This window comes from Gordonia alkanivorans NBRC 16433, assembly GCF_000225505.1.
Taxonomy (GTDB): domain Bacteria; phylum Actinomycetota; class Actinomycetes; order Mycobacteriales; family Mycobacteriaceae; genus Gordonia; species Gordonia alkanivorans.
The window spans coordinates 230,687-288,357 of the sequence record NZ_BACI01000097.1 but is presented as its reverse complement, the minus strand read 5'-3'; the positions used below and the strand labels follow the sequence as shown (position 1 = coordinate 288,357).

The 57,671-nt window shown below is 67.6% G+C and carries 38 protein-coding genes and 1 pseudogene (2 of these 39 running past the window's edge); 30 read left to right on the top strand and 9 right to left on the bottom strand.

Going from position 1 to position 57,671, the window contains the following annotated elements; genetic code table 11:
* A protein-coding gene (gene mftD / locus GOALK_RS18025; RefSeq protein ID WP_006360266.1) for a pre-mycofactocin synthase MftD crosses the window boundary here: on the top strand, positions 1-565 show its final stretch. 635 nt of this gene lie to the left of the window's left edge; 565 of the gene's 1,200 nt are visible here — the last part of the coding sequence; its start codon lies beyond the left edge, outside the window; it ends in the stop codon at positions 563-565.
* A 92-nt stretch (positions 566-657) separates the two neighbouring features.
* Positions 658-1,470, top strand: coding sequence for a mycofactocin-coupled SDR family oxidoreductase (locus GOALK_RS18020; RefSeq protein WP_005199919.1), 813 nt, complete (start codon positions 658-660; stop codon positions 1,468-1,470).
* Between the two features lie 193 nt (positions 1,471-1,663).
* Here the strand turns inward: GOALK_RS18020 and GOALK_RS18015 are convergent, their stop codons facing one another.
* Positions 1,664-2,881, bottom strand: a complete 1,218-nt coding sequence (locus tag GOALK_RS18015; protein ID WP_006360265.1) for an IS110 family RNA-guided transposase — start codon at positions 2,879-2,881, stop codon at positions 1,664-1,666.
* Between the two features lie 410 nt (positions 2,882-3,291).
* On the bottom strand, positions 3,292-4,401 hold the full coding sequence (locus GOALK_RS18010) for a CaiB/BaiF CoA transferase family protein (protein WP_006360264.1): 1,110 nt from the start codon (positions 4,399-4,401) through the stop codon (positions 3,292-3,294).
* Between the two features lie 178 nt (positions 4,402-4,579).
* Between GOALK_RS18010 and mftE the strand changes: the two genes are divergently transcribed.
* The 6 genes and pseudogenes from mftE (at position 4,580) to GOALK_RS17980 (ending at position 10,602) form a co-directional block, all read left to right on the top strand.
* Positions 4,580-5,290: a mycofactocin biosynthesis peptidyl-dipeptidase MftE gene (gene mftE, locus GOALK_RS18005; protein ID WP_040004325.1), complete on the top strand. Its 711-nt coding sequence runs from the start codon at positions 4,580-4,582 to the stop codon at positions 5,288-5,290.
* The gene (mftF, locus tag GOALK_RS18000; RefSeq protein ID WP_006360262.1) at positions 5,287-6,906 is read left to right on the top strand and encodes a mycofactocin biosynthesis glycosyltransferase MftF; all 1,620 of its coding nucleotides are present in this window, start codon (positions 5,287-5,289) and stop codon (positions 6,904-6,906) included. Before mftE ends, mftF begins: the two co-directional genes overlap by 4 nt.
* 49 nt (positions 6,907-6,955) lie before the next feature.
* Positions 6,956-8,286 (top strand): annotated as a pseudogene (gene mftG / locus GOALK_RS17995) (mycofactocin system GMC family oxidoreductase MftG).
* A gap of 178 nt (positions 8,287-8,464) precedes the next feature.
* Positions 8,465-8,896 (top strand): PPOX class F420-dependent oxidoreductase, encoded by a 432-nt coding sequence (locus GOALK_RS17990; protein WP_006360259.1) that lies wholly within the window; start codon positions 8,465-8,467, stop codon positions 8,894-8,896.
* Positions 8,897-8,984: 88 nt separating this feature from the next.
* A complete protein-coding gene (locus tag GOALK_RS17985; RefSeq protein WP_006360258.1) occupies positions 8,985-9,569 on the top strand; it encodes a hypothetical protein in 585 nt (194 codons plus the stop codon).
* Positions 9,570-9,738: 169 nt separating this feature from the next.
* Positions 9,739-10,602: an LLM class flavin-dependent oxidoreductase gene (locus GOALK_RS17980; protein ID WP_006360257.1), complete on the top strand. Its 864-nt coding sequence runs from the start codon at positions 9,739-9,741 to the stop codon at positions 10,600-10,602.
* A 93-nt stretch (positions 10,603-10,695) separates the two neighbouring features.
* Here GOALK_RS17980 and GOALK_RS17975 read toward each other — a convergent pair whose 3' ends face one another.
* From GOALK_RS17975 to GOALK_RS17960, 4 genes are all read right to left on the bottom strand, one after another.
* Positions 10,696-12,324: an NCS1 family nucleobase:cation symporter-1 gene (locus GOALK_RS17975; protein ID WP_006360256.1), complete on the bottom strand. Its 1,629-nt coding sequence runs from the start codon at positions 12,322-12,324 to the stop codon at positions 10,696-10,698.
* A gap of 158 nt (positions 12,325-12,482) precedes the next feature.
* Positions 12,483-13,175, bottom strand: coding sequence for a GntR family transcriptional regulator (locus tag GOALK_RS17970; RefSeq protein ID WP_006360255.1), 693 nt, complete (start codon positions 13,173-13,175; stop codon positions 12,483-12,485).
* 8 nt (positions 13,176-13,183) lie between these two features.
* The gene (locus tag GOALK_RS17965; RefSeq protein ID WP_006360254.1) at positions 13,184-15,097 is read right to left on the bottom strand and encodes a S9 family peptidase; all 1,914 of its coding nucleotides are present in this window, start codon (positions 15,095-15,097) and stop codon (positions 13,184-13,186) included.
* Complete coding sequence (locus GOALK_RS17960; protein WP_006360253.1) at positions 15,094-16,893, bottom strand: N-acetylglutaminylglutamine amidotransferase; 1,800 nt, start codon at positions 16,891-16,893, stop codon at positions 15,094-15,096. The genes GOALK_RS17965 and GOALK_RS17960 overlap by 4 nt, the downstream gene beginning before the upstream one ends.
* Positions 16,894-17,142: 249 nt before the next feature.
* Here GOALK_RS17960 and GOALK_RS17955 point away from each other — a divergent pair, with 249 nt between their 5' ends.
* Positions 17,143-18,411, top strand: a complete 1,269-nt coding sequence (locus tag GOALK_RS17955) for a hypothetical protein (RefSeq protein ID WP_006360252.1) — start codon at positions 17,143-17,145, stop codon at positions 18,409-18,411.
* On the opposite strand, the gene GOALK_RS17950 is transcribed toward GOALK_RS17955, so the two are convergent.
* On the bottom strand, positions 18,412-18,888 hold the full coding sequence (locus GOALK_RS17950; protein WP_006360251.1) for a hotdog fold domain-containing protein: 477 nt from the start codon (positions 18,886-18,888) through the stop codon (positions 18,412-18,414).
* A gap of 416 nt (positions 18,889-19,304) precedes the next feature.
* On the opposite strand from GOALK_RS17950, the gene rpsJ reads away from it, so the two are divergent.
* The 15 genes from rpsJ to GOALK_RS17875 all read left to right on the top strand — a co-directional run bounded on the left by rpsJ (position 19,305) and on the right by GOALK_RS17875 (position 29,429).
* Entirely contained in the window at positions 19,305-19,610 is a 306-nt protein-coding gene (gene rpsJ / locus GOALK_RS17945) for a 30S ribosomal protein S10 (RefSeq protein ID WP_003938093.1), read from the top strand.
* 19 nt (positions 19,611-19,629) lie between these two features.
* Positions 19,630-20,286 carry a 50S ribosomal protein L3 gene (gene rplC, locus GOALK_RS17940; RefSeq protein ID WP_005194633.1) on the top strand — a complete coding sequence of 219 codons (657 nt, stop codon included), beginning with the start codon at positions 19,630-19,632 and terminating at the stop codon, positions 20,284-20,286.
* Positions 20,286-20,975, top strand: a complete 690-nt coding sequence (gene rplD / locus GOALK_RS17935; protein ID WP_006360250.1) for a 50S ribosomal protein L4 — start codon at positions 20,286-20,288, stop codon at positions 20,973-20,975. The genes rplC and rplD overlap by 1 nt, the downstream gene beginning before the upstream one ends.
* A gap of 1 nt (position 20,976) precedes the next feature.
* A complete protein-coding gene (rplW, locus tag GOALK_RS17930; RefSeq protein WP_005194638.1) occupies positions 20,977-21,282 on the top strand; it encodes a 50S ribosomal protein L23 in 306 nt (101 codons plus the stop codon).
* 28 nt (positions 21,283-21,310) lie between these two features.
* Complete coding sequence (gene rplB, locus GOALK_RS17925; RefSeq protein ID WP_005194639.1) at positions 21,311-22,147, top strand: 50S ribosomal protein L2; 837 nt, start codon at positions 21,311-21,313, stop codon at positions 22,145-22,147.
* A 17-nt stretch (positions 22,148-22,164) separates the two neighbouring features.
* Complete coding sequence (rpsS, locus tag GOALK_RS17920) at positions 22,165-22,446, top strand: 30S ribosomal protein S19 (protein WP_004020551.1); 282 nt, start codon at positions 22,165-22,167, stop codon at positions 22,444-22,446.
* Positions 22,446-22,856: a 50S ribosomal protein L22 gene (rplV, locus tag GOALK_RS17915; protein WP_005194644.1), complete on the top strand. Its 411-nt coding sequence runs from the start codon at positions 22,446-22,448 to the stop codon at positions 22,854-22,856. The genes rpsS and rplV overlap by 1 nt, the downstream gene beginning before the upstream one ends.
* 2 nt (positions 22,857-22,858) lie before the next feature.
* A complete protein-coding gene (gene rpsC / locus GOALK_RS17910) occupies positions 22,859-23,665 on the top strand; it encodes a 30S ribosomal protein S3 (protein WP_004020549.1) in 807 nt (268 codons plus the stop codon).
* Between the two features lie 3 nt (positions 23,666-23,668).
* The gene (gene rplP, locus GOALK_RS17905) at positions 23,669-24,085 is read left to right on the top strand and encodes a 50S ribosomal protein L16 (RefSeq protein WP_004020548.1); all 417 of its coding nucleotides are present in this window, start codon (positions 23,669-23,671) and stop codon (positions 24,083-24,085) included.
* On the top strand, positions 24,085-24,318 hold the full coding sequence (gene rpmC, locus GOALK_RS17900; protein WP_005194647.1) for a 50S ribosomal protein L29: 234 nt from the start codon (positions 24,085-24,087) through the stop codon (positions 24,316-24,318). The genes rplP and rpmC overlap by 1 nt, the downstream gene beginning before the upstream one ends.
* Positions 24,315-24,605, top strand: a complete 291-nt coding sequence (rpsQ, locus tag GOALK_RS17895) for a 30S ribosomal protein S17 (RefSeq protein ID WP_006360249.1) — start codon at positions 24,315-24,317, stop codon at positions 24,603-24,605. Before rpmC ends, rpsQ begins: the two co-directional genes overlap by 4 nt.
* A 123-nt stretch (positions 24,606-24,728) precedes the next feature.
* Positions 24,729-26,018, top strand: a complete 1,290-nt coding sequence (locus tag GOALK_RS17890) for a sensor histidine kinase (RefSeq protein WP_006360248.1) — start codon at positions 24,729-24,731, stop codon at positions 26,016-26,018.
* Positions 26,019-26,138: 120 nt separating this feature from the next.
* Positions 26,139-27,119 (top strand): DUF8320 family protein, encoded by a 981-nt coding sequence (locus GOALK_RS17885; protein ID WP_232283189.1) that lies wholly within the window; start codon positions 26,139-26,141, stop codon positions 27,117-27,119.
* Complete coding sequence (locus GOALK_RS17880) at positions 27,103-28,332, top strand: sensor histidine kinase (RefSeq protein WP_006360245.1); 1,230 nt, start codon at positions 27,103-27,105, stop codon at positions 28,330-28,332. Before GOALK_RS17885 ends, GOALK_RS17880 begins: the two co-directional genes overlap by 17 nt.
* Entirely contained in the window at positions 28,329-29,429 is a 1,101-nt protein-coding gene (locus GOALK_RS17875; RefSeq protein ID WP_157139170.1) for a DUF8320 family protein, read from the top strand. The genes GOALK_RS17880 and GOALK_RS17875 overlap by 4 nt, the downstream gene beginning before the upstream one ends.
* Before the next feature lie 24 nt (positions 29,430-29,453).
* Here the strand turns inward: GOALK_RS17875 and GOALK_RS17870 are convergent, their stop codons facing one another.
* Positions 29,454-29,825 (bottom strand): GNAT family N-acetyltransferase, encoded by a 372-nt coding sequence (locus GOALK_RS17870; RefSeq protein WP_006360243.1) that lies wholly within the window; start codon positions 29,823-29,825, stop codon positions 29,454-29,456.
* Complete coding sequence (locus tag GOALK_RS17865; RefSeq protein WP_006360242.1) at positions 29,822-30,319, bottom strand: phosphoribosyltransferase; 498 nt, start codon at positions 30,317-30,319, stop codon at positions 29,822-29,824. The genes GOALK_RS17870 and GOALK_RS17865 overlap by 4 nt, the downstream gene beginning before the upstream one ends.
* A gap of 453 nt (positions 30,320-30,772) precedes the next feature.
* On the opposite strand from GOALK_RS17865, the gene GOALK_RS23625 reads away from it, so the two are divergent.
* The 6 genes from GOALK_RS23625 to GOALK_RS23160 form a co-directional block, all read left to right on the top strand.
* A complete protein-coding gene (locus GOALK_RS23625; RefSeq protein WP_232283188.1) occupies positions 30,773-31,618 on the top strand; it encodes a glycosyltransferase family 2 protein in 846 nt (281 codons plus the stop codon).
* 411 nt (positions 31,619-32,029) lie between these two features.
* Positions 32,030-33,514, top strand: a complete 1,485-nt coding sequence (locus GOALK_RS24075) for an ATP-binding cassette domain-containing protein (RefSeq protein WP_006360240.1) — start codon at positions 32,030-32,032, stop codon at positions 33,512-33,514.
* Positions 33,515-33,581: 67 nt separating this feature from the next.
* The gene (locus GOALK_RS17855) at positions 33,582-34,340 is read left to right on the top strand and encodes an ABC transporter permease (RefSeq protein WP_198136089.1); all 759 of its coding nucleotides are present in this window, start codon (positions 33,582-33,584) and stop codon (positions 34,338-34,340) included.
* 53 nt (positions 34,341-34,393) lie between these two features.
* Positions 34,394-35,203, top strand: coding sequence for an ABC transporter permease (locus GOALK_RS17850; protein ID WP_232283192.1), 810 nt, complete (start codon positions 34,394-34,396; stop codon positions 35,201-35,203).
* 372 nt (positions 35,204-35,575) lie between these two features.
* Positions 35,576-43,711 carry a non-ribosomal peptide synthetase gene (locus tag GOALK_RS17845; RefSeq protein ID WP_006360237.1) on the top strand — a complete coding sequence of 2,712 codons (8,136 nt, stop codon included), beginning with the start codon at positions 35,576-35,578 and terminating at the stop codon, positions 43,709-43,711.
* Between the two features lie 58 nt (positions 43,712-43,769).
* Positions 43,770-57,671: the start of a non-ribosomal peptide synthase/polyketide synthase gene (locus GOALK_RS23160; protein ID WP_157139169.1), read on the top strand. Its footprint extends 28,161 nt past the window's final position; only the first 13,902 of its 42,063 coding nucleotides appear in the window; its start codon is at positions 43,770-43,772; the stop codon falls past the right edge of the window.

Below are 57,671 nucleotides of genomic sequence, written 5' to 3'. Positions count from 1 at the left end.
CCCCGACCTCACCGCGCCGAACCTCACCCCGCAGGGTGTCCCCGGCCCGACCTTCTTCGGCGCCTACGGCGAGTGGATGGGCACCCCGCCGCCCACCTGGGAGGACCTGCAGTGGCTGCGTGAGCAGTGGGGCGGGCCGTTCATGGTCAAGGGCATCACCCGTCTCGACGACGCCAAGCGCGCCGTCGACATCGGCGCGACGGCGATCTCGGTGTCCAACCACGGCGGAAACAACCTCGACGGCACCCCGGCGACGATCCGTCTGCTGCCCGACATCGCCGATGCGGTCGGCAACGACATCGAGGTCCTCCTCGACGGTGGCATCCGACGCGGCAGCGACGTCGCCAAGGCCCTGGCACTCGGCGCCAGGGCCGTGATGATCGGCCGCGCCTACCTGTGGGGCCTCGCCGCCAACGGTCAGGCCGGCGTCGAGAATGTCCTCGACCTCATGCGTATGGGCCTCGACGGCGCGCTGATGGGCCTGGGACACAAGAGCGTGAACGATCTGTCCGCCGACGACCTGATCATCCCGGACGACTTCAAGCGGTCCTTCGGGCACGTCTGATCCGAGTGGACACACACCTCCCGAAGCCGTTGCCGGGCAGAACCCGCGGGGAACAGCACCGCGGCAGAACTAGAACGTGTTACAGTTCTGCCATGGGACAGTTCGACGGCAAGGTCGTCTACATCACCGGCATCGCCCGTGGTCAGGGCCGTAATCATGCGGTCCGGTTCGCCCGTGAGGGCGCCGCGATCGTGGGTCTCGACATCGCGGGTCCGATCATCGACCACGCCACCTATCCGCCCGCCACGGCCGAGGATCTCGACGAGACGATCCGCCTCGTCGAGGGCGCGGGCGGCAAGATCCTTGCGCGGCAGGGTGATACGCGCGACCTCGCGTTCCAGCAGCAGCTGGTCGCAGACGCGGTCGAGCAGTTCGGCCGGCTCGATCACGTCATCGCCAACGCCGGCGTGCTCACCTGGGGGTCGGTCTGGGAACTGACCGAGGAACAGTTCACCGACGTCGTCGACATCAACCTCGTCGGCGCCTGGAAGACCCTCAAGGCCACGGTCCCGGCGATGCTCGAGGCCGGCAACGGCGGCTCGATCACCATCATCAGCTCGGTCGCCGGACTGAAGGCGATGCCGATGCAGGCGTCGTACACGGCGTCCAAGCATGGCCTCGTCGGCCTGGCGCAGACCGCGGCCAAAGAACTCGGTCATCACCGGATCCGCGTCAACAGCGTGCACCCCTACGCGGTCGACACCCCGATGGGAGTCGCCGACACCGAAGCCCATCGACTGTTCGAAAAGCCGTGGGTCACCCCGCATTTCGTGTCGATGCTGGACTACCATCCGGTCGCGTCGTGCGACGAGATCTCCGACGCCGTCCTGTACCTGTCCTCCGACAGCGCCAAGGGCATCACCGGTGCCGAGTTCCAGATCGACATGGGGCACTCGAAGGTCTGACCCCTGCTTCCTGAGGTAGCGAGCGCTGTGGTTGTTCTTGCTCCCTGAGGCGCGAGCGCGGCGGTTCTTCTTGCTCCCTGAGGTGCGAGCGCAGTGGTTCTTGTTGCTCCCTGAGGTGCGAGCGCAGTGGTTCTTGTTGCTCCCTGAGGTGCGAGCGCAGCGAGCCACGAAGACATCCCAGGGGTGCAAGGTGTCAAGCGGCGAGGTTTGCGCGGTGGCCCCAGGCGGTGTGTTCGTCGTAAAGAGTGTGGTGGGCCAGGCAGCCGTGGAGGATGCCGATGAGCCGGTTGGCCAATGCTCGTTGGGCTTGTGTGTGGGTCTTGTTCTGGGCTTTGAGGTTGTCGTAGTAGGCGCGGGCGCCGACACTGCCGGTCAACGCGCTTTGTGCCATTGCCATGGCGGCGTCGTTGAGTCGGGTGTTGCGGATGTGCCGGGCCAACACGACGTGACCTTTACCCGAGGCGATGGTTCTTGGTGAGGTACCGGCGTAGTTTCTGCGAGACTTGGCGGTGGCATAGCGTTCGGGGTCATCCCCGAACTCGCCGAGCATCCGGGCGCCGATGGTTTCACCGATTCCGGGCATGGACAGGTAGATCGCGGCGTCCGGATGCGTGTCAAAAGACTGGTTGAGAGTGGTTTCGAGCTGGACGATCTGAGTGTTCAATGCCGTGAGCATCTCCACTGTTGCGGTCACCGTCGCCGCATATGCGGCGACCAGCTGCGGTGGCGCGGTCAGATGGCCGGAGGCACCTAGCGCCTGGTGGATCTCGCGGGCTCGGGCGTCGATATTGCGTTGCCGGCCACCCTTTTTCAACGCCGACCGCAGTGTTGCCACCGACAGTCGCGCCCCCTGGTCGGGGGTGGGGGCCCGCCGAAGCACGCTGAGGGTGTCGCGGTGGGCCAGATCCCCGCCGAAGGCTTCGAGTGCGGCCGGGTAGTAGGCGTGCAGTTGGGCGTGCAGCACGTTTTGTTGTGCCGAGCGGGCCCACACCAGATTCTGATGGGTACGGGCCATCACCCGGATCGCGTCGGCTTCGGCACTGTCGTCGGCGACGAGTCGGTGGTTGTGGCGGTCGGTACGCACCAGATCGGCGAGGGTTTTCGCGTCGGCCTTATCGGATTTGGTGCCACCGACATGATGGCGATCGCGATAGCGGGAGACAGATCGTGGGTTGATCGCATACACCTGGTAGCCGGCGGCGACCAACGCGTCGACCCACATGCCGTGTTCGGTTTCGGTACCCGCCACCACCTGCTGCGGTTGATCGGCGAAGCGGGCGAGTAGGTCGTGCAGGGCGGTGATGCCGGCTGCTGATTCAGCACATCGGCGGGTGGCCAGGACGCTGCCGGTCTCATCCATCACGCACACGTCGTGGTGATCGGATGCCCAGTCGTTGCCCACGAAGATCATGTCGAACGCTCACCTCTTCTCCTCATAGCGAGTAGTTGCGATGTGAGCCCGAGGATCCCCTCTCACGCGGCCTAATGGATCAGTGCTCATCCATACCGTCACAGGGGCACGACATCCCAGAAGCGTTCTACGAGGCGATCCCGCCCGGCCGGGCCACGGTCTTCGTGTAGAAATCCACCAACCGTTTTCAGGGCCAGCCAGTGGTCACCGACCGGGCAGGCTCACACGACCAGCATCCCCTCCACCACGGAGAAAGATCACCGATCCACCCCCATTAGGGCTGGTGAGGAATTCTCGCCAGGCCTTCGTGGCTCGTCGCTTTCGCTCCTCGCACCTCAGGCAGCGGAGGGGGAGTGGCTCGTCGCTTTCGCTCCTCGCACCTCAGGCAGCAGAGGGGAATACTTGTCGGATCAGGCCCAGAGGGTCTTCGGGTCGACGGCCTCGGTCGAGGGTCCGGCCGGGGTCTCCGGCTGGGTGCGCGAGAATCGCGGAGCGACCTGCGCCTGGGTGACACCGTCGATGTCGACCAGGTTGGCCCGCGCGGCCATGTGCGGATCGGTGGGTGCCTCAGCGAAGGTCAGCACCGGCGAGGTGCAGGCGTCGGTGCCATCGAAGACCTTGGCCCACTCGTCGCGGGTGCGCGACTTGAAGGTCTCGGTGAAGATCTCCTTCAGCTTGCCCCAGTTCGCGATGTCGTTCTGTGCCGGCAGGTCGGCGTCCTCCAAGCCCAGGCCCTTGAGCAGCTCGGCGTAGAACTGCGGCTCGATGGCGCCGACGGCCATGTACTTGCCGTCCGAGGTCTCGTAGACCTCGTAGTAGGGGGCGCCGGTGTCGAGCATGTTGGTGCCGCGGGTGTCGCTCCACAGGCCGGTACCGCGGAACGCCCACATCATCTGTCCCAGAACGGAAGCGCCGTCAACCATGGCGGCGTCGACGACCTGTCCCTTGCCGGAGATGCCGCGCTCGAGCAGAGCGGCGAGCACGCCCACGACGAGGAACATCGATCCGCCGCCGAAGTCGCCGGCGAGGTTGAGCGGCGGCACCGGACGATCGTCCTTGCGGCCGATTGCGTGGAGCAGGCCGGTCAGCGAGATGTAGTTGATGTCGTGGCCGGCGAGGTTGGCACGGGGGCCTTCCTGTCCCCAGCCGGTCATACGGCCGTACACGAGGCCGGGATTGACCTCGGTGAGGTCATCGGGGCCGAAACCGAGACGTTCCATGACGCCGGGGCGGAAACCCTCGATGATGACGTCAGCCTTGGCGACGAGATCGAGGATCGTCGCGCGATCGGTCTCGTCCTTCAGATTGGCCTCGACGACGCGACGGCCGCGCAGCAGCGCGTCAGCGTTCACGCCGGGCTTGGGGAGCGTGCCGGGGCGCTGGACACGGACCACATCGGCACCGAGGTCGGCGAGCAGCATGGCCGCGTGGGGTCCCGGGCCGATACCTGCGAACTCGATGACCCGGATGGAGCTGAGTGGGCCGGGTTTTCCGCTGTTGTGGGGTGTCGTACTGCTCATGTGTCGTCCTCCGGTCGTTGTACCGCCACTGTGTCAGGCGTCACGTGTCACGCAATAGCATTCCATAACCGATCGAACGCTCGTCAATGTGGTCGGCACGACGTTTTCGGCCCGTTTTTCTCGCTGTTTTTGGGCCGAGGGGCAGAAGCTTGGGAGCGTGATGGCTAGCATTGGTCAGATGACAGGACCGTCGACGCTGGGGCAGTGCAGCTGGCCGGACCTCGATGGAAAGGTGATCACTCTCGTGGTACCTCTCGGTTCTGTCGAGCAGCACGGTCCGCACCTGCCTCTGGACACCGACACGCGTATCGCCACGGCAGTGGCCGACGCCGTCTGTGAGTGCCTCGGCGATTCTGACATCCTCCGTGCGCCCGACCTCAATTACGGCGCGAGCGGCGAACATGAGGGCTTTGCCGGGACGATCTCCATCGGTCACGACGCACTGCGCGGGATGCTTGTCGAGTACGGGCGCAGTGCCTGCCGGTGGGCGCGGCGCATCGTGTTCGTGAACGGACACGGCGGCAACACCCGGACCCTGATCGACGCGGTGACCCGCCTCCGGTACGAGGGGCGGGATGCCGCCTGGTTCCCGTGCGCCTTCCCGGGCGCGGACGCACATGCCGGTTTCACGGAAACCTCGGTGCTGCTCCATGTCTCGCCGTCATCGGTCGACACGTCGCGGGCGGTCGCCGGTAATCGTGAGCCGGTCGGCGCGCTTCTCGGTGCCATGCGTGAGGGCGGTGTCGGGGCGGTCAGCCCCAACGGCGTGCTGGGCGATCCCACCGAGGCCTCCGCCGACGAGGGCCGGCGCCTGGTGGCCGAGGTGACCGATCGCCTCGGTGCGGCGCTCGTCTCCTGGCAGGTCGACGACCAGGGGCGACTCGGATGACCGCGCTCGACGATTCGGCCCCTCGCGGCAGTGGTTCGGCCCAGGGCATCAGTGGCGACGACGCGACCGAGGGCAGGGACGTGACCGACAGGAACCCGGCCGATGAGGACACGCTCGGCAGCGAAGCCATCTCTGACGGCGAAACCGTTGGTGTACAGACGGTTTCGGAAGACGAGCCGGGTGACGATGCCGACACCGCGGACGCGGCGTCCTCGGAGAACCGCACCGACCTCCCGGATGGTTTCCAGGTCCAGATCGACCTGCGTTCCGCGCGCGGCGGCGACCTGCGATACCTCGTCGGTGGCTCGCCGACGCGGCTGATGCGGATGTCCGACACCGCGCTGGGGATGACCTCCGACGACGGCCGAATCGAGGTGTGCGACAACGTGACCCGTCGTCTCGCGCGCGCTCTCCTGGATGCCGGGGTCGCCAACCCGCGTCCGATGTTCGGTCCGAAGCCCGCCGACGTCACCGTGGTGATCCCGGTGAAGGACAATCAGGCCGGCGTCGACCGCCTCATCGATGCACTCGATGGTCTGACCGTCGTGGTCGTCGACGACGGATCGGACGTCCCGATCCGCGCCGGCCGACCGGGCGTGAGCGTCATCCGATTCGACGAGAACCGTGGCCCTGCTGCGGCCCGGAATGCCGGAGCAGCCGCTGCCACCACGGATTTCGTGGCCTTCCTCGATTCCGACGTCGTGCCCGACCCGGACTGGCTGACGGTTCTGCTCACCCACTTCTCCGACCCCACCGTGGGGATCGTGGCCCCGCGGATCGTCGGACTCCGGTCCGCCGACCGGTCGTCCTCATTGGCCGAGCGCTACGAGAACGGCTGGTCCTCGCTGGACATGGGTCCCGAGGAGTCCGCGGTCCTGCCGTCCACCCGGGTCCCCTACGTCCCCAGTGCGGCAATTGTCGTGCGGCGCAGTGCATTCTGCGGATTCGACGAGTCGCTCCGGGTCGCCGAGGATGTGGATGCATGCTGGCGTATGCATTCTGCAGGGTGGCGTATTCGATACGACCCGGTCGCGCGGGTGGCGCACGACCATCGCACCGACATGCGGTCGGTGCTGTCCCGGCGATGCTTCTACGGGACCGGAGCGGCCCACCTCGCCGCACGCCACGGAAACCGTGCCGCCCCGCTGGTGATGTCGGTGCCGATGGCCGCGGCCGTCGCCGCCCTGCTGACCCGCACCCGCTTCGGCGCCGCGCTGGCGATGCTCATCCTGACCCATCTCGCGACCCGGCTTCGTAAGCGGCTGGGCGACCTGCCGTCGGCGCCGCTCGTCTCGGCACAACTCACCGGCCGGGCCGCGGGATTCGGACTGCTGCAGGCGGCTGATGCGATCTGCCGGCACTACTGGCCGGTGGCCCTGCTGCTGGCCCTCGTGTCGAGACGGTTCCGAACCCTCGCGATCCAGGTGGCGATCGTCGAGGGGGTGGTGTCCTGGTTCCGGGACCTCCTCGCCGACCCGACGACCCCGCCGGCCCTGGGGCCGTTCCGCTACCTGATGATGCGCCGCCTCGACGACCTCGCCTATGGCGCAGGTCTGTGGCAGGGCGTCATCACCCACCGAGACGCGGAGGCATTGCGCCCGGTCATCTCCCGATGACGTTGCCCCGCAATGCGCACCTGATCCGTCATGTCATGAGCGTGGTGTCATGAGCGCAGATGTGATGAGTGCCGACGTCGTCATCGTCGGTTCGGGGAGCGCCGGTTGTGTCCTCGCGGAGAAGCTGTCGCGGGAACCCGGGCGGGACGTCGTGCTGCTCGAGCGCGGGCCCGGGCGCTGGCCGGGCCCGGAGGAGCGAGACCTCCGACGTCTCCCCATCGGCGACCACGCGCCCTACGCGGTCCGGCACACCACCGATCTCGACGGCCTCACCGCCGCGCGGGGGTGTGCGATCGGGGGCTCCTCCGCGGTCAACGGCGGATACTTCCTGCGCTGGCATCCGGAGGACTTCGCGGACTGGCCGGACAGCTGGGGCCTCGACGCGATCGACGCCGCCTACTCCGAGCTCGACGGGGGTGGGGTGGGGGCACGATGAGTGTCTCACCGGTGTCCGACGACGAACTCGGCGACGCCGGAAGGGCTTTCGAACGGTACTGGTCGGCGCGGACGGCGGTTCGGTCGCTTCGTGACCGCTGGCCGGTGGTCGGCGTGAACCGGGTGCTCGGCAACCGGTCCGGGATGTTGCGCCGGACCGCCGCCGAGGCCTACCTCGATCAGGCCCTCGACCGGCCCAATCTCCGCGTCGTGCCCGACTGTGAGGTCCGACGGCTCGAGGTCGCCGGCCGGCGCCGTGTCACCGGGGTACACACCGAACGATTCACCGTCAGAGCCGGCGAGGTGGTCCTCGCCGGCGGCACACTGGGCACCGCGCAGCTCCTGCTCGCCTCGGACCTCGAGTCGCTCGGCGGGGCCGCATTCCTCGCCGCCGGTGAACACCGCGGACTGGCCGTTTCCTACCGCCGAAAGGAACCGGCCGAGCCCGGCATGGTGCTGCCGACGGTGTTGCACACTGATGACGGTCTCGAGATCCGTTGCTATCGAGACGATTTCGCAACCTACATCGACGGTCTCCCGCGCAGCGGGTCGATGGTCGAGGTGACCGCGATGCACTGGTCGCCGGTGCGGCTGGTCGCCGGCGACGAACGTGTCCGTCTCGAGTTCGGAGAGCCGTCGGCGGAGGCGACCGCCGCGATGCGGGCGGGCGCCGACGAGGTGGTGGAGATGCTGCACTCGTCCGAGTTCGCCGGCATCGTCGTGCAGGACAGCGTCTCGGTGGCCGCGGTGCCGGGGTTCTCGCAGCACGCGTGGGGCACCATGCCGATGGGTGTGCGCACCGACGCACTCGGTGCGGTCCATGGAACCGAGGGTTTGCGGATCGTCGACGGGTCGATCCTGCCGACAGGTGGCCGCAGCGGGCCGCACGCCACGATCATGATGGTGGCCGTCCACATCGGCAACCGATTGTCGGACAAGGGGTGAGCGAGGAACTGTTCGTCTACCCGCGGGACCGTTTCCCTCCCGCGGTGTCTGTTTCCTTCCCGCGGGTGCTGTCCGATAAGCGGGAAGGAATCGGCCACGCGGAAACATCTACTACCCAAAGTCGTCGCCGGCTACTGGAACCGAGAACGTCCGGGTCGGGAACACCTAGGCTGAACACATGTCTGGAACGTCGCTGTCGGATCCCGCGGTCCGGGAATTCCTGGCCTCCGGTACCAAGACCGGCCACCTCGGATACACCGCCGCCGATGGCAGGCCCCTGGTGGTCCCGGTCTGGTTCGTCGTTGACGGCGACCGACTGGCGTTCAACACCGGTGAGACAACCGCGAAAGGACGCGCGCTACAGCGTGATCCGCGCGTGACGATGTCGGTCGACCTGCCAAAGCCGCCGTACGGGTTCGTCCAGGTGCAGGGCCGCGCGGTGGTGACCGAGGACCTCCCCGAAGTCCGACGGATCGCCACGCTGTGCGGCGCGCGATACATGGGTGCCGACCGGGCTGAGGAGTTCGGCGCGCGCAACGGGGTACCGGGTGAACTGGGCGTCTGGATCGAACCGAGCAAGGTCGTCGTGAGTCTCGATGTCACCGCCTGAGCGGTCGGCACCCCGAACACCGTTGCGGCGGCGTGCCTGGCCCACCGCACCGCTCGCGCCCACGCTGCCGAAGCAGTGCTGGGGATTCATGGTCGGGTCGGCCCTGTTCGCTCTCGGCTCGGCACCCGGATTCGGCGATCTCGCCGGCGCCGATGTCGTCAATCTGTGTTACTTCGTCGGCGCGTGGTTCTTCACGGGGGCCGGCCTGATCCAGTTGGTGCGCAGCGCATCGCCCGTCGAGCTGGCGGCATCGATGCCGGGATCGGCAATCCGTGCCGAATGGCTCAGCGCCGCAACCCAAACCGTCGGGACCCTGCTGTTCAACATCTCGACGACGAGCGCCCTGTTCGCCCACACGGTTGCCGGTGAGCGCCACCTCGTGTGGTCTCCCGACGCCGGTGGCTCGGTTGCCTTCCTGATCAGCGGCGCGGTCGCCTTCGCCGCGTACTCCCGGTCGACGGGTCACGGTCTCGACTTCGAGGACCGGCGCTGGTGGTCGGTCCTGATGAATTGGGTGGGGTGTGTCGCGTTCGGGGTGTCGGCCGTCGGTGCCTTCGTCAACAAGGACGGGGTGACAGCCGATGCCATCGCCGCCAACGCCGGGACATTCGTGGGCGCGCTCTGCTTTTTCGTGGCGTCGGCGATCGTGCTGCCGGGAACCCGGCACCGCTGATCCGCGTCGCACGGGAGAACCTGACGACGCCGGCCGGGATCTCCATCGGCGCAAACGGTGCCGGGTTCTCGGCCACCAGTGTCTACGTGACCACGCACGCAGGATCGGTCCTCGAGATCCCCGGCGCGGTCTCGCCGGTCGCCCGCTGAACCGAAGTACAGTGTGAGCCGTGCGCCACGGCATCTGCATCCTCCCCGACCTGACCTGGGAGCAGTCCCGACCCCGGTGGATCCTGGCCGAGGAGATGGGGTTCGACCACGCCTGGACCTACGACCACCTCGTCTGGGGAGGTCTGCCGGACTCGCTGTGGTCGGGTTGCATGCCGCTGCTTTCGGCGGCCGCCGTGGTCACGAGCACCATCCGACTCGGTGCCTTCGTGGTCTCGCCGAATTTCCGTCACCCGGCGGCGTTTTCGCGCGAGGTCGAGACCCTCGTCGACATCTCGGACGGCCGCTTCCTGTTGGGGCTGGGTGTCGGTGGCACACCGGACGACGCCGTGCTCGGGCAGCCTGAACTGACCGTCGGGCAGCGGGTCGACCGATTCCAGGAGTTCGTCGGGCTGCTCGACCGGACCTTGAGCGAGGACCACGTCGACGCGGACGGTTGCTACTTCCGCACCCGGGACATGCGTCTGGGGCGTGGACCGGTACGTGATCGGGTGCCGTTCCTGCTCGCCGGCAACGGTCCGCGCTCGGTGCGGTTCGCTGCCCGTCACGGCGACGCCTGGGTGACCACCGGCCAGGCGGCGGAAAGTCTCGACGAGTGGTTCGCATCTGTCGGACGGGCCGTCGCGGCCCTCGACGGCGAACTGGATCGGCACCCGGGCCGTCGGATCGACCGATACCTCAGCCTCGAGGCCGCACCGCGCAACCCGATCGAGAGTGTCGGCCTGTTCGACGACATGGTCGGCCGCGCAGCCGAACTCGACTTCACCGACGTCATAGTCCCCTGGCCGCGCGACACCGAACCGTACAAGGCGTCGATGGACGTTCTCGAGGCGATCGCGGCGCGCGGGCTCGGTCAGACCCCGTAGACGCGAATCGGGCCGCGGGGAGATCGCGCGGCCCGATCGTTCAGCTGTCATCCTCCCCCGGGATGTGTTGCGGCCGAGGGCGAATCGGTCACGTCAGTTGCCCGGTGCCTCCTCGGTGATGGCACCGGCGACCGCCGGTGCCGGGGCCGGAGCGACGACCGGTTCACCCGCGGCGTCGACCGCGATGTCGGTGGTGGTGTGGGCGGTCGGTGCCGAACCGTGGATCAGGTGGGTGGGAACGAATTTCATGCCGAGCCAGTAGACCGCCATGCCGAGACCGGCGCCGATGAACCAGGTGAAGCTGGCCTGGTAGGCGGTGCCGAAGATGACGACACAGATCGGCAGGATGGAGGCGACGATGGTCGAGCCCACGGCGACCGGGTTCCAGCCGTTGCGGTACCAGTAGGTGCCCTCCGGCTTCATGGTGAACAGGTCGTCGATGACGATCTTCTGCTTCTTGACCAGGTAGAAATCGGCGATCAGGATGCCGAACAGTGGACCGATCACGGCGCCGAGCGTGTCCATCGTGTAGTGGATCGCGGTGGGGTTGTTGAAGAGATTCCACGGGGTGATCAGGACCGAACCGACGGCGGCGATCATTCCTCCGGTGCGCCAGCTGATCTTGGTGGGGGCCACATTCGAGAAGTCGAAGGCGGGGGACACGAAGTTGGCGACGATGTTGATGCCGATCGTGGCGATGGCGAAGGTCAGCACACCGAGCACCGCGGCGGTGGTGTTGTCGATCTTGTCGACGATGTGGACCGGATCGGTGATGATGTTGCCGTCTGCGTCGGTGCCGATCACCGTCACCGCCGCCGAGACGGTACACACGACGAGCAGCGAGAAGAACAGGAAGTTGACCGGCAGGCCCCAGAAGTTGCCCTTCTTCACCTCGCCGAAAGTCTTTCCGTAGCGGGAGAAGTCGCCGAAGTTGAGCATCGGGCCGGAGAAGTAGGAGACCACCAGCGCGAACGCGCTGATCATCATCGTGATCGACGACCATCCGGTGAGACCGTCACCCACCGACAGATCGAGGCTCACGTTGTCCCACCCCGCCTTGGCGATCAGGTAACCGGCGAGCGCGATCATCACGACATAGACAGCGGGACCGCAGAAGTCGATGAACTTGCGGATGGTGTCCATGCCGTTCCAGAACACGAACGCCTGCAGGATCCACATCAGGAGGAAGCCGGCCCAGCCGAGAACCGACAGTCCCAGGAACCCGTGCTGGTCGACGTCGCCCCAGGGCTCGAGACCCGGCCAGAACTTCAGCGCCAGCAGACCGAAGGCGACCGAGGCGAGGTAGGTCTGGATGCCGTACCAGACGACCGCGATCGCGCCGCGGATGATCGCCGGGATGTTGGCGCCCTTGACGCCGAAGGACACCCGCGTCGTGACCGGGTACGGGACGCCGGCGACCTGCGAGGGCTTGGCGACGAGGTTGCAGAGGATGTTGACGGCCACGATGCCGACCAGGAGGGCGACGAGAACCTGCCAGGCGGCGATGCCCAGCGCGAACAGACTGCCGGCGAAGACGTAACCGCCGACGCTGTGCACGTCGGACATCCAGAACGCGAAGATGTTGTACCAGGTCCACTTCTGTTCTTTCAGTGGAGCGAGATCGGTGTTGGTGAGCCGGTCGTCGTAGCCGGCCTTGATGACGCTCTCGCCCGCGGCGCCGTGATGCGACTGTGCCGCCTCGGCAGGGGTCGGTGTGAACATGTGGTCTCCTGGTCATGTCTTTCAGCGTGAAAACCGCTCTCAGGTGCGGAAATGCTGATGGGACCAAAGTAGGAACGGTTTGTTACCTGGTGATGAACGCGCAAATATATTCCGCTGGGCACATCGACGGATGCCCGATTCGACGGTCCCGGGATGGGTCAGTCGTGGCGGACGTCGAGGAGATCGGCCGCTTCGACGATCGCGCTTTCGAGCCGCTGGTGGTGCCGGCGTGCGACCTCGAGAACCGCCGGGGTGTCGCGGTCGGCGAAGGCGTCGAGGAGGTCTTCGTGGTCGGTGTTGAGTGCGGCCTGGGTCTCTGAGGTCACCGCCCGCATCATCTGGAAGGGTTCGGTGAGGTTCCAGGTCGCCTCGAACATGTTGAGCAGTCGCGGCATCGCGCACGGGGTGGTGAGGGCGCGGTGGAACTCGCGGGACACATCGTGGAATGCCTTGCCGTCGTTGTACTTCACCGCGACGAGGAGTTCGGCGTGACGGTCCCGGGCGATCTGCAGTGCGGACTCGTCGATGAGCTCGACCGCTCGGGTGAGAGCGGCCTGTTCGAGGGTTCCACGGACGAAGTAGATCTCGCGGAGCTCGTCGGTGGACGGTTGGCTGACGTGGTACCCGGCGTTGGGTCGATGGACGACAAGACCCTCGCCGACGAGGGTCTTCAGCGCTTCGCGCACCGGTATCGGACTGACCTGGAAGGCGTCGGCGATCTCGGCGGGCGGGATCTGGGTGCCCGGGGGTGCGCCACCGGACAGGATCAGCCGGCGGAGTTCCTCGAGCACGTTGGCACGCTCGTTGCCGGTGCGGGTGTCCGCCAGCTGCGCGAGCAACCGGTCGGTCATCCGCCGGTTCATCGCATCACCCCGGGTCGCGTCGGGTACCTGGCGATCCACTCGGCGACGGCCTCGGTCAGCCGATGCTGGTTGCTGCGCTTGACGATCTCGTGACCCTCGTCGTCGAACATCAGCATCTCGGCGACCGCGCCGCGGGCCTGTAGTTCGGCGACGATCTGTTGGGACTCGCTGACCGGCACGTTGGTGTCGTGTGCGCCGTGCACCACGAGCAGCGGTGCCCGCATGGCGTCGATGCGGTGGATGGGGGACAGATCGGCGAGCAGTTCGCGGTCCGAGTCGGGATGGCCGTACTTGGTGTAGGCGGCGACGGCGATCCACGGTTCGGTGTTGCGGAAGAACGACTCGAGGTCACTCATGCCGCAGATGGCGATGCCGGCTGCGAACAGGTCGGGGTGGAAGGTCAGGCAGGCCAGGGTCAGGTAGCCGCCGTAGGAACGGCCGGAGCAGTACACCGCGTCCGGATCGGCGATTCCCTGGCGGCACAGGAACTCCGCGCAGTCGGCGGCATCGTCGATACCCGCGTAGCGGCCGTACCGGTCGTCGGCGTGGGAGAACAACCGGCCGTAGCCCGACGAGCCGCGGACGTTGGGGGCGAAGACGGTGATCCCGGCGTCGACGAGGGGACCGAACAGGAACTGGTAGTCGGGCCGCGTCTGGCCCTCGGGTCCGCCGTGGAAGTAGAGCAGCGTCGGGCCGGGCCGCTCGTCGCGGTTCTCCTTCGCGGGTCGGTAGAGAAAGCCGGAGAGCGGCATGCCGTCTCGCGCGAAGAACTCCACGAGCTCGGGGCGGAGAAGACTCGACGGGCCCGCGCCGGGCACTACGTCGTCGCGGACGGGCGTCACCGACCGGTTCGCGACGTCGATCAGGTGGACGAGCGGGGAATGCTGCGGGCTCGACACCGTCACCGACACCACCGAACCAGCTGCGCTGATCGACAGGTCATGGGCAACCTCGCCGGGGAGATCGATCGGCGGGTGCAGCGTCTGGTCGGGCAGCGTCAGGATCTGCAACTGGCTGCGGCCCTTCACATTCCACAAGAGGGCGACGGTGGACTGGTCGTGGCTGACGGCGAACTCGTCGAGCCCGATGTCGACGCGCTGCGCCATCACCCGGAACCGCACGCCGAACTTGCTCACCTCGACGCCGAGGAGACGGGGGAACTTCGCGTCGAAGTCGCTGCGCACCAGGGCCTGGACGCTGTCGAGGTCGCGGGTGGGTTCGTTGGGTGCGGGGACGAAGACCAGTGACGGGTGATCGAAACCCTGGTCGAGGACATACCCCTGGTCGGTGACGGCGCCGGGATCCTGGGGGAGCAGCGGCGTCATCGTGACCTCGTCGTCGGGCGCGTCGGGACGGCGGCGGATCAGCAGCATGTCGTGATAGCCGCGCGGGCCGACACGGACGAGCGTCGCACCCTTCCAGGAATCGATCAGTTCGCTGCCGACGCGCAGGTCGAGGGTTTGGGTGGTCTGGGTCCCGGGGTGGACGCGCAACGCATGCGTGGTGCCGTCGTGGTCGATCGCGGTGAGCAGCACCCAGTCGGTGTCCCAGCCGACGAGGCGGACGGTCCCGTAGGACCGGCCGTCCGGCCGGGTGGCCGCGATCCGGTGCGCGGTGTCGTCGTCGGGGTCGGTGGTGACGACCCAGACCTGGTGGTGCTCACCGCCACCGGGCGCCATCTCCACGGCCAGCCACCGGCTGTCGGTGGAGTGCACGATCTTGCGGACCGGGCCGGTGGACCGCAGCTTGACCCATCGCAGGTCACCGACACCGTCCCGGGACAGCGAACGTTGCGCGGCACGCGGATACCCGTTGCCGTCGTCGACGATGTAGGCGAACGCACTCCCGTCGGGGGAGAGTGAGGCGCCGTATGTCTTCCAACCGCGGTCGTCGAAACGCAGGGCGGTCACCGTCGGGCGTTCGCTTCCATCGTCTGGAGCCACATCTCGAGGAGCGCGACCTGCCAGAGCTCGTTGCCGTCGAGGCGCGTGCGGATGCCGTTGGGGTCACCGAAGAGCTTGTCGAGCGCCTCGGGCCGGTAGAGCCCGCGGTCGACGGCGGACTGCGACCGGAGGGTGTCGTTGACGAGGTCGAGCACCCCGCCGGTCAGGTGGCGGATGCCGGGCACCGGGAAGTAGCCCTTGGTCCGGTCGATCACCGCCGACGGCAGGAGCGCCCGGCTCGCCTCCTTGAGAACGCCCTTGCCCCCGTGCGCGAGTTTGAGTTCGGCCGGGCACGTGGCGGCGAGTTCGACGAACTCGTGGTCGAGGAAGGGCACGCGGGCCTCGAGCCCCCACGCCATAGTCATCGTGTCGACGCGCTTGACCGGGTCGTCGACGAGCATGACGGTGGTGTCGAGGCGCAGGGCCGCGTCGACCGAGGTGTCGGCCCCCGGTGCCGACTGGTGTGCCTGGGCGAAGGCGAAACTGGGGTCGTAGCCGGCCTCGAGGAGGTACTCGTCGGCAAGGATGCTGCGGATGTCGGCGTCGTCACGGTCGAAGAAGACGTTCGCGTAGGCACGGGTCGTGTCCCGGCGCGGCACGCCGCGCAGCGGCGGATACCAGCTGTAGCCGCCGAGGATCTCGTCGGCGCCCTGTCCGGACTGGACCACCTTGATGGACTTGCTGACCTCCTGCGACAGGAGGTAGAAGGCCACACAGTCGTGACTTACCATCGGCTCGCCCATCGCCGCGACGGTGTCGGGGATGGCGGGCAGCAACCGGTCGGTGCCGATGTGGATCTTGTGATGATCCGTCGCGAAGGTGTCGGCGATCAGATCGGAGTAGGCGTACTCGTCGCCGGATTCGCCCGCGGCCGAGTCGAATCCGATGCTGAAGGTGGCCAGGTCGGTCTGTCCCTGTTCGGCGAGCAATGCCACGACGAGTGACGAGTCGACGCCGCCGGACAGGAGCACGCCGACCGGGACGTCGGCGACCATGCGGCGCTTCACCGAGGTGCGTAGCGAGTCCAGGAGTTCGGCATGCCATCGCTGCTCGTCCCAGTCCGCGCGGTCGGGGTGGGCCTCGAAGCTCGGCTCCCAGTACTTCCGCTCGGTGCGCCGACCGTCGGGGTGGATGACCATGACCGTGGCCGGGGGCAGCTTGCGGATGCCGTTGTAGATGGTGTGCGGGGCCGGGACCACCGCGTGGAAGCTGAAATAGTGATGCAGCGCAACACGATCGATCGACGTGTCGACGTCACCGGCACGGAGCAGAGCCTGGACCGACGACGCGAAGCGCAACCGGCCCGGGGTGTCGGCCAGGTAGAGGGGCTTGATGCCGAGACGGTCGCGACCGAGGGTCACCACGCCGGTGTCGGTGTCGACGATCGCGAACGCGAACATGCCGATGAAATGGTCCACGCAGTCGGGCCCCCAGGCGTGGAAGGCCTTCAGGATCACCTCGCTGTCGGCGTGGGAGAAGAAGGAGTAACCCTTCCCCTCGAGTTCGGCCCGCAGCTCGTGATGGTTGTAGATGCAGCCGTTGAAGACGAGCGCCAGTCCCAGGGCCGGGTCGATCATCGGCTGGCTGCCCTTCTCGGACAGGTCGATGATCTTCAGGCGCCGATGCCCGAGAGCGACAGACCCTTTCGCGAAGACACCGCTCCCGTCGGGCCCTCGGCGCGTCATCTCGCAGGTCATCGCGTCGACGGTCGACACGTCGGGCACGCTGCCGTCGAAACGGATCTCGCCGCAGATTCCGCACATGATTCCTGTCCTCCTGCTCGGTGCCGCCTGTCGGTCGGTTCCCGGTCGATACCGTCCCTCTTCGATACTGCCGCACTTCAAGGCGGACCCCGTGGCCCTGCCTCGCTCCGGGGAGGGGCGGCGTCGACGGCGGGGTCATCTCTCACCCTATGAGCATCGCCGCCGGGAGGCAGGCCCAGACGTCTCGCCGAAATGGGCCGACACCGGTCGAGCAGTGGCTACGATCGCGGCGAGGCGGAGGGAGGGTCATTGTTCACACAGGTCAAGCATCATGTCGGAACAATTCTCGCTGTGGTCGTGGGCGTCGTGCTCGCGGTGGCGGCGGCCGCCGGCCCGGTGCCGGCCTCGGCAGCCCCTCAGGGCTACGCGCCGGGCCCGGGGTGTGCGTGGCAACTGATGTCCAACAGCACCGACCTCAATGTCGCCTTCCCCGATGCCAATGCGACCTACTGGGTCCTGCCGTACGCGCTCGGACCGGGCGACTCGATCCGTCTGTCGGGGACGTTCCCGGCCGCCCGGTACTTCTCGCTCAACACCTACGGCACCGACCTCGACACGGTCGACACGCTGCGTGACAACCAGATCCGGCCCGATGCGGGCAGCGTCAACCCCTTCGCCTCGCCTGCGGTGAGACCGCCCGCGTCGAAACGCGCCTGGCATGCGACGGTCGTGCCCGGTGCCGCCGACGACTCGCGCAACGAGATCCGCGGACTCCCAGCCGGTGGTCAGAGCGTGCCTGTCGGCTTCCTCATCGTGCGGGTCTACGTGCCCGACGACCCGGACTCCCCGAACGGTGGAGTTCCCCTGCCGAACGTGACCTTCTCGATCGCCGGCCAGAAGATCCCCGTCGCGCCGTGCGCGCAACCGTTCAACCCGCGCAACTACAACGGACCGATCGCACAGACCCTCACCGAGGTCTTCGACGACGCGATCGGCAACGCCGCATCGGCCTCGCTCCCCGGCAACGCGAAGGAGGCGACCTTCGTGAACCCGGCGAGCACGTCGGGCCTCTTCCCCAACGGCGACAACAAGTACATCGGCTCGCTGCTCAATTATCAGCCCGGCCGCGTCGCAGTGATTCGCGGCAAGGCGCCGAACTTCCCCGACAGTCGGGCCGGGCAGTCGCCGGCCACCCCGGGGGAACAGCTCCGGTACTGGTCGATGTGCCAGAACGACAAGGTGACGCCCTACCCGGTGGTCGCGTGTGCGGCCGACTACGCGACCCGGATCGACGCCGACGGCTACTACACCTATGTGGTCGCGGCACCGTCGGACCTGACCGCTGCACAGGTGGCCGGCTCCGATCTGACCGTCATCCCGTGGGGCAGCACGACGGTCCCGAAGGTGGTGTTCCTCCGCAACATGTTGCCGTCGGCGGAGTTCTATCCGAACAGCGTGCAGGCGTCGCAGGCGAACAAGACCGACCCCGCGTCGACGATGGGTCCTTACTATCCGCGCGCGACCTTCTGTTCGGCGGAGACGGTGCGCACCGCCGGATGGCAGGCCTGCTACCGGTAGCTACTTGGGCGTCACCCAGGTGGTGATGTCGCAGTGGACGACCTCGACCCCCTTGGTGTCGACGATGCTCACCGACACTGTGACGTCGGTGCCCTCGGTGATGGTGGCAAGGTCGATCGGCTCGGCGAGACGGGCTTCGGCGGTGAGTCGGGTGGTGGCCTTTGCCAGGTACCGCGTCTCCATCGCCTTCGGGATCCAGCGATGCGACGTCGGGGTCGTCGCTTCCATCAGCACACCCATCGCGGCCTCGGCAAGGTTGCACGCGGCAATCGCGTGGAAGGTGCCGATGTGGTTGTGCACGCCGAACCAGTTGGGTGCGGTGACCCTGGCGTAACCGGGCTCCATCTCCTGGACGAGAGGGAAGACGGTCCCGAAGTACGGGGCCTTGGCCACCAGGCCGAGTGAGAACAGCACGTTCCCGAGGGCGTTGTCGGGGAGCTTCTTGCGCAGGGCGTAGGTGGAGCTGGTGGAAGACATGCGCGTATATTACTCGCGAGTCAGTTTGCGGTGTGGACCCGAGTCCCCGGGTGTGACGAGGTCGGATTTGAATCGGCACCCGCCTCTGTTGCATACTTGTCGGGTTGCCTTGACCGGCAGACGCACGTCGCACTCTGTGCCGACACCGCCGAAGTGGTCAGGTGAATGACTCCCAGGCCCGGTTGACGGGGAATGGGCGTGTAACGCGTGCGCCGGATCAGGTTCACGGACTCGACACGCCCGACCGCGGGTGCCGGAGCAAACCGGTTCGTTCCAGAGACGAGCCAACGTACAACGACAGATGAACAGCGTCGATTGCCGAATCTCACACGGCGGTCATGTGCTCAGCCGGCGAGAGCCTGCCCTGGTCACGCGGTGTTTGTCTGTCGAGAACAACTGACGGAAGAGGACACAGCGTGGCGGGACAGAAGATCCGCATCAGGCTCAAGGCCTACGACCACGAGGCGATCGACGCTTCGGCGCGCAAGATCGTGGAGACCGTGACCCGTACGGGTGCACGCGTCGTTGGCCCGGTGCCGTTGCCCACCGAGAAGAACGTGTACTGCGTCATCCGTTCGCCGCACAAGTACAAGGACAGCCGCGAACATTTCGAGATGCGTACCCACAAGCGACTCATCGACATCCTCGACCCGACCCCGAAGACGGTCGACGCGCTCATGCGCATCGACCTGCCGGCCAGTGTCGACGTCAACATCCAGTAGGACGGGGGCGAGATAAATCATGAGCAACCAGAGTTCATCCAAGGGCATCCTGGGCACCAAGCTCGGCATGACCCAGGTTTTCGACGAGAACAACCGCGTCGTTCCGGTCACGGTCATCCAGGCCGGCCCGAACGTCATCACCCAGCTCCGTACGCAGGACCGTGACGGCTACACCGCCGTCCAGCTCGCCTACGGTGCCATCGATCCCCGCAAGGTGACCAAGCCGGTCGCCGGCCAGTACGAGAAGGCCGGGGTCACCCCGCGCCGTCACCTGGCCGAGATCCGCGTCAACGACGTCAGCGAGTTCGAGATCGGTCAGGAACTGACCGCCGAGATCTTCGCCGACGGCGCGCTGGTCGACGTCACGGGCACCTCGAAGGGCAAGGGTTTCGCCGGCGTCATGAAGCGCCACGGCTTCGCCGGTCTGGGCGCCAGCCACGGCGCTCACCGCGTGCACCGCGCTCCGGGCTCGATCGGTGGCTGCGCCACCCCGGGTCGCGTGTTCAAGGGCATGCGCATGGCCGGTCGTATGGGTAACGACAAGGTGACCACGCAGAACCTCACCGTCCACAAGGTGGACGCCGAGGCCGGCCTGCTGCTGATCAAGGGAGCGATCCCGGGTCGCAAGGGCGGCATCGTGGTGGTCCGCGACGCAGTGAAGGGTGGTGCGAAGTAGTGAGCACCGAGACCACGACCAAGTTGACGCTGGACGTCAAGACCGCCGACGGCAAGACCAACGGAACCGTTGACCTGCCGGCCGCGCTCTTCGACGCTCCCGCCAACATCGCGCTGATGCACCAGGTCGTCGTGGCCCAGCAGGCCGCGGCTCGCCAGGGCACGCACTCGACCAAGACCCGCGGCGAGGTCCGTGGCGGTGGCGCCAAGCCGTACCGCCAGAAGGGCACCGGCCGTGCGCGTCAGGGTTCGACCCGTGCACCGCAGTTCACCGGCGGCGGCACCGTCCACGGCCCGCAGCCGCGTGACTACAGCCAGCGCACCCCCAAGAAGATGAAGGCCGCCGCCCTGCGCGGTGCCCTGAGCGACCGCGCTCGCAACGAGCGCATCCACGTGATCACCGAACTGGTTGCGGGGCAGGCCCCCTCGACCAAGTCGGCTCGCGAGTTCCTGGAGAGCCTCTCCGATCGTCGCAAGTTCCTGGTCGTTCTCGGCCGCGAGGACCTGACGGCGTGGAAGAGCGTGGCGAACCTGGACAACGTGCTCCCGATCGCTCCCGATCAGCTCAACACCTACGACGTCCTGGATTCGGACGAAGTCGTGTTCAGCGTCGAGACGCTCAATGCCTTCATCGAGCAGAACACGGCGGATGCCAAGGCTGCCGTCGAGAAGACAGCAGAGGAGGCCTGACATGACGACCGTTGCCGATCCGCGCGACATCATCCTGGCGCCCGTGATCTCCGAGAAGTCCTACGGACTCATGGAGGACAACGTGTACACCTTCCTGGTGCACCCGGAGTCCAACAAGACCGAGATCAAGATCGCGATCGAGAAGATCTTCGGTGTGAAGGTTGCCAGCGTCAACACCGCGAACCGACAGGGCAAGCGCAAGCGGACCCGCTCCGGCTACGGCCAGCGCAAGTCCACCAAGCGCGCCATCGTGTCGCTGACCGCAGACAGCAAGCCCATCGAGATCTTCGGAGGCTCGGTCAGCTGACCGGGGCTTCAGAGAAGGACTGAGACTCATGGCTATTCGTAAGTACAAGCCGACGACCCCGGGTCGTCGCGGGGCCAGCGGCTCCGACTTCGCCGAGGTCACCCGTGACCACCCGGAGAAGTCGCTGGTGCGTCCGCTCCACGGGCGCGGTGGCCGAAACGCTCACGGCCGCATCACCACTCGTCACAAGGGTGGCGGCCACAAGCGTGCCTACCGTCTGATCGACTTCCGTCGTAACGACAAGGACGGCATCAACGCCAAGGTCGCTCACATCGAGTACGACCCCAACCGCACCGCGCGCATCGCGCTGCTGCACTACGTCGACGGCGAGAAGCGCTACATCATCGCGCCGAAGAACCTGAAGCAGGGCGACATCGTCGAGAGCGGTCCGGCCGCCGACATCAAGCCCGGCAACAACCTGCCGCTGCGCAACATCCCGACCGGTACCCAGGTCCACGCTGTGGAGCTGCGCCCGGGCGGTGGCGCCAAGATGGCACGTAGCGCCGGCGCGTCGATCCAGCTGCTCGGTAAGGAAGGCGCCTACGCCACGCTGCGTATGCCTTCCGGCGAGATCCGTCGTGTCGACGTGCGCTGCCGCGCAACCGTCGGCGAGGTGGGCAACGCCGAGCAGAGCAACATCAACTGGGGCAAGGCCGGCCGTATGCGCTGGAAGGGCAAGCGCCCGACCGTCCGCGGTGTCGTCATGAACCCGGTTGACCACCCGCATGGTGGTGGTGAGGGCAAGACCTCCGGTGGTCGCCACCCGGTCTCGCCGTGGGGTAAGCCCGAGGGCCGCACCCGCAAGAACAAGGCCAGCGACAAGCTGATCGTCCGTCGCCGTCGCACCGGCAAGAACAAGCGATAACAGGAGGAGGTAAGAGAATGCCACGCAGCCTCAAGAAGGGCCCGTTCGTCGACGACCACCTCCTGAAGAAGGTGGACGTTCAGAACGAAAAGGGAACCAAGCAGGTCATCAAGACCTGGTCCCGCCGTTCGACCATCATTCCCGACTTCATCGGTCACACCTTTGCCGTCCACGACGGACGCAAGCATGTGCCGGTGTTCATCTCGGACTCGATGGTCGGTCACAAGCTGGGCGAGTTCGCCCCCACCCGCACCTTCAAGGGTCACATCAAGGATGACCGGAAAGCGAAGCGCCGCTGATGACTACGCAGACCGATAATCCGACCGCCAAGGCCACCGCGAAGTTCGTTCGCGTCACGCCGATGAAGGCCCGCCGCGTGCTGGACCTCATCCGCGGGAAAAACGTGGACGAGGCCCTGGACATCCTGCGGTTCGCCCCGCAGTCGGCGTCCGAGCCCGTGTACAAGGTGCTGGCCAGCGCTGTCGCCAACGCAGAGAACAACCTGGATCTGGATCGCCGGACCCTGGTCGTCGCCACCGCGTTCGCCGACGAGGGCCCGACCCTCAAGCGCTTCCAGCCGCGTGCCCAGGGCCGCGCATTCCGTATCCGCAAGCGCACCAGCCACATCACCGTGGTCGTGGAGAGCCTGCCGGAGAAGGCAGCCGGCGGCCGTGGCCGTTCGCGTCAGCCGAAGAAGAAGGGAGCCTAGTAGTGGGCCAGAAAATCAACCCGCACGGCTTCCGTCTGGGCATCACCACCGACTGGAAGTCGCGGTGGTACGCCGACAAGCAGTACGCGGACTACGTCAAGGAAGATGTCGCGATCCGCAAGCTCCTCTCGACGGGGCTCGAGCGCGCCGGCATCGCGAAGGTGGAGATCGAGCGCACCCGTGACCGGGTTCGCGTCGACATCCACACCGCGCGACCGGGCATCGTCATCGGTCGCCGTGGCGCCGAGGCCGATCGCATCCGCGGCGACCTGGAGAAGCTGACCGGTAAGCAGGTCCAGCTGAACATCCTCGAGGTCAAGAACGCAGAGTCCGAGGCCCAGCTGGTGGCCCAGGGCGTCGCCGAGCAGCTGAGCAACCGTGTGGCGTTCCGCCGCGCGATGCGCAAGGCGATCCAGTCGGCGATGCGTCAGCCGAACGTGAAGGGTATCCGGGTCCAGTGCTCGGGTCGTCTGGGCGGCGCTGAGATGAGCCGCAGTGAGTTCTACCGCGAGGGACGCGTGCCGCTGCACACGCTGCGCGCCGACATCGACTACGGACTCTACGAAGCCAAGACCACCTTCGGCCGTATCGGCGTGAAGGTGTGGATCTACAAGGGCGACATCGTCGGTGGACGTCGCGAGCTGGCTGCGGCCGCTCCGGCAGCCGAGGATCGCCGTCCGCGCCGGCCCAGCCGGCCCCGGCGTAGCGGTGCCTCGGGCACCACTGCGACGAGCACCGACGCCGCTCGCGCGGCCGAGGCCGCTCCTGCCGAGGCCACTGCTGGTGCGGCTGAGAAGCAGGAGGGCTAGGCCATGTTGATCCCACGTCGGGTCAAGCACCGCAAGCAGCATCACCCCAGCCTCAAGGGGCAGGCCAAGGGCGGCACCAAGGTGACGTTCGGCGATTACGGCATCCAGGCTCTGGAAGGCGCGTACATCACCAACCGTCAGATCGAGTCCGCTCGTATCGCGATCAACCGGCACATCAAGCGTGGCGGCAAGGTCTGGATCAACATCTTCCCGGACCGCCCGCTCACCAAGAAGCCGGCCGAAACCCGCATGGGTTCGGGTAAGGGTTCGCCCGAGTGGTGGGTCGCCCCGGTCAAGCCGGGTCGCGTGCTGTTCGAGATGACCTACCCGAATGAGGAGATCGCTCGCGAGGCCCTGCGCCGCGCACAGCACAAGCTCCCCATCAAGACCCGGATCGTGACACGAGAGGAGCAGTTCTGATGTCTCTCGGAGTTGCTGCGAACGAGCTGCGCGAGCTCAACGACGCCGATCTGGTCGACCGCCTGAAGGAGTCGAAGGAAGAGCTCTTCAACCTTCGTTTCCAGATGGCCACCGGCCAGCTCGACAACAACCGCCGTCTGCGCACCGTGCGTCGCGAGATCGCACGTATCTACACCGTCATGCGTGAGCGTGAGCTGGGCCTGGCGTCGGGACCGGAAGGTGAAGACGCATGAGTGAGGACCAGAAAGTGACCGAAACCCAGGCTGCCGAGCGTAACCGCCGCAAGGAGCGGATCGGCTACGTGGTCAGCGACAAGATGCAGAAGACCATCGTGGTCGAGCTGGAAGATCGTAAGAGCCACCCGCTCTACAAGAAGATCATCCGGACCACGAGCAAGGTCAAGGCACACGACGAGAACGGCGATGCCGGCGTCGGTGACCGCGTGCGGATCATGGAGACCCGCCCGCTGTCGGCGACCAAGCACTGGCGTCTGGTCGAGGTGCTGGAGAAGGCCAAGTAAGCCCTCTCCCAACGAGTTCTACCGTCACCGGCCCGTTCCCCACAGGGGGCGGGCCGGTTTCGTCGTATTTGGTCTCAACAGGGGATTGACCGGTCGAGCCGGACGGTGTGAGGCTGAGACGCGATGCCCACCACCGATCTCGCGAGCGGCGACACCCCCGCACGACCCGCGTGGGTGCGGCGCGCATTCGAATCGGATTCGGCGGAGCCGGATCTGGACCGCGTCCGCCGGGTGGGCGCCCGCTTCCTGGGCCTGGGTTTCATCGGTTACCCCGTGGTCTCCGCGGCGTCGATCCTCGCCTCGGCGCCGCTGACCGACGCCTGGTGGCCACCGCTGAGCATCCTGCTGTCGGTCGGACCAGGAATCCTGGTGATCGCGGCGACCTTTCGACCGGGCACGGCGTGGCTCACCCCGCTCGCCCTGACGACCTGGGCCGGGTACATCCTCGGCCTGGGTCTGTGGTTCGTGGCCTGGAACGGGACGACCCTGACGAATCCCGACGACTCGGCGCAGTGGATGGTCGCCTTCTGCGGTATGCCGAGCATGGTGCTGATGCTCGTGCGGCCTAGTCTCGCAGTGGCGGGTCTGCTCGTGTCGTCGACCCTCGCGCACATCTCCCAGCAGCTCGGCCGATTCAGTGAGGTGACTTCCGATGCGCCCGTGGAGATCCTGTGGTCGCTGGTGTTCACCGGTGTCTTCCTCGCGGTCGTGCTGGTCGCGACCCGCACCGGCCGAGAGCTCGACGAGACGCGTGAGGAGACCTACCGCACCGCGGCCAACGTGGCCGCGGCGTCGGCCCGCGAGGTGGAGAAAGAGCGGTTCGACGCCATCGTGCACGACCGGGTCATCGCCTCACTCCTGGCCGTCCGGCCGGGGCGTCCCGACGAGCGGCTCGCCGCCCAGGCCGCGTCGGCCCTCGACGAACTCGCCCGGGTGCCGGGACCCGGGGATGCGGACACCGTGACGGATGTCGAGGTGGTCCGGCGCATCAGGCTGGCCGCCGCCGACATCTCCGAACGATTCGACGTGGAGGTCGTGGGTGGCCGGAACGCCGATGACCAGGACCCCGGTGACCAGGACGGCGTGGAGGTTCGGCGTGCCGAGCCGGCCTCGTATCCCGTCGAGGTCCTCGATGCGGTCGTCGAGGCGATGTTGGAGTCGTTGCGGAACGTGCTGCGCCACGCCGGGGACGATGCCGAATGCGCCGTCATCGTGCAGTTGGCATCCGACGCCCTGAGCATGGCGGTCGTCGACGACGGCGTCGGGTTCGATCCGGAGTCGGTGGCGGTCGGCCGGCTGGGAATCGCGGTGAGCATCCGCGGTCGTCTCGCGAGGCTGCCCGGTGGCCACGCGCGGGTGCACAGTCGCGCCGGGCGGGGGACCACGGTTCAGATCCGATGGGAGCGGCCGTGAGACGAGAGTGTTCTCGCGGCGTCGACGACGCCGAACGCGGCGAGGTCGTCAATGCGTTCGGCATCGGGTCGCGGCCCCTCTGGCTGATGATGGGGCGCGTTCGCATGCGGCTACTTCGCCGTGACGCTCTATGCCGACTCGTCCATCACCGGGTGGTGGCAGTGGACCGGGGTGTTCGTCGGGTTCGTGTTGTTCGTCGTGGCCGGGATGACGATCCTCGATTCGCCCGGGGATCCGCTGCCCGGGTCGACGACCTCCGTCATCGCCGCGATGACCGTCTCGGCGGTGGCCGTGACGCTGTTCTCGTTGCCGTCGCCGCCGTCGCATGTGATGCAGACTGGGCCGCCGATGGGGGCATCGGTGATCATCCTGGCCTTCGTCGCGGTGCGCGGTCGTCCCCTGGCGGCGTGGCTCGCGAGCGGTTGCATCAGCGTCATCGCGGGCGTGTGGGGCGCCGTCTCGACCGCGGGAGCGGTCTGGGGACTGTCGATCACCCTGCCGGGATACGCGATCATGATCATGGGGTCGCTGTTCTCCGTCATGCTGCGCCCGATGGCCCGCAACATCTACGAACTACGCGAGGCCAGCGAACGCCAGGCGGCGCTCGACGCCGCCGCCGCTGCGGCCACCGAGGTGCGGGACCGACGTCTCGCCGCTCTCGACGAACGCGCACGCCCCGTCCTCACACGCATGGCGCGCCGCGAGACCTTCACCGCCGACGAGGTGGCCACGGCCCGGCTGCTCGAGGCGCAATTACGCGACGGCATCCGTGCCTCCGGGCTCGACCTCCCGATGGTCCGGGACGCGGCGTGGCGGGCGCGTCAGCGGGGTGTGCGCGTCGTTCTGCTCGACGACGGCGGGCTGGCCGCGCTCGACGACGCGCACGCGGCCGTGGCGCGCGAACGGCTGGCGAACGCGGTCGCCGAGCTGCTGGACGAGGTCGAGGACGGCCGCGTGACGGTACGCATCCAACCACCGGGTCGCGACGCGCTCGCGTCGGTCGGAGTGGACGCGAGCCACGTCTCTCACCGGGTCGAGTTCCACCCCCGTGTGCTGGTCCGCACCGAAATCGGGCGCGAGGCACGTGCTGAGAACGTCTAGCGCTCGGACGGTCGACGACGGCGCTGCCACCGACGCGGAACCCATCGCGACCAACGCCGATCTGGTACGCGCACAACAGTATGCGGCTCGCTTCGTCGGAGCGGGCGTGATCGCCTACTCCGCGGCGATGCTGCCGGTTCTGATCGGTTCGGCCTCGCTGACGGCTTCGTGGTGGCCGCCGCTCAGCGCAGCACTCATCGTCGGACCCGCGATCGCACTGCTCGTCGGTAGTTTCCGTCCGACGACGGGATGGATACTGTCGGCGGGCATCTGCAGCGCCGCCGGTTACCTCCTGGCGACGGCATTGTGGTTCGTCGCATGGAACCCCGACACCGCGGGCGGGTACGGACGGTGGCCGGTGTGGCTGGTGCAGTTTCCCGGCGTCCCCGGGCTCGCGTTGGTGATCGCGCTCCGGTTCGGCTCGGCGATCGGCTATCTCGTGGTGGCGACGGCGATGGTGCACACCGCCAATCAGCTGGCCGTGTTCGGTGGTGTCCGGGCGACGATGTACACGAGTACCGCCCTGACCATCGGGCTGACGGGGGTGTTCATGGCGGTGGGGATTGTGACGATGCGAACCGCTCAGAAGCTGGGGGAGACGCGCTCCACCGCGGTGCGGGCGGCGGAGGTGACCGCGTCGGCGGTCGCACGGGAAGCCGAACGCTCCCGCTATGACGCGTTGATACACGATCATGTGATCGCCTGCCTCCTCGCGCTGCGGCCGTCGACCCAGGACCAGCGGGTGGCCGAGCAGGCCCGACAGGCTCTCGGCGAGATCGACGCCTGGCGTCGCGGCGACCGCGATGTGGGCGGTGACGTCGTCCCGACAGAGTTGCTCCGGAAAGTCCGGCTGACGACCGCACAGATCGACGACGACGTGGAATTCACCGTCCACGTCGTCGACAACGGCCAGACCTATCCAGCGGAGGTCGTCGAGGCCGTGCTCGCCGCTCTGTCGGAGGCGATGCGCAACAGCGTGCGCCATGCCGGGGACCACGCGGAGCGGGTCGTCGGTGGTGAACTCGCGGCCGACGCGCTCTGGGTGGGCGTCGCCGACGACGGAGTGGGGTTCGACCCCGGACATCTCGACTCGTCGCGCTTCGGCGTCGACGCCGGACTCATCGGTCGAATGCGCGCGATCGGCGGCGACGCGGAGGTGCGCAGCGCTCCCGGCCGCGGGACGGTGGTGAGGCTCTCATGGTCGCCGAGATGAGCGGCGCAGGCATCCAGGCGTCCGCCGCAACTGCTTGCGCGGCCGCCGGGACCGGCGGTCAGGACGACGACCTCTTCGGGTTTCGATCCCGCGCAGTGCTTGTCGCGCTCGTCGGATTCGCGGTCGCGTACGTGACAGTGACCGTCGGAACCGGCCTGCACATCACCTCACCCCGTCGATGGGCAGGCTTGATCGTGGCATTCGGGCTGCTGGTGGTCACGGCACGACGGGTGGTGCGACTCCCGGACGGCCGATGTGATCGACGGTCGGCCGTTGCGGCCGCCGTCGCGGTGCTCGCCGCGACCGGGATTTCGTGGTGGTCGCTGCCCGCCGAGCAGTACATGACGCTGCAGAACGGCCCGGCGACCGCAGGAGGAATCGTGGTGCTGACGCTCGTCGCGGTGCGTGGGCAGCCGGGAATCGCGTGGGCCGGCGCAGTGGCGATGAGCGTGCTGTGCGGGCTGTGGGGTCTCGACCGGGGCATCGGCTTCGTTCCCGGCGTGACGATCACCGTGTGGGCATACCCGGTTCTCGTCCTGTCGGCGCTGTTCCTGCTCATCCTCCGGCCGATGGCCGATCAGAATGCCGAACTGCGGGCCCGGTCCCTCCGGGAGGCGTTCGACGCAGCATCGACGGAGGCGGCCGCCGACGAGCGCCGGCGCAATTTCGAGGACTTCGAGCAGCGTGCGCGCCCGGTCCTGGAGCGCATCGCCGCGGACGACGAGTTCTCGTCGTCGGAGATCGCCGAGATGCATCTGCTCGAGGCCCAGCTCCGCGACGGCATCCGGGCACCCGACTGGGACACGCCCGCGATCCGGGATGCGGTGTGGGCGGCGCGAGCCCGCGGGGCGGTGGTGATCCTGCTCGACGACGGGGCGCTGCAATCGCTCGATGAAGAAGACCGCGCTTCGTCACGCGATCGGATGGCGCGCCTGTTGCTCGATGAGTTGGCTGCCGACAACGAGCGGGTGACAGCCCGGATCATGCCGCCGGGCCGACCGGTGGCGGCGTCCGTGGTCGTCTCGTCGCGAGACTGCACGCGTCGGATCGAGATGACCGCAGAGGGCGAGGTGGTGCGGAGCGTCTCGGGCACGTGAGGACGAGATTCAGACCAGTCCGGATCAGGAGCGCAACCACTCGAGGACGGCCGGCGTCACCGGAGCGGTCGCGTCGGCATATTCCGGGTGTTTCTTCAGGAACGAAGCCACCAGCGGGCACACGCCTACGATCGTGAGGTTGCGTGCGCGGGCGTCTTCGAGGGCTTCGCACACCAGGATCGTCGCGAGACCGCGTCCGCCGAACGCCGGGTCGACCTCGGTGTGGAAGAACACCCGCTCGGTCGTCGGAGCGTCGTCGGTCCCGGAGACCCGGTCGCGGTACTCGGCGAAGCCGGCCAGTGCGTCACCACCGGGCGCGTCGACGTGGATGTCGTAGCGGCGTGCGGCGGGGTTGTCGCGGACCGTGGTCTCGGCGCCGGTCTTGTCCGCGGTCATCGCTGCACCGCCACGATCGGGCCGTGCACGGACGAGGGGAAGTCGATCCACTTGTCGGTCGTCCGCCAGCTGTAGTCGGGGATCGTGATGGTGTGCGGCTTCTTGTAGAGCACGGCGTTGCGGACCTCGGCGACCCGTCCCTGCTCCTGGCAGAAATCGTTGACCAGTTTGAGGGTCTTGCCGGTGTCGGCCACGTCGTCGACGACGAGCACCCGCTGGTCGGTCAGACCGCTCGACTCAAGGAGCGAGGGCAGCATCACCGGTTCGGACAGTGTCTCGCCGACGCCGGTGTAGAACTCGACGTTCAACGAGATCATCAGCTTGCAGTCCAAGGCGTAGGCGAGGGCGCCGGCCGGGATCAGGCCGCCGCGGGCGATGCCGAGGATGATGTCCGGGACGAACGCGTCGGCGGCCACCTGCTCGGCGAGCTCACGGCAGGCGACGCCGTTGAGCTCCCAGGTGAGCACCTCGCGCTCGGGAGATGGAGTGGTCATGGGGACACTCTTCCAACCAGCGCCCAAGTGCACCACCTGGGGGGCGTTGAACAGGAGTCATCGCACACCTGCCTTGCCGCCGCCAGGTGTTCGCCCGTGACGGCGAAAGCGGAGTTTGGCACTCGCCTGCGCGTTGTACGTTCGTGCGGCCAGAAGATGACAATCAGGCGCCGAGATCGTTAGCTCTTGAGAAAGAAGTCTGTACGTATTGCCGCGTACACGTTTCTCTTGCGCTCTGCGGAATGTCTTGACGGGGGCTGTATGTGACCGTATTATCGATCCTCGTCGTGTCCGAGTATCGTCGCCAGCACATATCCGCATGCTTGCAGATCATGGAGATTCTTTCGTCAAGCGCAAATAACTGGGGGCTCGTGATTCGTCGACCGAATATCGATTTGGTCTACTTACATCACCCCGGGGCTGGAGGCTCATTTGAGTACCTTGACTGTTGTAGTGCCTGCATACAATGAGGCCAAGCGAATCGCTGCATGCCTCGAGCATTTGGTCAACCAAACTAGGACAATCGACCAGATTATCGTCGTGGATAATTCATCGACGGACGAAACTGGTGAAATAGTCGACGAGTTTGTCTCGGCTCATGAGAATGTAACCCGAGTCGTAGAATCACAGCCCGGCGTTATCCACGCCAGACGGCGCGGGTTCGATTTGGCGACCTCGGATCTCATTGCCAAGACCGACGCTGACTCCCGTGTGAGAGAAGATTGGGCCGAGCGAATCGTCTCGTTTTTCGACTCCGACCTTGGGCGCGACTATGCAGGTCTCACCGGATTGGTGCTGTGCTGGGACGGCCCAGCGCCCGGATTTCAACGCAAGCTTTTGACATGGAACCTCGGCCGTTTGAAGGATGGCGGTCAGATCGGCAGCTTGAACGGTATCAATTATGTGATCAAGCGGACGGTTTGGACTCAGGTTCGTGGCACCCTGCAGACCAATCCGGATAGCTGGGAGGACTTAGATCTCGGCCTCGCGCTATCGGAATCAAATTTCAAAATGTACTTCGATCCACGGGTGCATGTCGATACATCGTGTCGGCAACTGCGACACTCTCCGTGGAAGAATCGCTTTTATATCAGCGGTGGTGTACGGACTGCAGCACGTAGAGGGAACAAACGTGCAGTAAAGGCCCTGAAGATCGAGCGGCCCTTTCGTTTCGCTTCTTTTACCGTCATGTGGCTCATGTTCCGACCTTGGGACCCCGAGAAAGGGAACTGGCGGCCACACCGACTGCTGACGAGGCTGCCACGTGAGCGTGCGCTCGTCACAGAGGCGAGGTCCTGAGTAGGTCTCTGTCAGTTGTGCAAATGGGAAGTTTTACAGCACGGAAGCTGGCTTCCGTCACCGACGTCGTACACCCGGACACCTGGTCAACGAACCACGGAACCCAACCCCGACGGAAGTCCACGAACCGACACCGCCCGAGCTGGTGGGGCCGAGTTCATTCGGTTGACCGATCTCGAGGTGGGAGGTACACGGCTACGCCCATGCAGGGTATCGCCAGGGTAACGCTCTACGGTGCGATCTCGACAGTCAATAAGGACTGGCCGGGCCTGATTCGTGCGCACGCGCAAATCGTGCGTAAGTTTGTTGGTGTGGATGCGACTTGCGCTTGCTCTTGGGGTCGTGAAGGCCGAACGATGTCGTCCCGGCTTCAAGTCCGTCTACTCCTGTCCCCGACGCGTAGAGGAAGACATGTCCGACGCTAGTGGTCAGCGACCATACGGCGCCTCCCACGGGCCTCGGCACGAGCGGCAGGACCCGCCCCTGGTGCCGTTGTCAGAGGATCCGTTTGTCATGCCGGACCCCGTCGAGGAGCAGCTTCGACGCTGGCGTAGTGAGCGTGCCTACCGTCCGTTGCGCATCATCGACGATGCTAACCGCGGAGACCCCTCCGAAAACGGTGGCGCACCTGCCGGGACCCCGCAGGACCCTTCTGTCTACGAGGCGGACTCAAGTCACACCGAATCTGAGTCGTCTCATTACGCGGCGCCCAGTGTCGCGAAGATGGATGTTCCGCCGACGCCCGTTCCGGCATCCGTCTCAGAGCGCTTCGGTTTGCCGTCACCGAAGACTCGGGGGCGGAATGGATACACAGTTGCGTCTACGACAGACAAAGTGGCGTCCGGTGCTGTTCCCGCGTGGCAGACACGGTCGACCGACGGCCCCGAATCCAGCACAAAATCGATCCGCACACTCCAGGCTCCGACCGAACCCGCCGTCTTGCCTGCGCCGGCCATCGAGGCAAAGAACCTCCATAAGCGTTTCAAGGACATGGTTGCTGTCGAGGATGTCAGCTTCACAGTTCCATCGGGCAGTATCGTCGCGCTCCTAGGGCCGAACGGTGCGGGCAAGACGACAACGGTCAACATGCTTTGCACCCTGCTGAAACCGGACGGTGGCACCGCCACAGTGAACGGATACCACGTTGAGGTCGACGCGGCCGCAGTCCGGAAGTCAATCATGCTGACTGGTCAATTCGCTGCGCTCGACGAGTCGTTGACCGGACGCGAAAATCTGATTCTGTTCGGGCGGCTGCTCGGTCTCGACAAACCTGCCGCACGTGCCAGGGCGGACGAGCTTCTCGACGTCTTCGCGTTGACGGATGTTCGTACCAAGCGTGTCCGAGAGTACTCGGGCGGTATGCGCCGGCGCATCGACATCGCGTGCGGTCTGGTCACTTCGCCGAAGGTCGTCTTTCTGGACGAGCCAACCACCGGTCTCGACCCACGCAGCAGACAAGAAGTATGGACGCTGGTGGAGAAACTCCGAGACTCAGGCGTGACAATTCTTCTGACGACTCAGTACTTGGAGGAGGCCGATGTGCTTTCCGACAACATCGTCGTCATCGACAAGGGCCGAGTCATCGCCGAAGGGACCTCCGACGAACTGAAGGCATCCACGGGGTCCGCGTGTTGCGAGATCACGCCGACCGATCCTGCCGATCTCGTCACGTTGCGTACGATCCTCGCCGATCTGATCGGTGATCACAGTCAAGAGGAGACCGATCACTTTGTTGCGGTTCCGGCGCCGGGTGGGCCGGAGACTCTCGTCGAGGTGATACACCGCACGTCTGCTGCTGGGATCGCGCTCTCCGATGTAGCGATGCGTCGCCCGACCTTGGATGAAGTCTTCCTGGCACTGACCGATCCACGACGGGACCGGAGTAACTCGCAGTGAGTATCGGCAACCCGAGTCAACCGGGAGGACCAAGGTGGGCCCTGTCACTGTAGTGATCGAACCGCGAGTGCGCCCCGTGCAGCAATGGTGGACGCTGTTTGGCAGAGGCATCAATCAGGTAATTCGTGGCGGTGAGGCAATCTTCGCATTTATCTCACCGGCGATGTTGGCAATCTGCTTTTATCTCCCACTGCGGAGCATCGTCGAGGTTGCGCCAGGCGTGAATTACGGACAGTTCCTGATGCCGATCATTTTGCTGCAGTCGGTCAACTTCGCTGCGTCGTCAGCAGCGATGCGGGCGGCGTTCGACGGCGTGCAGGGGATCAACACCCGCTTCCGAGTGATGCCGATGTCTCCACTGGTGCCTATGCTCGCGCGCACCGCGACGAACGCGGTGCTACTCACAGTTTCGCTATCTTGTGCGGCTGTCGCGTGCCTGCTCATCGACTGGCGGCCAGGCGGTGGAGTCGTCGGTACGATTGGTCTTTTCGGGCTAGCAGCTTTGGTCGGTGCGCTTTTTTCTTGGGTAGCCGACGGAATAGGACTCGTTGCGGGCAGCCCCGAGGCGACAAGCCAGGCGTTGGCACTACCGACCCTCATCCTTGGGATGATGTCGACGGGGTTCGTACCTCTCTCGCAATTTCCCGAGTGGATTCAGCCGTTCGTTCGTAACCAGCCGATTTCGCAGTTCTCTGACGCGATGCGTGCGTTGGACAGCGGGGCTGCGACGTGGTCAATCTTGCAGCCGTCGCTGTGGTGGTGTGCAGGGTTGGCGGCGACGGCTCTTCTTCTTCTGGCAGTCAATGTTCGGAGGACTCGGAAGTGAGCGTGGTTCCCAAAACGACGGACGACAAGTCGGAGCGCCCGCAAGGCGGATTTATCGCGCGCGTGCCAACCAATGTCCCTGCGGAGTCTTCGCTACGTGCGTTGTGGCGGCAGAGCATTCCGTTGGCCGGAAGACAGATCGTAGTGTTCGTTCGCGACAAGCCGACGCTGGTTCAAGCGCTCGTGTTCCCGGCGCTGAGCATGGTCATGTTCAAAGTCGTCCTGGGAGACGCAATCGGGTCCGCTACCGGTCAGAACAGTGCTTACGGAACGGTGCCGCTGGTGATACTTGTCGGAGCTATGTTCGGCTCAATCGCGTCTGCGACTCGCTTGAACCGGGAACGGTCCACCGGCTTGCTCGCACGGCTGTTCGTGTTGCCGATCCACCGCGCCGCCGACCTGACGTCTCGGGTGGCCTCCGAGTTGGCTCGGATTCTCGTCACGACTGTCATTCTTCTGGCCGCCGGGCACTTGATCGGCTTCCGCTTCACTCAGGGGTTTGGATCTGCGGTCGGTTTGATACTGGTCGCGCTAGCCTACGGCGCCGCGTTCGCGACTCTCACCCTTGCGCTTGCAGTCAGTGCACGGCCGGGCGCCCCGATCGTGCCGTATCTTGGCTTGGTCTCGAGCCTACTGATGTTCTTCAACTCGGGATTTTCCCCAGTAAGTGCCTACCCGACCTGGCTTCAGCCGATAGTTGAGAATCAACCCATGTCGCCAGCCATCGAGTCCATGCGCGCGCTGGCAGCGGGTGGTCCGCTCGCCGAGAACCTGGTGAAAGTCGCGGTTTGGACCGTGGTGATTCTGGTCATTTCCATTTATCCAGCTCTTCGCGGTTATCGAAAAGCCGCAAGGGACCGATGATCGCGAACCGATCCAGTGGCGTCCGGGTAACGAATGACGCTCGGTATGGCTTCAGCCCCGCCGACGCGGACCGCCCCGCCATCGGACGCGAGCTCATTAACGCTGGCCAGCGGCCTATGGGCCGAGTGCGGCGCTCGCCGGGTGCGGTCGTCTCGCCGGGCTCGGACACGCCGCGGCGCGTAACAAGGAAGGCGGGTACGGCGATGGCATTCTCAGAGGCTGGCCCCGCATCCCGATTTCATGAGACCCCCTCGCGTGAAATAGCATGGAGATTCTGTGTCGGCGTCCGATGTGGAGGGTCTGAACGATTACTAACAGCAGTGTCGTGAGGTCTAATCGACTGCAGGACTAGCGAGGGAGAGTTCAGAGGACGTGGCAATCGCCGATTACCGTGCGGATACGCCGGGTGAGGTGGACGAGACCATTCAGGTCCTTCCGCTCACCGCGGCGCAGCGCGGCATGTGGTTCGCCGAGTCGCTGTCGTCCGAGTACTCGGTCAACATCGCTCAGTACGTGGACATCCGCCATGCGCCGGGCGGACTGGATGTCGAGCTCTTCGCCCAGTGCTGTGTCGAGGTGGGCAAACTCGTCGAGTCGCCGTTCGTCCGTCTGACCGAGATCGACGGAATCCCCATGCAGTACGTCGACGTCGACTTCGACCAGTCCGTCGACATCCTGGACTTCCGCTCCGAACCCGATCCGGTCGCGGCGGCGATGCAGTGGATGCAGGCCGAGTACCGGCAACCGGTCGACCTCCTGACCGACCAGTTCATCATCGTCTCGATCCTGCTGATCTCTGACGATCGCACGTTCTGGTACAACCGTGCCCACCACATCATCATCGACGGGTACGCCGCCCTGTCGATCATGCGTCGCACTGTCGATCGCTACAACGCCCTCCGCCGGGGCGAGGAACCGCGCGACAAGCTGCCGGCCTCGATGGCCGAGATAGTCGCCTACGAGGAGTCCTATCAGGGCAGCACCCGCCGGGAGACCGACCGCGCGCACTGGCTCGAACGCGTCGCGGACCTGCCGGAGCGGGTGACGCTGTCGAAGGTCGGCACCACCGGTTCGCTGTCCTTCGACAACGTGGTCGCCAGTGCCGCCCTGGGCCCGGATCGGCAGCGCCGGTACGAGGCCCTCGCCGGCGAGCTGAACAGTTCCCTGGCAGTCCTGATGACCTCTGCGTTCGGTGCGTTCCTGGCACGCATGAGCAACCACGACGACATCGTCCTCAGCCTTCCGGTCACCGGGCGGGCCACCGCGAAGATCAAGATCTCCGGCGGCATGGTGTCCAACATCCTGCCGATCCGGTTGCGCGAGGTCTCGTCGAAGTCGGTCCGCGAGCTGATCCAGACCGCGCAGCTCGAACTGACCGGTGCCCTGCGGCACCAGCGGTACCGCTCCGACGACATCCGCCGCGACGCCGGTCTCGACCAGAGTTCGGTCTCCTTCGGACCCACCATCAACATGGTGTTCTTCGACGAGCAGGTCGCCATCGACGGCACCGACATGGAGTACCGAATCCTCACGTCGGGCATCCTCGAGGACCTCCTGATCAACCTGTATCAGTCGAGCCCCGGGGCGCCGCTCGTCGTCGACCTGCACGGAAACCCGCACCTCTACTCGCACGGTGAACTCGACGGGCTGCATCGGCGGTTCCTGACGTTCCTCGACCGGTTCCTCTCGGCCGGGGCACTCGACACCCCCGTCGCCGATGTCGATCTGCTCGCCGACTCCGATCACCGGCTCCTCGACTCCCTGCCGCAGCCGCTACCGCGGCCGACGACGCCGACCCTGGTGGAGATGTTCGACGAGGTCGCGACCGCCCACCGTCACCGGGGAGCGGTCTCCGATGCCGACGGCGCGACGCTCAGCTACGCCGAACTCGCGACCCGTTCGGATGCGATGGCGCGATCGTTGCGTGCCCGTGGCGTCGGAGCCGGCGATCTGGTCGGGGTCGCCACCGCGCGTGACACGAGCCTCGTGGTCGTTCTGCTCGCCGTGCTGAAGGCGGGTGCCGGGTATCTGCCGCTGGACACCGGCAACCCGGAGGAGCGTCTGCGCTACATCGTCGATGACGCCGCCCCGGCGTGCCTGGTCGTCTCCGACGGCGAGGCGCCCGGATGGGCAGGGGAGTGCGAGGTCGTCGAGACCGGAGCGCTCCTCGCCGAGGCCGAGACACCCGAGGTCTCCGCGCTCCCGGCGCCGCGTGGACCCGCGACTCCGGAGGCGACGGCCTACGTCATCTACACCTCCGGGTCGACCGGGGCGCCCAAGGGCGTCGAGATCGTGCATCGCAACGTGGCCACGCTGCTCGACGCAGCGTCGGCCGACTTCGATTTCACGCCCGAGGACGTGTGGTCGGTCTTCCACTCCTATGCCTTCGACTTCTCCGTGTGGGAGATCTTCGGTCCGCTGCTCACCGGCGGACGGGCCGTGATGGTCGACCGTATGGTCGCCCGGGCCCCGGCCGAGTTCCTGCAATTGCTCGCCGACGAGGAGATCACGGTGGCATCGCTGACGCCGTCGGCGTTCAGCATCGTGGCCGACGTCCGTCGCCGTACCGGGACGCCACTGGCGTTGCGCTACATCGTTTTCGGCGGCGAGGAGCTGCGCTTCGACGAGGTGCACAACTGGTACGAGTCGTTCGGCGACGAGATCGAACTCGTCAACATGTACGGCATCACCGAGACGACGGTTCACGTCACCTACCGTCCGCTCGACCCCGACCTCGTGCGCGGGGAGAGCGCCAGTCTCATCGGTCGTCCGCTGAACTCGCTGGGCCTGCGGGTGCTCGACAACCGCCTGCACCCGGTGCCCGAGGGCGCCGTCGGCGAGATCTACGTCGTCGGTGGGCAACTCGCGCGCGGATATCGCAACCGCCGCGCTCTCTCGGCCACCCGGTTCGTCGCGGACCTGCACGGCACCGGTGAGCGGATGTACCGAACCGGCGATCTCGGCCGGCGTATCGGTACCGACGTCCAATACCTGGGGCGTGCCGACACCCAGGTGCAGCTGCGGGGATTCCGGGTCGAACTCGGCGAGGTCGAATCGGCTCTGCGGGCCGTCGACGGAGTGGCGGCGGCGGCCGCCGTCGTCACCGACGCCGCGTCGGCCGGTGGGGCGAAGCTGATCGGCTACGCGGTCACCGAAACCGGTGGCGGGCTGGACGAATCCCTCATCCGGGAACAGGTCCGCGCCCACGTGCCGGGATACATGGTGCCCGACGTCGTGATGCTGATCGACGAGCTGCCCCTCACCGCGAACGGAAAACTCAACCGGCAGGCGCTGCCCGCCCCGGTGTTCGCGCGCGACGAGAAGGTGGCCTATGTCCCGCCCTCGACCCTGCGGGAACGCGAAGTCGTCGCGATCGTCGAAGAGCTGCTCGACATCGAGCCGATCGGGTTGCAGGACAACATCTTCGCGCTCGGTGCGGATTCGCTGACCGCGGCCCGGCTGGCGTCGCGGCTGCGTACCGTCGCCGGCCTCGACATCAAGCTGGCCAACGTCTTCGAGAGCCAGAGCCTCGGCGACATCATCCGCGTGGCGACGCCGGTGGCCGACGACGCCGCCACGCGCCGTCCGGAGCTCCGGCCGCTGCCACGTCCGGACCGGATCCCGTTGGCGTTCAGCCAGCGTCGCCTGTGGTTTATCAACCGGCTCGACCCGACGTCGGCGGCGTACAACATCCCCGGCGCGGTACGGCTCGGCGCCGACGTCGACGCGGCCGCGCTGGCCGGTGCGATCGACGACGTCATCGCCCGTCACGAGCCGCTGCGGACCACGTTCCCCGACGAGGACGGCGAGACCTTCCAGTTCATCCATTCGGCCGAGGCCGCCGCCGCGGCCCGGTTGTTCGACGTGGTCGACGTCGCACCGGCGGATACCGAGCGCAGGCTCGCCGACTTCGCCGTGACCGGCTTCGACCTGAACTACGAATATCCGGTCCGCGCACGACTTTTCCGCGCCGTGTCGACCGACGGAACGCTCGATCACGTCCTGGTCGTGGTCATGCACCACATCGTCGGCGACGGCGCCTCGCTCGGACCGCTGATCACCGACGTCCTGACGGCCTACGCCGCCCGGCTCGCCGGCCGGCCACCCGCCTGGCGTCCGCTGCCGGTGCAGTACGCCGACTACGCACTGTGGCAACGCGACGTCCTCGGCGAGGCCTCCGACGAATCATCGCTGATGTCGGCCCAGCTGGACTTCTGGCGCACCGAACTGGCGGGCATGCCCGAACTCATCTCGCTGCCCACCGACCGGGCGCGTCCCATCCGGCCGTCCGGCGCGGGCGGCTACGTCGACACGATGCTCGACGCCGACACCGTCGCCCGGCTGCACGCGGTTGCCGCCCACCACGGGGTGACCGTCTTCGCGATCTTCCACGCAGCTCTCGCGGTGATGCTGTCGCGTCTCAGCGGCAGCGACGACGTGGCCATCGGCACGGCGATCGCCGGGCGGGACGAGCCGGAGCTCACCGACCTGATCGGCATGTTCGTCAACACGCTCGTGCTGCGCACCCGCGTACACCCCGACACCGATCTCACCAGCCTTCTCAACGAGGCCAATCACACTCGCGCGCAAGCGCTCAGCAACGCCGACGTCCCCTTCGAGCAGGTCGTCGACGCGGTGGGCGCACGCCGCTCCACGGCGCATTCGCCGCTCTTCCAGGTCGAGCTGGTGATGCAGCACGATCAGGTCGAGCGGCTCTTCGAGGACGAGGCCGGAATCAGCCTCATCGACGCGCGGGCCCCGTTCGCCAAATACGACCTGTCGCTCAGCGTCGTCGAATACGCCGACTCCGGCGACCACGCCGGGCAGATCTCGGTGGCGTTCGGCTATGCCCGCGATCTCTTCGACGAGCCGACGATCGAACGGTTCGCGCGCTACCTCCACGACGTGCTGGGCACGATCGCCGGCTCGCTCGAGCGTGACGACGCCGGACAGGCGCTGCGCGTCGACGATCTCTTCGCGTTCCCCGAGGCCGAGGTGGACACGGCCCGGGGCTGGTCGCGTGGTGCCCCACTCGAACTGTCCGCGCCGGATCTGTCCGCCGCGCTGCTGACCGGGTACCGACAGGACCCCGAGGCGGTCGCACTGGTCTTCGCCGACCGCGAAGTCACCTACGGCGAATTCGCTCTCCGCGCAACGGCTCTGGCCCGCCAGCTGATCGCCGACGGCGTCGGTCCGGATGTCGCGGTGGCCGTGTGCATTCCGCGCTCGGTGGAACTACTCGTCGCGGTGCACGCCATCGTGCTGGCAGGTGGTCAGTACGTGCCGCTCGACACCGAGGCGCCGGTCGACCGCGCCGACTACATGCTCGAGACCGCCGGTACCCGGCGCGTACTCGTCGGACCGGGGCCCCGCCCCGCCGTGGTCGACGACCTCGCCGACCGCGTCACGGTCACCGTGGTCGACGCCGCGGCCGAGGTCGACTCGGACGCGGCACCGCTCGCCTCGACCGAGCGTTGCGGGCCGCTCGGTCCGGAGAACGCCGCGTACACGATCTTCACGTCCGGGTCGACCGGACGCCCCAAGGGTGTCGTCGTGTCCCATCGCGCGATCGTCAACCGCCTCGACTGGATGCAGGAGCACTACACGCTCACCCAGCGCGACGTGGTGCTGCAGAAGACGCCGGTGACCTTCGATGTGTCGGTGTGGGAGCTGTTCTGGCCCTTCATCTCCGGATCTCGGCTGGTGGTCGCCGAGCCCGGCGGGCACGGGGATCCGTCGTACCTCGTGGACATCATCCAGGACGCGGACGTGACCACACTGCATTTCGTGCCGTCCATGCTGTCGACCTTCCTCGACGTCGTCGGTGCGGACCGGCTGGCCGAACTGAGCTCGTTGCGTCAGGTGTTCACCTCGGGGGAGGCATTGACCGCCTCGACCGCGAGTGGCCTGCGCACCGCGCTGCCCGCCGTCGGGTTGCACAATCTGTACGGGCCCACCGAGGCCGCGGTCGACGTCACCGAGCACAACGTCCGCGGTTCGGAGACGGTCGTACCGATCGGGCGACCGGTGCCCAACACGACGATCCACGTCCTCGACCACCGGCTGCGTCCGCTCCCGGTCGGCGTGCCCGGCGAGATCTATCTCGGCGGCTTCCAACTGGCGCGCGGATACGTCTCGCAGGGCCGGCTCACCGCTGAACGCTTCGTGGCCGACCCGTACGGTTCGGCCGGGTCGCGGCTCTACCGCACCGGCGATCTCGGTAAATGGAGCCCCGCCGGAGAGATCGAATATCTGGGCCGCAACGACTTCCAGGTCAAGCTCCGGGGTCAGCGCCTCGAGCTCGGCGAGATCGAGTCGGCGCTGATGTCGGTGCCGGGCATCGTCCACACGGCGGTCACCGTCGCCGACCTCGCTGCCGGACAGAGTCTCGTGGCCTACTACTCGCCCGACTCCGTCACCCCGGCCGAGGCGCAGTCGCATCTGACCGGAACCGTGCCGGAGTTCATGGTGCCGACGATCTGGATGCCGTTGCCGAGCATGCCGCTCAACTCGGCGGGCAAGGTCGATCGAAAGGCGTTGCCCGCGCCGGTGATCGAGACCGCCGAATTCGTGCCGGCGAGCACGGAGACCGAACGGATCGTCGCGCGGGTCTTCGCCGATGTCCTGGGCGTGGATCGGATCAGCGTGGCCGAGTCGTTCTTCGACCTCGGCGGGAACTCGCTGAGCGCGACCAAGGTCGCCGCCCGGTTGTCGGCCGACCTCGAGGTCGACATCCCCGTCGCCGCGGTGTTCGGTGCACCGTCGGTGCGCGCGATGGCGACGTTCGCCAGCGACCACGGAACTCCCTCGCGCCGGCCACGTCTGTCGGCTCGCACGCATGGGGACCGCGCGCCGCTGTCGGCCGTGCAGCGCGGGATGTGGCTGATCAACCGCGCCGATCCGGCGTCGCCCGCCTACAACGTCGCGATGGCGTTGCGACTGTCGGGACAGTTGGACACCGACGCGATCGGTGGCGCCATCGAGGACCTCATCGACCGTCACGAGTCGATGCGGACGCGCTATCCGCTCGTCGACGGTGAGCCGATCCAGCTCGTGCTCGACCGAGACGCCGCGCTGGATCTGCTCGAGCGCAGCGTCGTCGACGTCGACGCCGATCCGGTTCCGGTGATCGCCGAGTTCACCGGCCGCGGCTTCGACGTCACGGTCGCACCGCCGCTGCGGATGATGTTGCTGCGGCTCACCGAGACCGAGCACATCCTGGTCTTCGTCGTGCATCACATCACCGCGGACGGCGCCTCGATGCTGCCACTGGCCACCGATGTCATGACCGCCTATTCGGCGAGGGTGGCCGGCCGCCGGCCGGAGTGGCAGCCGCTCGCGGTCCAGTACCTGGACTACACGCTGTGGCAGCAGGAGGCCCTTGCCGTCCCCGGGCCCGACGGGACGACCGAGGCGGACCGACAGCTCGCCTATTGGGCCGACCGGCTCCACAACGCGCCGGCCCGGCTGGAGTTGCCGACCGACCGTCCCCGCCCGCGGACGCCGTCCTTCGTCGGCGAGGAGGTGCGCTTCGACATCGACGGCGGCCTGGTACGCAAACTCGAGGCGGTCGCGCGCCAGCACAACGCGACGCTGTTCATGGTGATGCAGACCGCACTGGTGGTGTTGCTGAGCCGGCTGACCACCCAGCGCGACATCGTGATCGGCACGCCGTTCGCCGGGCGGGGTCAGCCCGAGCTCGACGGCGTGGTCGGGATGTTCGTCAACACGCTGGCCCTGCGCTCGCGGCTGCAGGACGAGGAGAAGTTCGCCGAGCTCCTGCAGCGTGTCCGCGACGAGGATCTGGCCGACATGGCGAACGCCGAAATCGCGTTCGATACGATCGTGTCATCTGTTCTCTCCTCTCCGCCCACCAGTTACAATCCGATCTATCAGGTGATGTTCGCCTACCAGAACTTCACCATCCCCTCGCTCGACATGGACTCGATGACGATTTCCCCGGTATCCGAGCAGTTGACCCCAGCCAAGGTGGATCTCCAGCTCACGTTGTTCCCGGACGATTTCGGTGCACCGGCAGCAAAGGACGCTGATTCAATGACGGGCCAGTTGATCTACGCCGCCGACATCTTCACCAAGAGCACGGTCGAGACCTATGCGCAGCGCTATCTGCGCGTCCTCGAGGAGGTGTCGGAGAACCCGCAGGTGCTGGTGGGTGACATCGACATCGCGACCGCCGCCGAGCAGGTGGCGGCCGATGAGATCGCCGGCGCCGAACTCGCGGTCGCGCTCCCCGATCTGGTCGCCCGGGCCACGGCCGCCGCGCCCGACGCCATCGCGGCCGCACATCAGGATGCGCAGGTAACGTTCACGGTGCTGTCGTCGATCAGTGATGCGATGGCTGCCGCACTCCCTGACCCGGACTCTGCCCTCACCACCGCGCTGATGAGCTTGTTGCCCGGCCTCGCGGTGTCGGGGCCCGACGCACTCGGTGACGTACTGGGAGAGCTCCGCACCAACGCCCTCCGGGTTCTGGATGGCGCGCCGTGACCGGAGGCGGGTCCCGCGGGAACGAAGCAGTGCAGTCGACCAAAGGAATGACTCAGACGTGACCGATGTCGATTCAACGGCCTCCAACATCTCTCTCACCTGGGGCTCGCGGCCTTCGACATTGCACCTGATCGCCTTCTCGGCCGGCGTCGCACCCTCCGAGACCGCCTACGAGGCGGCGTCCGGTCCGGTCACCTTCGGTGAGCTGTACGCACGGGTCTCGGCTACGGCCCAGATCTTCGTCGCCCAGGGGCTCGACACCGAGGCAGCCGTCGGCGCCGGGGTCACCCAGACCGAGGCCGCCGCCGGCCGCGCACCCGCGGAGATCGCCGACGCCACCCGGCGCGCGATCGGGCTGATCCGAGAGCGGGCCCTGGAGCTGATCGGCAGCACCGACCTCGGCTCACTGCCCGGTCTCGTCCGTTCCGCGGTGGCCCGCCACGCCGACCGGCCCGCGGTCAGCGACGCGACCGGCACCGTACTGTCCTATCGCGAGCTCGACGAGCGGTCCGAGGTGCTGGCCGGCGCACTCCGCGCCATCGGCGCAGGTCCGGGTCGCCTCGTAGGTGTCGCGCTCGCGCGCCGTGCCGAGCTGATCGTGGCCCTGCTCGCCGTCCTCAAGACCGGGGCGGCGTACCTGCCTCTCGACCGCTCCCAGCCGGTTGCGCGCGCGCAGTCGATCATCGACGACGCCGCGCCGCTGCTGGTGCTCGCCGACGCGGAACTCGCCGCGGCGTGGGACGTCATCGACGTGCGGTTCGCGGCGCCCGAGGAGTTGGCAGCCGGGGAGTTCCCGGCAGCGGGGGCGGACCCTTCGAGACGCCCCTCCGCAAGCTCCGGGGCTCCTCAGGGAGCAGAGGAGGCACGCCCCTCCGCAAGCTCCGGGGCTCCTCAGGGAGCGGGGGAGGCCCTCGACGAGCGGCTGCCGGCCTACCTGATCTACACCTCGGGTTCGACGGGCCGGCCGAAGGGCGTCGTCGTCTCGCATCACGAGGTCGTCGCGCTGATGAAGGCCGCGGCGGAGGAGTTCTCGTTCGGTCCGGACGACGTGTGGACGCTGTTCCACTCCTACGCGTTCGACTTCTCGGTCTGGGAGATCTGGGGACCGCTGGTCACCGGCGGGCGCGTCGTCGTGGTCGACCAGGACACCACGCGCGATCCGGACGCCTTCGTCGAGCTGCTCGAGACCGAGCGGGTCACGGTGCTGAGCCAGACGCCGTCGGCCTTCTACCAGCTCATCACCGCCCAGCGGCAGAAGCAGGCCGCGTTTGCGCTGCGCTACATCGTGTTCGGTGGCGAGGCGCTGAGTTTCGAGCAGGTCCGGCGCTGGTTCGACGACAACCCGGCCGATCCGGCGCAACTGGTCAACATGTACGGCATCACCGAGACCACGGTGCATGTCAGCTACCGCGCCCTGGACCGCGACGCGGTGTCGGCGGGTGACGCGTCGTTCATCGGACGGCCGTTGTCGTCGCTGGACATCCACATCCTCGACTCGCGGCTGCGGCCGGTGCCCGAGGGCGTCATCGGCGAGATGTACGTCACCGGAACGCAACTCGCGCAGGGTTATCTGCGCCGAGCCGGACTGAGCGCCACCCGTTTCGTCGCGAACCCGTTCGCGCCCGACGGCTCCGGTGACCGGATGTACCGGACCGGCGATTTGGCGCGTCGCGTCGGTGGGGACATCGAGTACCTCGGGCGCTCGGACGCCCAGGTCCAGCTCCGCGGATTCCGTATCGAGTACGGCGAGATCGAAGCCGCACTCGTCGGTGTCGACGGGATCGCGGCGGGTGCGGCGAACGTCGTGGATCTGCCCGACCGGGGTGAGATCCTCGCCGCCTACGTGGTTCCCGAGCAGGGCACCGAGGTCGATGAACAGGTCGTGCGCCGCCGAGTCGCGGCCACGGTGCCGGAGTACATGGTCCCCGACGTCGTCATGACGGTCGAGCGGCTGCCGCTGACGCAGAACGGCAAACTCGATCGCGGCGCACTGCCGCGGCCGGTGCTGGCGTCGACGACCGAGTTCGTCGCGCCCGACAACGACACCGAGGCAGCCCTGCGGGACATCTTCGCGGAGGTGCTCGGACTCGAGGACATCAGCGTTCTGGAGTCGGTCTTCGACGTCGGTGGCAACTCGCTGCTGGCCGCCCGCATCGTCGGCCGCGCCGCGGAGACGCTCGGCGTCGACCTCACCGTCCGTGACCTCTTCGATGCCCCGACGGTTCGCGACCTCGCACTGGCCGCGGCGTCGAAGCGCCCGGGGTTGCCCCCGATCGAGCCCGTCGCCGACCGTCCGGACCGCATCCCGCTGTCGCTTGCACAGCAGCGCATGTGGTTCATCAACCGGTTCGACCCGGCCTCGCCCGCCTACAACATCCCGATGGTCCTGCGGCTGTCGGGCGACGTGGACGCCGACGCGCTGCGTGCGGCGTTGCTCGACGTCATGACGCGCCACGAGGTCCTGCGGACCACCTATCCCGAAGCCGACGGCGACGCCTATCAGCTCGTCCACGAGCCGTCGGCAGCGGCTGCGATGCTCGACTGGCGCGAGGTGCCGCAAGCGGCGCTGCCGCACGTGATGCTCGGCGGGTTCGACCTGGTCGCGGAACTGCCGGTGCGCGTCGGCTTCTCCCGGATCTCAAGCACCGAGGCGGTCCTCGGGATCGTGGTGCACCACATCTCGTGCGACGGCGAATCCCTGGCGCCGCTGGTGACCGACCTGATCACCGCATACACCGCACGGGTCGCCGGGCGTGCGCCCGCGTTCGAACCGCTGCCGGTCCAGATGGCCGACGTCGCGCTGTGGCAGCGTCGGGTGTTCGGCGCCGCCACCGACGACTCCTCGCTCATCGGGGCACAGCTCCAGTACTGGGCGCGGCAACTCGACGGCGCGCCCGACGTGCTCGAGCTGCCCACCGACCGCCCACGTCCGGCCGTGGCCTCACAGCGCGGTGCACGCGTCGAATTCAGTGTGCCGCAGGAGGTCTCGGAGCGCGTTGCGCGTCTGGCCCGCGATCGCGGGCTGACCCCGTTCATGGTCGCGCATGCGGCGCTCGCGGTGTTGCTCTCGCGCCTGTCCGCGACCGAGGACATCACCGTCGGAACGCCGATCGCCGGTCGTGGCCAGTCGATCCTCGACCCGATGGTCGGGATGTTCGTCAACACGTTGGTCCTCCGGACCGGAGTCGACTCCTCGGCCGGCTTCGGCCAGCTGCTCGACGACGTCCGCCGCACCGATCTCGAGGCCTTCGCGAACGCGGACATCCCCTTCGAGGCGGTCGTCGAACGGGTGAACCCGCTGCGCACCGAGGCCTACGCGCCCCTCGCGCAGGTGTGGCTCGCCTTCGACCAGTCGGCCATCGCCGACCTGGCCTCGCAGACGCTGACGATCGGCGGGGGGACGATCGACGAGGCCGGCGGCCTGGCCGTGACCCCGGCCGAACCGGACGAACTCTCCGCGCGCGTCGACCTGACCGTCGGCATCGCCGACAACGGCGACAACTGGCAGGGCTCCGTGCTCTATGCGACCGACCTGTACGACGCGGAATCGGTGCGCCTGTTCGCCGATCGGTTCGTCCGCCTTCTCGACGCCCTGACCGCGGACCCGGATGCGCCTGTCGGCGACGCCGAGCTGATGACCTCGGCCGAGCACGAGGCGATCGAACGATGGGTCGGTGCGGCTGACACCGACGCCGGTCCCGGGCAGGTCGTCACGGTCGCGGATGCGCTGGCGGACTCGTTCGCCCGCAACGCTTCCCGCCCCGCCGTCCGCGCGGGCGGGCGCACCTACGACCATGCCGAGTACGGTGCGCTGGTCCACGCGTTCGCACGACGACTGCTCGAGCAGGGTGTCGGGCCGGATGTGGCGGTCGCGGTTGCCGTTCCGCGGTCGGTCGAGATGCTCGTTGCGATCCACGGGATCGTGCTCGCCGGCGGAACCTACGTGCCGATCGACCCGGAGGCGCCGGCCGAGGTCGTCCGCCGGCAGCTGGCGCTGTCCGGTGCGTCGACGGTGATCGTCGCCGGGGCACGTCCGAGCTGGGCCGAGGCCGCGTCCACCGTTCCGGAAACCTTCGTCACCGTCGATCTCGACGCGCTCGCGACCGCTGCGTCGGCTCCCCTCACCCCCGCGGATCGTCCGGTGGCGCTGCGCGCCGGGCACCCGGTCTACACGCTGTTCACCTCGGGCTCGACCGGACAGCCCAAGGGTGTGACGGTCACCCACCGGGGCCTGCACGACATGCTGTCCTGGTTCGGGGCCTACACCGGTGACCCGGCGGACGAACGGGTGCTGGTGAAGACCCCCTACACCTTCGACGCCTCGGTCTGGGAGCTGTTCTGGCCGTTCGTCGCGGGCGCCACCGCCGTGGTCGCAGCACCCGACGGCCACCGTGATCCGGCGCATCTCGCCCGCGTCATCGCCGACGAGCGGGTCACCTCCGTTCAGTTCGTGCCATCGCTGCTCGCGGTGTTCCTCGACGAGAGCTTCGATCCCGCCACCGGTCTGTCCTCGGTGCGTCAGATCTTCACCGGCGGTGAGTCACTCACCCCCGCGGTGACGCAGCAGACGCTCGCGGCCGCCCCGCACGCGGTGGTCGTCAACCAGTACGGGCCGACCGAGATGACGGTGGACGCGACGATCCGGCCCCTGGTCGAACCGGTCGAGGTCGTCACCATCGGCCGCCCGGCGCCGGGCGTGACGGCCCGGGTCCTCGACAACCGCCTCCGCCCGGTGCCGCCCGGCGTTCCCGGCGAGCTGTACCTGGGTGGCGCGCAGATGGCCCGCGGGTATGCCGGCGCTCAGGCGCTGACCGCCCAGGCGTTCGTCGCCGACCCGGCCGGCCCAGCGGGCTCGCGGTTGTACCGGACCGGCGACCTCGCACGCTGGCGCGCCGACGGTGAACTCGAGTATCTCGGCCGAGCCGACTTCCAGGTCAAGATCCACGGACAGCGCATCGAACTCGGCGAGACCGAGGCAGTCCTGTCCGCCGCGCCGGGCGTGGTCGCCGCTGCTACCGCGGTGACCACCACCTCCGCGGGTGATGCGCTCGTCGCCTACCTGACGGGCCATCCGGGCGACACCGTGGACGTCGACACGGTCCGCGCCTTCGCCGCGGAACGGTTGCTCACCCACCTGCGCCCGACACTGTGGGTCGTCCTCGACGAGATGCCCCGTAACGCCTCCGGCAAGGTCGACCGGCGCGCGCTGCCGGCGCCCACCGTGTCCGAGTCCGAGATCGTCGAGCCGACGACACCGGCCGAGCAGGCCCTGGCAGCTGTCGTCGCCGAGGTCCTCGGGGTCGAGCGGGTGTCGGTCGTCGACTCCTTCTTCGATCTCGGCGGCAACTCCCTGGCCGCGATGCGGGTTGCGGCCCGCGCCGGTGCGGCGCTCGGCGTCGAGGTCAGCGTCCGCGACCTCTTCGACGCACCGAGCGTGCGTGAGCTCGCACAGCGTGTCGCCGACCGCGTACCCGGCCTCCCGCCGGTGACCGCGGTGCGCCCGCGCCCGGATGAGATCCCGCTGTCCTATGCGCAGCAACGCATCTGGTTCATCAACCAGTTCGACACCAGCTCGGCGGCCTACAACATCCCGATCGCCCTGCGCCTGCGCGGCAAGCTCGACCTCGCCGCGCTGCGTGCCGCGATGGTCGACGTCGTCGAGCGTCAAGAAGTGCTCCGCACGGTGTTCCCGTCGATCGACGGCGCACCGCAACAGGTCATCGGGGACGCCACCGGTGTGGGCGCCGAACTCGACTGGGATGTCGTCGACGAAGAATCCGACCTGTTCGCCGCCGCCGGCGCGGGTTTCGACGTCGCGGTGCAGCGACCGATCCGCATCCGCGTGCATCGCGTCGACGACCTCGAACACATCGTCCTCATCGTGATCCACCACATCGCCGGCGACGGCGAATCGATGCGCCCGCTCGTCACCGACGTGGTGACCGCGTATGTCGCGCGCTCCCAGGGTCGTTCGCCCGACTTCGCCGAGCTGGAGGTGCAGTTCGCCGACGTCGCGCTCTGGCAACGTCGTGAGCTCGGCTCGATCGACGACCCGGATTCGCGGGTCTCGGCGCAGGTCGACTACTGGCGCACCGCGCTGGCCGGGCTTCCCGAGGTGCTCGAACTCCCCGCCGACCGTCCGCGTCCGAAGGTCGCGTCGATGGCCGGCGCCGAAGTCGGTTTCGAGATCGACTCGGCGACAGCAGATCTCGTCCGAAATCTCGCCATCGAGCGTGGTGTCACCGAGTTCATGGTCATCCATGCGGCACTGGCGGTGCTGCTGTCGCGACTCTCGGCCACCGACGACATCGCCATCGGCACCCCGATCGCCGGACGCGGCGACGCCGCGCTGGATCCGCTGGTCGGCATGTTCGTGAACACGCTCGTGCTGCGGACCGTGGTCGACCCGGCGCAGCGGTTCGCCGACCTTCTCGACGCCGTGCGGGTCACCGATCTCGACGCCTTCGCCCACGCCGATGCCCCCTTCGAGGCGGTCGTGGACGCACTCGCGCCGTCGCGCTCGGAGGCCTTCGCGCCGCTGACGCAGATCCTGCTGACCGTCGACCCCACTCCCGCGGATCCGTCCACTCTCGTCGCCGACATCGACGATCTCGCGGTGGAAGTGGTGGAGACCGAGGAGAACTCGGCCAAGGTGGACCTGACGGTCGGACTCCGCGGGGGTCGCGGCGGATCCTGGATCGGCCGCGTCAACTACGCCACGGACCTGTTCGACGAGGCGACGGTCGCGCGGATGATGGATCGATTCGCGCGGTTGCTGCACGAGCTGGTCACCGACGCGACCGTGCCGGTGGGTGACGCCGACCTGTTCGACACCGACGAGCGCGAGCTGCTGACCCCCGTGGGCCGTCAGCCCGCGACGCCGGCCGTGCCGCTGGCCGAGCTGTTCGCCGCCGCGGTCCGGCGCGGCGGAGCGGACCGGACCGCGGTCGTCGACCCCGAGCGGTCATTGACGTACGGCGAGCTCGATGCCGCGTCGAACCGGCTGGCTCGTCACCTGCTGGATCGGAGCATCGGCCGCGGCACCCTGGTCGCGCTGCTCATCCCGCGGTCGGCGGAACTGATGGTCGCGATCTGGGCGGTGGCCAAGACCGGGGCCGGGTACGTACCGATCGACCCGGATTACCCGGCGGATCGCGTGTCGCACATGATCACCGATTCCGGTGCGCGGCTCGGGCTCACGCTCGGCGACGTGGCCGGGCCCGGGATTCCCGGCAGCGAGTGGCTGGAACTGGACTCGCCGGAGCTCATCGAAGCCGTTGCGGCGGCCAGTGATTCGCCTGTGACCGACGCCGACCGGCCGAGCGCGGTCGGGGCCGACGACACGGCCTACGTGATCTACACGTCCGGATCGACCGGTACGCCCAAGGGCGTCGAGGTCACCGCGGGCGGCCTGCGCAACTTCGGCGTCGAGGCCGCGGAGAAATCCGGAATCACCCCGGACTCACGCGTCCTGGGTTTCGCCTCACCCAGTTTCGACGCCTTCGTACTCGAGTATCTGCTCGCCTTCACCGTGGGTGCCTCCGTCGTGTACCGGCACCGCGACGCGGTGGCCGGTGCACCGCTCGCGGACTTCATGCGCGAGCACCGCGTGACCCATACATTCCTCACCCCGACAGTGCTCGCCTCCCTCGATCCGGCCGACCTCCCGGATCTGCACACCGTCTACGCGGGCGGTGAGGCGGTCCCGGACACCTTGCGTGACCGCTGGGCACCACTGGTGCGCTTCCAGAACCTCTACGGACCCACCGAGGCCACGATCGGTGTCGCGATCGGCCCGCCCATGCGGGTCGAGGAACCGGTCCTCGTCGGACCGCCGATCGGCGGCGTCGACCTGCTGGTGCTCGACTCCCGGCTCCGCCCAGTTCCGGTCGGGGTGGCGGGCGAACTGTACGTGAGCGGCCCGGCCCTGGCGCGCGGCTACCTCGCGCGCCGCGGTCTGACCGCGGAGCGCTTCGTCGCCAACCCCTTCGGCGCGCCGGGCGACCGGATCTATCGCACCGGGGACATCGTCCGCTGGGCCCGTGACCGCGACGGGTCGCTCTCGGTGGACTATGTCGGTCGTAGCGACGACCAGATCAAGCTTCGCGGTCTGCGTATCGAACTCGGCGAGATCGAGAGTGCGCTCGGCGATCACCCCGCGGTGGCCTCCGCGGTCGTCGTCGGCGTCGACTCCGACGGCGGGCTCGCCGCGAGTGGACAGTCGGTCGTCGCGGCGCTCGCCGCCTACGTGGTGTTGCGCGACGCAGTCGACATCGCCACGCTGCGTGAACATCTCGCCGACCGGTTGCCGTTGTTCATGGTGCCGGCCGGGATCGTCGTGCTCGACGCACTGCCGCTGACCCCGGTGGGCAAGCTCGATCGTCGGGCTCTCCCCGCGCCGACCATCGAGGTCGACTCCGATCACGTCGACGCCGAGACGCCGGTCGAGCAGCAGCTCGCCACGATCATCGCCGGACTCCTGGGTCTCGAACGCGTCAGCGTCACCGACTCCTTCTTCGCCCTCGGCGGCGATTCCATCATGTCCATTCAGGTCGCTTCGGCCGCGCGGGCCGCCGGGATCGATGTGTCGCCTCGAGACATCTTCGAGCACAAGACCGTTCGGGCGATTGCCCGCGCCGTCGGCGCCCGTGGCGAGCGGGTGCCCGCCCTTGAGGAACCGGCCGGCGGCGGGATCGGCCCCATGGCCGTGCCGCCGGTGGTCTCGTGGATCCTCGATCAGACCGACGTGGTCACCGACTTCGCCGATTTCTCCCAGTCCATGGTGCTGACCGCGCCGGCCGGACTCACCGTGGAGATCGCGCAGGAACTCCTCGCGCAGGTCGTGTCCGTGCATCCGATGCTCAGCGCGGCGGTCGAACCCGGGCAGGCCGATGGCGAATGGCTCATGCGCACCGGCGTCGCGCCACTGCATCCCGGCGCCGTCACCGCCCTCGCGAGTCCGGTACGGACCGCTGACCTCGGCTTCTCCGACACCGTCGTCGCGGCCTTCGAGGACGCCTCGCGGCGTCTCGACCCGACCACCGGGCAGCTCGTCGCGGCCGTTCTGGTCACCGACCCCGACGCCGCCGCACGGCTCGTCGTCGTCATCCACCACCTGGGCGTCGACGCCGTCTCGTGGCGGGTCATCATCGAGGACCTGCTGACCGCGTGGGCGCAACATCAAGGCGGTCAGGCGTATTCGTTGCGACCGGAGGTCACCTCGGCGCGCGCCTTCACCGCCGCGCTCGACGCCCAGCGGGCCGGGCGATCCGACGAGCTGCGCTACTGGCTCGAACGGTCGCCGGAACGGGTCACCGACCTCGGGGCGGAGGTCGACCGCGCGCGTGACCGCATGTCGACCACCGAGACCGTGGTGCACACGGTCGGCTCGTCGGTGACCGAGGCGCTGCTGACGTCGGTGCCGACCGCCTTCCGCGGCAACGTCAACGACGCTCTCGTGGCTGCTCTGGCGCGCGCTGTCCGGTCGTGGCAGCAGGCCCGGGGCATCGCCGACGACCGGCCGGTGACCATCCTGCTCGAGGGTCACGGCCGATACGAGGAAACCCTGCTACGCGGAACCGATCCGCGGACCGTGGATCTGTCCCGGACCGTCGGGTGGTTCACGACCATCGCGCCGATGGCCGTCGACGTCCGCGGTGACGCCGTCCACACGGTCAAGCTCGCCAAGGAGGAGCGGGTCCGCCAGCCCGACAACGGGATCGGTTACGGACTCCTCCGCTACGGCGACACCGAGCTGTCCCGGCGACCGTTGCCGAGCATCGGCTTCAACTACCTCGGCAACGTCGCGGGAACCGGGGCCGGCGGCGAGAACGCCTCGGCCGTGGGCGAGGCGGGCATGCCGTTCCTGCCCGACCCCGCCGCACCGCGCCTGCCCGGCACGGTCACCGGCGCCATGGTCGTGCCGAACCTGCTGAGCATCAACGCGGGAATCGCGATCGGCGACAGCGGTCGCGAGTTCGTCGCGGGATTCACGTTCCCGCGCGGCGCGATCGACACCAAGGCGGTCGACGACCTCGCGCGGCGCTGGGACGCCGAGCTCGCGACCATCGTCGACGAGGTCGCCCGCGTCGGCGATCCGGGACTCTCCCCGTCGGATGTCCTCGGTGCGCGCGTCACCCAGGACGATCTCGATCACCTGGCCCGGCGGTATCCGGGCGCCGACGTGTGGCCGCTGTCGCCGCTGCAGCGCGGCCTGCAGTTCCAGGCCGAACTCGCCGCGGCGGGCCGCGAAGCCGGGGCGGTCGACGTCTACACTGCGCAGGCGGTTCTCACGCTCAAGGGCGAGGTCGACGCCACCCGTCTCGCCGAGGCCGTGCGCGAGGTCTTCGCCCGCCATCGGGTACTCCGCTCCAGTTTCGTCCGGGTACCCAGCGGCGAGGTCGTCGCGGTGGTTCCGGAGACGGTCGAGATCCCCTGGCGGACAGTGGATGCGGATAACGGCGACGACGCGATCGACGCGGTCGCGCAGGTCGAACGCGCGACGCCGTTCGACCTCGAGTCCGGCCCGCTCATGCGGTTCGTTCTCGTCCGCAGTGGCACACGCTCGACGTTGGTCGTCACCAGCCACCACATCCTGATCGACGGCTGGTCGAGCCCGCTGATCATGGCCGACCTGTTCGCGCTGTACGCCACCGGTCAGACCTACACCGGCACCGTCGCCGCCGAATCCGGGGCTCGGGGAGACTACTTCGACTACCTGCGGTACATCGCCGCCTCCGACACCGAAGCGGGACTGGCGGCCTGGCGGTCGGTGCTGTCCGCCGTCGACGAGCCGACCCTCGTCGGCTCCGGCCGCGAGGCGACCTCCGATCAGCTTCCGCGCGATCACAGCGTGCTGCTCCCGGCCGAGATCACCTCCGCCGTCGACGACCTCACGCGCGCACGGGGAGTCACCGTCTCGACGGTGATGCAGTTCGCCTGGGCGGTGCTGCTCTCGCGCATCACCGGCCAGCGCACGGTCGTCTTCGGCGAGACCGTCTCCGGACGTCCGGCCGATCTGGACGGCGTCGAGACGATGGTCGGCCTCTTCATCAACACCTTGCCCGCGGTCGCGGACGTCGACCCGGGCGCCCGCGCCGCCGACGTCCTGGACGCGCTGCAGGCCTCGAAGGTCGTAGTGCTCGACCACCAGCACCTCGGACTGTCCGAGCTGACCGCACTCGTCGGTCGCGGACAGCTGTTCGACACCCTCGCGGTGCACGAGTCGTATCCGGTCGACGCCCAGTCGCTGAAGCAGGGGGCCGACGCCGGCGGCATCGGGATCGAGGATCTCGACGCCACCGACTCGACCCACTACCCGCTGAATCTGGTGACCGGCGTGGTCGGCGACCAGATCGAGCTGAAACTGAAGTATCTGCCCGCCGCCTTCGACGAGCGACAGGTCCACGTGTACTCCGATGCGCTCGTCCGCATCCTGCGTGCGCTGGTCGACGACCCGACGGTTGCGGTCGGCGCCATCTCCCTGCTCGACGACGCCGAGTACCGGAGCGAGCTCACGCCGCCGGTGACCCGGACCCGCAACACCGACGCCTCGCTCGCCGAGTTGTTCGCGCGGGCAGCGCGCACCCACGCCGATCGTCCGGCGGTCACCGACACCACGTCCACACTCGACTACCGCGAGATCGACGAACGTTCCGCCGCGGTCGCCGCGGCCCTGAGTGCGCGAGGAGTCTCCACCGGCGATCTCGTAGCCGTGGCGACCTCCCGCGGCGTCGATCTCGTTTCCTCGATCCTGGGTGTGTTGCGTTCCGGCGCGGGCTATCTGCCGCTGGACACCACCAATCCGGTCGACCGCCTGCGTTTCATCGTCTCCGATGCCGCGCCGAGCGCGGTGATCATCGACGACACGACCGCGGACTTCGAACTGTGGTCCCAGTTGGGCACCACGCCGGTGGTGCCGGTCGCGCAGCTGATCGCTGAAGGTGCCGCTGCGACTTCGGAACCGGTTACGGTTCATCCCGATTCGCGTGCCTACGTGATCTACACGTCGGGTTCCACGGGCCGGCCCAAGGGTGTCGAGGTCACCCACCGCGACGTGGTGACCCTGATGGACACCGCCGACGATGATTTCGACATCGACGAGACGGACGTGTGGACGATGTTCCATTCGTACGCGTTCGACTTCTCGGTCTGGGAGCTGTGGGGACCATTGCTGTCCGGAGGTCGTCTGGTCCTGGTCGACCGGGACCTGGCGCGGGCGCCGGAGGAGTTCCTCGACCTGTTGGCGCGCGAACGGGTCACCGTGCTGAGTCAGACGCCCTCGGCGTTCTATCAGCTCGCCGAGGCCCGCCGGCGCCGTGGGACCGCACTGTCGTTGCGCTACATCGTGTTCGGCGGCGAGGCGCTCAGCTTCGAGCAGGTCCGACGCTGGTTCGACGATCATCCGGGCGAGGCCACCTCGCTGGTCAACATGTACGGCATCACCGAGACGACCGTGCACGTCAGCTTCCGTCCGCTGAACCCGTCGTCGGTGGCGGCCGATGACGCGAGCTTCATCGGTCGTCCGCTGTCGTCGCTGGCCATCCATGTGCTCGACGAGCGTCTCCGTCCGGTGCCAGAGGGCATCGTCGGCGAGATGTACGTCACCGGTGGACAACTGGCGCAGGGCTACCTGAAACGCGCCGGCCTGTCCGCGACGCGATTCGTGGCCTCGCCCTATGGCGAGCCCGGGTCCCGGATGTATCGCACCGGCGACTTGGCGCGCCGGGTCGGCGATGACATCGAGTACCTCGGCCGCGGCGATGCGCAGGTGCAGTTGCGCGGTTATCGGATCGAGTTCGGTGAGATCGAGGCGGCACTCCTGGCGGTGCCGGGTGTGAGTGCGGCCGCGGCACGTGTCGTCGACATCCCCGGCCGCGGTGAGCAACTCATCGGTTACCTGGTCCGCGACGCGGGCGACGCGGTCGAGGCCGCCGAGGTCCGGCGCATCGCCGGGCGCGCGGTGCCGTCGTACATGGTCCCCGACCAGATCATCGACGTCGACACGCTGCCGTTGACGGCCAACGGCAAACTCGACCGCGATGCCCTTCCGGTACCCGACTCGGCCACCGTCGTCGAGGAGATCGTCGCGCCCACCGGCCCGCAGGAGACCGCGGTCGCGCAGGTCTTCGCCGAGGTGCTCGGTGTCGACGAGATCGGGGTCACGACAAGCTTCTTCGATCTCGGTGGCAACTCGCTATCCGCGACCCGCCTCGCCTCGCGCGTTGCCGATGCACTCGGGACCGAGGTGTCGGTGCGGGACGTGTTCGAGGCGTCGTCCGTCCGCGATCTCGTCGCCGCGGTCGCCGGACGCGGATCCGGTCTGCCGCCCGTGGTCGCGGTCTCGCCGCGCCCGGAGCGGATCCCGCTGTCGTTCGCCCAGCAGCGCCTGTGGTTCATCAACAGGTTCGAGCCCGCGTCGTCGGCCTACAACATCCCGATCGCGCTGCGCTTGCGCGGCGACCTCGACACCGAGGCCCTGCGCGCGGCGGTCGCCGACCTCGTCGCACGGCAAGCCGTGTTGCGCACCACCTTCCCCGAGGTCGACGGTGTACCCCATCAGCACATCGCCGGCCCGGACGAGGTCGTAGACCGGCTGGACTGGGCGGTCGTGGGTTCCCAGGGGGAAATCGAGTCAGCAGTGACCGGCGGCTTCGATGTGACCGTCGACTGGCCGATCCGGGCGCGCCTATGGCCGGTGGCCGACCATGAGTTCGTCTTCGTGGTGGTCGTCCACCACATCGCCGCCGACGGCGAGTCGATGAAACCGATGCTGGCCGACCTGCTCACCGCGTACGGTTCCAGGGTCGAAGGCCTGGACCCGGTGTTCGCGCCACTCGAGGTGGAGTTCGCCGACTACGCGCTCTGGCAGCACGACGTCTTCGGTTCGACCGGGGACCCCGATTCGCTGATCGCCGCCCAGCTCGACCACTGGATCGGCCGGCTCTCCGGTGCGCCGGAG

Coding starts and splice junctions, on each gene's coding strand:
- GOALK_RS18020 (WP_005199919.1), top strand. CDS start 658: ATGGGACAGTTCGACGGCAAGGTCGTCTACATCACCGGCATCGCCCGT.
- GOALK_RS18015 (WP_006360265.1), bottom strand. CDS start 2,881: ATGATCTTCGTGGGCAACGACTGGGCATCCGATCACCACGACGTGTGC.
- GOALK_RS18010 (WP_006360264.1), bottom strand. CDS start 4,401: ATGAGCAGTACGACACCCCACAACAGCGGAAAACCCGGCCCACTCAGC.
- mftE (WP_040004325.1), top strand. CDS start 4,580: ATGACAGGACCGTCGACGCTGGGGCAGTGCAGCTGGCCGGACCTCGAT.
- mftF (WP_006360262.1), top strand. CDS start 5,287: ATGACCGCGCTCGACGATTCGGCCCCTCGCGGCAGTGGTTCGGCCCAG.
- GOALK_RS17990 (WP_006360259.1), top strand. CDS start 8,465: ATGTCTGGAACGTCGCTGTCGGATCCCGCGGTCCGGGAATTCCTGGCC.
- GOALK_RS17985 (WP_006360258.1), top strand. CDS start 8,985: ATGGTCGGGTCGGCCCTGTTCGCTCTCGGCTCGGCACCCGGATTCGGC.
- GOALK_RS17975 (WP_006360256.1), bottom strand. CDS start 12,324: ATGTTCACACCGACCCCTGCCGAGGCGGCACAGTCGCATCACGGCGCC.
- GOALK_RS17970 (WP_006360255.1), bottom strand. CDS start 13,175: ATGACCGACCGGTTGCTCGCGCAGCTGGCGGACACCCGCACCGGCAAC.
- GOALK_RS17960 (WP_006360253.1), bottom strand. CDS start 16,893: ATGTGCGGAATCTGCGGCGAGATCCGTTTCGACGGCAGCGTGCCCGAC.
- GOALK_RS17950 (WP_006360251.1), bottom strand. CDS start 18,888: ATGTCTTCCACCAGCTCCACCTACGCCCTGCGCAAGAAGCTCCCCGAC.
- rplC (WP_005194633.1), top strand. CDS start 19,630: ATGAGCAACCAGAGTTCATCCAAGGGCATCCTGGGCACCAAGCTCGGC.
- rplW (WP_005194638.1), top strand. CDS start 20,977: ATGACGACCGTTGCCGATCCGCGCGACATCATCCTGGCGCCCGTGATC.
- rplB (WP_005194639.1), top strand. CDS start 21,311: ATGGCTATTCGTAAGTACAAGCCGACGACCCCGGGTCGTCGCGGGGCC.
- rpsS (WP_004020551.1), top strand. CDS start 22,165: ATGCCACGCAGCCTCAAGAAGGGCCCGTTCGTCGACGACCACCTCCTG.
- rplV (WP_005194644.1), top strand. CDS start 22,446: ATGACTACGCAGACCGATAATCCGACCGCCAAGGCCACCGCGAAGTTC.
- rplP (WP_004020548.1), top strand. CDS start 23,669: ATGTTGATCCCACGTCGGGTCAAGCACCGCAAGCAGCATCACCCCAGC.
- rpmC (WP_005194647.1), top strand. CDS start 24,085: ATGTCTCTCGGAGTTGCTGCGAACGAGCTGCGCGAGCTCAACGACGCC.
- rpsQ (WP_006360249.1), top strand. CDS start 24,315: ATGAGTGAGGACCAGAAAGTGACCGAAACCCAGGCTGCCGAGCGTAAC.
- GOALK_RS17890 (WP_006360248.1), top strand. CDS start 24,729: ATGCCCACCACCGATCTCGCGAGCGGCGACACCCCCGCACGACCCGCG.
- GOALK_RS17875 (WP_157139170.1), top strand. CDS start 28,329: ATGAGCGGCGCAGGCATCCAGGCGTCCGCCGCAACTGCTTGCGCGGCC.
- GOALK_RS17870 (WP_006360243.1), bottom strand. CDS start 29,825: ATGACCGCGGACAAGACCGGCGCCGAGACCACGGTCCGCGACAACCCC.
- GOALK_RS17865 (WP_006360242.1), bottom strand. CDS start 30,319: ATGACCACTCCATCTCCCGAGCGCGAGGTGCTCACCTGGGAGCTCAAC.
- GOALK_RS24075 (WP_006360240.1), top strand. CDS start 32,030: ATGTCCGACGCTAGTGGTCAGCGACCATACGGCGCCTCCCACGGGCCT.